This window comes from Bradyrhizobium sp. MV1.5, assembly GCF_055807615.1.
Window position 1 is genome coordinate 1 of record NZ_JBVVPL010000023.1, and the last position, 57,671, is coordinate 57,671.

Below are 57,671 nucleotides of genomic sequence, written 5' to 3' on the forward strand. Positions count from 1 at the left end.
CGGCACCGGAATGAGGGCCGTCGATGTGAGCGGCGCGATCGACCACATGCTCAGTGTCGTCCTGGCGAAAGCCAGGACCCATTGCCCCGGTCGATTGTTGTTGCGATATGCCCTGGCCACAGCATCGCGTAACGACTGCGGCCTGTGGTAATGGATCCTGGCTTTCGCCAGGACGACATTGGGGAGACACTGCGCTTCACTCGTCCCAACGGTGCGCACGACCAACAAAGGAAAACCAACAATGGATCTCGGTCTCAAGGGCAAGAACGCCGTCGTGCTTGGCGGCACGCGCGGCATCGGGCGGGCGATTGCGGCGACGCTGGCCGGCGAAGGCAGCAATGTCGCGGTGTGTGCACGCAACGCCGATCAGGTTGCCGCTACCGTTACGGAGTTGAAGGCCGGCGGGATCCGCGCGACCGGCGGCCCCGTCGATGTCACCGACGGCGCGGCACTGAAATCCTGGATCGAGAGCGCGGCAAAAGAGCTTGGCGGCATCGACATGCTGTTCTCCAACGCGGGCGCGATGGCGCAGGGCCATGATGCCGCATCGTGGGAACAAAATTTTCGGCTCGACCTGCTCGGCGCCGTGCATGCGTTCGACGCCGCGCGGCCGTTCCTCGAGGCCAGCGGCGACAAGGGCGGCGACGCCGCCTTCGTGATCATCTCATCGATCTCCGCGGCGCAAGCGGACACGGCGAGCTCGTACGGCCCGATCAAGGCGGCACTGATCCACATGGCCAAGGGGCTGGCGCGGCAGTACGCGAAGAAGAAGATCCGGGTCAACGTGGTCTCGCCCGGCACCGTCTACTTCAAGGGCGGCGTCTGGAATACGATCGAGCAGAACATGCCCGAGCGCTACAATGATGCGATGAAGCGTAACCCCACCGGCCGCATGGCGACGCCGCAGGAAGTCGCGAGCGCAGCGGTATTTCTGGCAAGCCCGGTGTCGGGGTTCACCACGGGCTCCAATCTCGTCGTGGACGGCGCGATCTCGAACCGGGTGAATTTTTAGGCGGGCATGCGCGTCCCTGCCTTTCCGTCATCCTGAGGTGCGAAGCTTGCGATGCAAAGCATCGCAAGAAGAGCCTCGAAGGATGAATGGCCGAGCTGGCAGCCGGGCCGTCGCCCTTCGAGGGCCGCCGAAGAAGCGGCCACCTCAGGGTGACGGTGCGAGAGCGGCGCGGCCCACACCCTCAATGGAAATCGCGCGACGGCGGCAGGATGCGGACGTTGCGGGGATGGCGGATTTTTTGCGCGGGCGCATCCGTGTGGGCGCGGGGATCGTCGTTAAGCGGTTCGACCACAGTGGCGCCTGCCGGCACCGGATGCTCGCGGCCGAGGGCGTCGTTGGCGAGGCCGACCAGATCGTGCGAGCGGTCGATCATGCGCTGGGCAATGAGGTGCGTCACCTTTTCGGGGCTGCTCTGGATGTAGCCCTCGACCAGGATGAGGCGCGCGCCCATCACCTCCTTCCGGTACTGCTCCATGATCTTCGGCCACACCACGATATTGGCGATGCCGGTTTCGTCCTCCAGTGTCATGAACACGACGCCGCTGGCGCTGCCCGGCCGCTGCCGTACCAGCACGACGCCGGCACAGCGGACGCGGCGCCGCTCGTTCTCATGATTGATGTCCTTGCAGGCGACGATGCGCTCGCGCGTAAACATCTCGCGCAAAAATTCCATCGGATGCCCCTTCAGCGATAACCGAATGGTCTGATAGTCCGCGACCACCTGTTCGGCGCGCGGCATCACCGGCAACGGCCTGGCGTGCTCGTCCGGCTGCTCGCGTGCGGTGGCCACCTCGAACAGCGGCAGCGGAACATCGTCGGGCAGGCGACGCACCTGCCACAGCGCCTCGCGGCGGTCGAGCCCGAGCGAGCGGAACGCGTCGGCATCAGCCAGCAGGATCAGCGCGCGCTTGGGCAGGCCGGTGTCGCGGGCGAAGTCTTCCAACGATGTGAAGGGCCGGCGGTTGCGGGCGGCGACGATGCGGTCGGCCCAGTCTTTCGACTTGTCATTCCGGGACGAGGCATGAGCGTCGAACCCGGAATCCACGCCTCCAGGCGTACGCGGTCCGATGGATTCCGCGCTCGCACCAAGCGGCGCGCCCACATTGCGCAATTGCCCAATGGGGAATGACGATTGGAGACATTTCAATCGCTCCTCATCCTCATCGAGCCAATGAAAACCGTCGATCTGGCGGAAGCCCAGACGCACGGCGCAATATTTGCCACTTCCTTCTTCCAGCGTGTTCTGCGCAAAGCTGTAGGACACATCGATATCGCGCACCTCGACGCCGTTCTTGCGAGCGTCGCTGACGATCTGCGCCGGGGCGTAAAAGCCCATCGGCTGCGAGTTCAGGAGGCCGCAGCAGAATGCATCAGGGTGATAATGCTTCAGCCATGAGGAGATATAGACAAGCTGCGCGAAGCTTGCGGCATGGCTCTCCGGAAAACCGTAGCTGCCAAAACCCTTGATCTGTTCGAAACAGTTTCTGGCAAAATCAGGCGCATAACCGCGCGCGATCATGTTGCCGATCATCTTGTCTTCGAACCTGCCGATGGTGCCGACATTGCGGAACGTTGCCATCGCACGGCGGAGGCCGTTGGCTTCCTCCGGCGTGAACTTCGCGGCCTCGATCGCGATCCGCATCGCCTGCTCCTGGAACAAGGGCACGCCGAGCGTCTTGTGCAGCACTCTGTAAAGCTCGTCCTTGTCGCCATGCTCCGGTGACGGCGATGGATAGTTCACTTTTTCCAAGCCGTTCCGCCGCCGCAAATAGGGATGCACCATGTCGCCCTGGATCGGTCCCGGCCGCACGATCGCGACCTCGATCACGAGATCGTAGAAGGTCCGTGGCTTCAGCCGGGGCAACATGTTCATCTGCGCGCGGCTCTCGACCTGGAACACGCCGAGCGACTCCCCGTCGCACAGCATGTCGTAAACTTTGGAATCATCCTGCGGGACGCTCGCCAGCATCCAGCGTTCACCCTTGTGCTGCTCGATCAGATCAAAGCACTTGCGGATGCAGGTCAGCATGCCCAGCGCGAGCACGTCGACCTTCATCATGCTGAGCGCGTCGACATCGTCCTTGTCCCATTCGATGAAGGTACGATCGTCCATCGCGGCATTGCCGATCGGCACATAGGTGTCGAGCCGGTCTTGCGTGAGCACATAGCCGCCGACATGCTGGGACAGATGACGCGGGAATTCGATCAACTCGGTCGCGAGCTCGACCGCGAGGTTGATCATGGAATTTTGCGGATCGAGGCCGGCCTGCCTGACCTGCATGTCGTTGAGGCCCTTGCCCCAGCTTCCCCACACCGTATCGGCGAGGGCCGCGGTGACGTCCTCGGTCAGGCCCAGCGCCTTGCCGACGTCGCGGATGGCGCTACGCGGGCGATAATGAATGACGGTGGCGATGATCGCGGCGCGATGACGGCCGTAACGCCGATAGACATATTGCATCACCTCCTCGCGCCGCGAATGCTCGAAATCGACGTCGATGTCGGGCGGCTCCAGCCGCTCCTTGGAGATGAAGCGCTCGAACAGCAGATCGACCTTGGTCGGGTCGACCGAGGTGATGCCGAGCACGTAGCAGACCGCCGAATTAGCCGCCGATCCCCGCCCCTGGCACAAAATGTTCTGGCTGCGGGCGTAATGCACGATGTCGTGCACGGTAAGGAAGTAATGCGCGTATTTCAGCTCGGCGATCAGCGCGAGTTCTTTCTTCAGGGTGGCGCGCAGCTTGTCGTCGATCTCGCCATCGAAATATTTGTCGACACCGGCCCAGGTCAGATCCTCCAGATGCCCTTGCGCGGTCTTGCCCCGTGGTACCGGCTCATCCGGATACTGGTATTTGAGCTGGTCGAGCGAGAAGGTGACCTTGTCCGCAAAGCGCATAGTCTCCGCGATCGCCTCAGGGAAATCACGGAACAGGCGCGCCATCTCCCTGGGCGTCTTCAGGAACCGTTCTGCATTGGCTTCCAGCTTCCGGCCGACCGCCTCGATCGTGGTTTTCTCCCGGATGCAGGTCAGCACGTCCTGGAGGGGACGGCGCGCGGGGTGGTGATAGAGCACCTCGTTGGTCGCAAGCAGCGGCACTTTTGCTTTTGCGGCGAGATCATCGAGCTGCGCGAGGCGACGGCGGTCGTCGCCGCGATAGACCAGGCTCGCCGCCAGCCACACGCCCTCGGCACGACTGGTCTTCAGCTTGGCGAGAAGGTCCTGCGCTTGCGCCGCATCGAAGCGATGCGGCAGCGTCAGAATCAGGAGCTGGCCTTCGGAAAACGCAAGGAGATCGGCGAAGGTGAGATGGCATTCGCCCTTCGCGATCCGCGTGATGTCGTCGCCGCGCTTGCCCCTGGTGAGAAGTTGGCACAGCCGGCCATAGGCGGCGCGGTCGCGCGGATAGACCAGGATATCGGGCGTCCCATCGATGAAGACGATGCGCGTGCCGATCAGAAGCTTCGGCTTGTGCAGCACCTCGTCATTGTCGAGCTCCTTGTAGGCACGCACTACACCAGCGAGCGTGTTGTGATCGGCAATGCCGATCACGGGAATGCCGAGGATGCTGGCCTGATGCACATAGTCGCGCGGATCCGAGCCGCCGCGCAGGAAGGAGAAATTCGTGGTGATGCCGATCTCGGCATAAGCGGGCGTGTTCATGCGAAGAGACCGTGCACATACCAACCGGGAGGAGCGGGCTTGCCGTCGCCGTCGAAGCACTCCCCCTCGTAAAGACCATCGCGAAAGATCCAGAAGCGCAGGCCTTCGGCATCCTCGATGCGGAAATAGTCCCGCGTCAGTTGCTTGCCGTCCTGCCGCCACCATTCCATGGCGATGCGCTCGGGGCCTTCCACCCGCACCACCGCATGCTGCGCGCGACGCCAGGTGAATTGATGCGGCGGCCCGTCGGGGACGGTCGCGAACGGCACATTGATCGGCTCAGGCTTGTCGAACAGCCGCAACGGACGCAGCGGCGGCTCACTCTTGGTGCGCGCGGGCCATTCGGCCTGCATCGCCACGGCGAGATGATGCTGGGCAGGCGCCACCAGCACCGCACACTCAGGGATATGGGTATCCTCAGGCAGATGCACGACGATGCGCTTTCCGCCGATGCGCGCGGCGATGCGGTCGATCAGCGCGGCAAGCTCGTCATTGTCGTGGACATGGGCGTCGAGATCGCGCTGCTCCTGTACCACGATCTCGGTGCGGCTTGCCGACAGCCGCACCATGTCGAAGCCGAAGCCGGGATCGAGCGGATCGGCGAGTGCATCGAGACGCTCGCGGAACAGCCGGTCGACGACCGCGCTCCGCGTCACCGACCGCCCGGTTTCGACCATGATCGCGCGCACGGCGCCGTCGGTGCGGAAGAAGGTGGCCTCCAGCCGGCGCGCGCCCTTGCCCTGCTTCTCCATCGACGCGATCAACGTGTCGGCGAGGCGCGACAGCGTCATCGCGATCATGGTGTCGGTCGCGATCGGCTCGGCAAAGCGTTTCTCCACGATGTAATCGGGCAGCGGCTTTCGTGGATTGATCGGCGCATCGCCCTGCCCCAGCGCATGCGCGAGCAACGTGGAGAACCGCGCACCGAACCGCGCCGTGATTTCGCTCGGCGTGCGCGAGGCGACATCGCCGATGGTTTTCAGACCGGCGCGACGCAGGCCGGTGCTGATAGTCTCGCCCGCGCCGAGCGCGGACACCGGAAACCGGCTGATTGCCGCCGCCTCCCCACCATCGGCAACGATGGTCCCTGAAGATTGCCGCGTCAGCGTGCGCGCGCAGACCGAGGTACCGGCGATCGCCGCGCTGACGGCAAAGCCCTGGCGATCGAGGGCACGGACAAGGGTTTGCAACAGCGCGGCCTCGCCGCCAAACAGATGCGCGCAGCCGGTGATGTCGAGAAACAGCCCGTGCGGCGGATCGAGCGCCACCAGCGGCGTGAAGCGGTCGCACCAGTCGGCGATGTCGCCGATCGTCTTCGCATCAGCCACGGCATCGGCGTCGAACACCTTTAGATCCGGACACATCGCCCGGGCATTGGCCAGGGGCTGGCCGATATACAGACCGAGGCGCTCGGCGGCGTCGTCCAGCGCATGGATCACCAACGCGTTGCTGTCCTTGATGACGACGATGCTCGGATCATTGGTTCTACCCAGCCCGACGCCGTCGAAGAACCGCTGGATCCGGTCGATGGGCAGGCGCGGCAGCCACAGGCTGAGGATACGCCGACGATTCAGAGAACTGGCACTCATCACATTTCCATTCCATGATCCACCGGCCGCAGGGGCCATGACGATTGCGCAGGAGCTCGGCATCGAAGCGCGGCGCGCCCCAGGCACTCCACACCGGCCCCGGCGGCGAATGCGCCGCGCGAAGCATCCATCTGGTCTCGGCGGTCGAGGGCAAGGGTTGCGCGGCCATCCGCAGCAGCAAACCGGTGACACCGGAAGATTGCGCAGCCAGCGTCAGCTTGCGGCTCGCTACGAGATCGAACTGCCTGGTCTCACCCCAGAGCTCGAGCACGACCGCGCCCAGCGCGTCGCAGGCGAGCGCATCGGCCGACGTGCGCAGGGCACTCTCCACGTCGGCAGCGCGTACCATCACCATGCGGCGCGGATCGAGACCGATCTCGGCGAGCCCGCTCATCGACAGCGCACCGGTTTCAATGTCTGAAAAATCCTGCCGCACCCACAGCAGTGGCTTGCGCACCGTCACGCGCCCCGCAAGGCCGGTGACAAAGCCGGTCGCGGCTGCGCCCTGGCGTCCTTCGCAAAATACCTCGTGGATTGCCGCGCGCGCGAGCCCGCCCTTCAGCGCGCTGTCGGCCTCGCTATGGCCGAGCGCGACACGGTCACGATGATGCACGACCTCCGCCGTCTCGATGCGCTCGATCTGGCCGCGCAAGGCTGCAAGCGCGCTTGTTCGTGCGCCGCTCATATACGCCGCTCCTCAAGGGTGATTGCCGATGGCTCTCAAAAAGAGAACCAGCGGCTAGCTCATTTGTTCATGATATGTTCTAATATAAAGCTAACGACGCCCCGGGAGTCAATCGAATTGGCGGGCCTTGGGATTCATGAGCTGAATCAAAGGGATTACAACTATGGACGTGCAACGCAAGCTGGAAATCCTGGCGGACGCCGCCAAGTACGACGCGTCCTGCGCCTCCAGCGGCACCGAGAGGCGGGATTCCAGCGACGGCAAGGGCATGGGCTCGACCGCGCCCGGCATGGGCATCTGCCATTCCTACGCGCCGGACGGCCGCTGCATCTCGCTGCTCAAAGTGCTGCTGACCAACGCCTGCAATTACGATTGCCTCTATTGCGTCAACCGCGCCTCCTCCAATGTGCCGCGTGCCCGCTTCACCATCGACGAAGTGGTCAAGCTGACGCTCGACTTCTACCGGCGCAATTACATCGAGGGGCTGTTTCTCTCCTCCGGCATCATCCGCAACCCCAACTACACCATGGAGCAAGTGGTGAGCGTCGCGCGCAAACTGCGCGAGGAGCATCACTTCCGCGGCTACATCCATCTCAAGACTATCCCCGAGGCCGACGATGCATTGATCTCCGAGGCCGGCAAATATGCCGACCGTCTCTCCATCAACATCGAGATGCCGCAGGAGACGAGCCTGCAGCAATTCGCGCCCGAGAAAGACGTGCGCGCGATCCGCCGCACCATGGGCCGGCTGCGGCTGAAGCTGGACGAGGCCGAGGAAAACCGCAGCGCGAAGACGAAAGCCAAGCCGCAGCGCTTCGCGCCGGCCGGCCAGAGCACGCAGATGATCGTCGGCGCCGACGCGGCCTCCGACCACACCATCCTCCACACCAGCGCCAATCTCTACGGTTCATACCGGCTGAGGCGCGTCTATTATTCCGCGTTCAGCCCGATCCCCGATGCCAGCCGCGCGCTGCCTCTGCGCGCGCCGCCCTTGCTGCGCGAGCACCGACTCTATCAGGCCGATTGGCTGATGCGGTTCTACGGCTTCGACGTCGGCGAGATCGTCGACGACAGCGCGATGCTGCCGCTCGACATCGATCCAAAACTCGCCTGGGCGCTGCGCCACCGCGACCGCTTCCCGCTCGACGTCAACCGCGCCAGCCGCGAGGAATTGTTGCGCGTGCCGGGCTTCGGCACCAAGACGGTCGAGCGCATCATCGCGGCGCGCCGCACGACCACGATCCGTGTCGCCGATCTCGCGCGGCTGCATGTGCCCCGGAATAAAGCGCTGCCGTTCATCGTCCTCAGCGATCACCGGCCTACGCCGCATCGCCTCGACGAGGCACGGCTGATCGAACGGTTCAAGCCGAAGGCAACGCAACTGGGATTTGGCTTCTGATGCAGTACATCACCCTCGAGAGCGAAACCGATTTCGACGGCTGGCGCAAAGCCGCGCGTAACCTCGTGCTTCATCAGGTGAAACCGGCCGATGTCACCTGGGCCGTGCAGGGCGGCGAAGCGGAGCTGTTCGCGACGCCCTCGCCGTCTCCGCTGCCGGCGGCTGGCGACGGCACCTTCAACGTGCCTGCAAAATTCGTCGAGCTCGCCAAGGCCGCGATCCTGCATCGCGATCCCGAGCGTTTCGCGATCCTCTATCGCCTGCTGTTTCGGCTGAAGGACAATCACGATCTCATCGAGGTCGCGACCGATCCCGATGTCGCGCAAGTCATGGCCATGGCAAAGGCGGTCTACCGCGACGAGCACAAGATGCATGCCTTCGTGCGCTTCCGCGAGATCGGCAGGGAACGTGAAGCACACTACGTTGCGTGGTTCGAGCCGGAGCATCACATCGTCGAACTCGCCGCGCCGTTCTTCGCCAAGCGCTTTGCCGACATGCCATGGTCGATCCTGACGCCCGATTTGTGCGCGCATTGGGATGGCCATGCGCTCTCGTTCACATCAGGCGTCAGCAAGAGCGAGGCGCCGAGCGAAGACCGGCTGGAGGACACCTGGCGGCGCTACTACGCCAGCATCTTCAATCCCGCCCGCCTGAAGGTGAAGGCGATGCAAACGGAAATGCCGAAGAAATATTGGAGGAACCTGCCCGAGGCTTCGATCATTAAGCCTCTGATCGAGGATGCCGAGCGCATGACCGGCGCCATGATCGCCAATGCCGCAACCGATCCGCACAAGCCTCAAAAGCGGCCGGAGGCTCCGATGAAACGCAAGACCGCTATCGACGATCTCGAAGCGCTCCGCGAGGAGGCCGCCCACTGCCGCGCCTGCCATCTCTACAAGGACGCCACCCAGACCGTGTTCGGCGAGGGTCCGAAGTCCGCCAATATCATGCTGGTCGGCGAGCAGCCCGGCGACAAGGAAGACCTCGCGGGCCATCCCTTCGTCGGTCCGGCCGGCCAGATGCTCGACAAGGCACTGCAGGAGGCCGGCGTCGACCGCAAGAAGGTCTATGTCACCAACGCGGTGAAACACTTCAAATTCGTGCCGCGCGGCAAAATCCGCCTGCATCAGAAGCCGAACACGCCGGAGATAAAGGCCTGCCGGCAGTGGTACGAGCGGGAAGTCTCCGTCATCCAGCCCGATCTCATCGTCGCGATGGGCGCGACCGCCGCGCAGAGCGTGTTCGGCAAGATCACCCCGATCGGAAAGAACCGTGGCCGGCTCATAGACCTGCCCGACGGTCACAAGGCGCTGGTGACGGTGCACCCGTCCTATCTGCTGCGGCTGCCCGATCCGGAAGCCAAGGCGCTGGAATATCAGCGCTTTGTCGAAGACCTGAAGATCGTCGCCGGTTTGCAGAAGAAAGCCGCGCGCGCCGCCTGAATACGAGCGGGAAAACGGCTTTCAAGCCTCGGTTGTCATCCAGCCTTCAAATCCATCGAGGACAATAGCCCTTACAGAAAGTTAAGGGGCGTTCAGACATGACCGATGTTGCATTCGACCGCGCGGTAGCCGATCCCGCGCCGATCCAGCCGGCCTCGCGGCCAAATCTCGACAAGGGCTTCAATCCGCTGACGATGATCCTGTTCTTCGGCATCCTTGCCGCGGGCCTGCTCTATGTGGCCTACAGCATCTATGCCGACGTCGATGCGACCGGCACCAGGGTCACGAGCTACCTGCCCTTCATCCTCCTGTTCGTCGCGCTCTTGATCGCGCTCGGCTTCGAGTTCGTCAACGGCTTCCACGACACCGCCAACGCGGTCGCGACCGTGATCTACACCCACTCGCTGCCGGCCGAAGTTGCGGTGATGTGGTCGGGCTTCTTCAACTTCCTCGGCGTGTTGCTCTCGTCCGGCGCGGTCGCCTTCGGCATCGTCTCGCTGCTGCCGGTCGAGCTGATCCTGCAAGTCGGCTCCAGCGCCGGTTTCGCGATGGTGTTCGCGCTGCTGATCGCCGCGATCCTTTGGAACCTCGGCACCTGGTACTTCGGCCTGCCGGCCTCCTCCTCGCACACGCTGATCGGCTCGATCATCGGCGTCGGCGTCGCCAACGCGCTGATGCGCGGCCGCGACGGCACCTCGGGCGTGGACTGGGGCAAGGCCACCGAGATCGGCTATGCGCTTCTGCTGTCGCCGCTGGTCGGCTTCGTCTGCGCCGCCGGCCTGCTGCTGCTGCTCAAGCTGATCATCAAGAACCCAGCGCTCTATGCCGCCCCCGAGGGTAACAAAGCCCCGCCGATCTGGATTCGCGGCCTGCTGATCCTGACCTGCACCGGCGTCAGCTTCGCCCACGGTTCGAACGACGGCCAGAAGGGCATGGGCCTGATCATGCTGATCCTGATCGGCACCGTGCCCACGGCCTATGCGCTCAACCGCGCCTTGCCGGAGTCGCAGGTCGCCCAGTTCGCGAAGGTCTCGGAAGCCGCCTCCAAGGTGGTTGCGGCCAAGGGCGCCGGTCACGCGATCATCGGCGATCCCCGTCCCGTGGTGACGCAGTACATCACCTCGCACCACATCAGCGAAGGCACCTATCCCTCGCTGTCGGTGCTGGTGAAGGATGTCGGCGAGCAGGTCGCGAAATACGGTTCGCTGAACAAGGTGCCGGCGGAAGTCGTCGGCAACACCCGCAACGACATGTACCTGACCTCGGAAGCGATCCGCTTCCTGATGAAGGACAAGGAAAACGACCTCAGCAAGGAAGAGGTCGCGACCTTGAACGCCTACAAGGGCGGGCTCGACAGCGCGACCAAGTTCATCCCGACCTGGGTGAAGGTCGCGGTCGCCATCGCGCTCGGCCTCGGCACCATGATCGGCTGGAAGCGCATCGTCGTCACCGTCGGTGAGAAGATCGGGAAGACCCATCTCACCTACGCGCAGGGTGCCTCCGCCGAGCTCGTCGCCGCCGCCACGATCGGCGCCGCCGACGTGTTCGGCCTGCCGGTCTCGACCACCCACGTGCTGTCGTCCGGCGTCGCCGGCACCATGGCCGCGAACGGTTCAGGTCTCCAGGTCGCCACCATCAGGAACATGGTGATGGCCTGGGTGCTGACCTTGCCGGTCGCGATCCTGTTGTCAGGCACGCTGTACGTGATCTTCTCGCGGATCTTCTGAGCTCTTTCCCTCTCCCCGTTCTTACGGGGAGAGGGTCAGGGTGAGGGGCTGCTTCCGCGATCGCGGTGAGAGACGGACTCGCGGAGAGTCCCCCTCACCCGAAATTCAAGCTGCGCTCGAATTTCGACCTCTCCCCGCAAGCGGGGCGAGGTGAAGTAAGAGCCTTACGATGCCGCGAGCGACTCCTCGACCAGCTTGACCCAGTACGACGTGCCGTAAACGATCGCCTCGTCATCGAAATTGTAGGCGGGGTGATGCAGGCCGGCGCTATCGCCGTTGCCGCAGAAGATGAAGGCGCCGGGGCGCGCTTCCAGCATATAGGCGAAATCCTCGCCGCCCATCAGCGGCGACATCTCGAGCACATTGGCCTCGCCCGCGACTTGCCCCGCGATGCGACGCGCAATCTCGGTCTCCGCGGCGTGATTGTTCACCACGGGATAATTCCGCTTGTAGTGCAGGTCGATCTTGGCGCCGGTGATCTGCGCCACGCCCGCCACGACCTCGTGCACGCGCTTCTCCACCAGCTTGCGCACCTCGAGCGACAGCGTGCGGATGGTGCCCCTCAGTGTCGCGGTTTGTGGAATCACGTTGCGGGCATTGCCCGCGTGGAACTCGCAGATCGAGATCACGGCCGATTCCAACGGATCGACGCTGCGCGCGACGATCGACTGCAGCGCCGTGATCACCTGTGCGCCGACCAGAACGGAATCGACACATTTGTGCGGCCGCGCGGCATGGCCGCCGAGACCCTCGATCATGATATCGACCTCGTCGGTCGCCGCCATGATCGGACCCGGCCGGATCGCGAACGAGCCCACCGGGATGCCCGGACCGTTGTGCATGCCGTAGACCTGCTCGATGCCGAAGCGCTCCATCATTCCGTCCTTGACCATGGCCAAGCCGCCGGCGCCCCCCTCCTCGGCCGGCTGGAAGATCACCACCGCATCGCCGGCGAAGTTGCGGGTCTCGGCGAGATAACGCGCAGCACCGAGCAGCATCGCGGTGTGGCCGTCATGACCGCAGGCGTGCATCTTGCCCGGGGTCTTCGAAGCGTAAGGCAGGTTGGTCTGTTCCTCGACCGGTAGCGCATCCATGTCGGCACGCAGGCCGATGGCCTTGAGGCCCTCGCCGGCCGGCTTGCTGCCCTTGATCACGCCGACCACGCCGGTCTGGCCGATGCCCGTCACGACCTCATCGCAGCCGAATTCGCGCAGGCGGTCCGCGACGAATGCTGCGGTGCGGTGGACGTCGTAGAGCAGCTCCGGATACTGGTGGATGTCCCGGCGCCAGGCCTGAATATCGGGTTGAAGGTCGGCGACGCGGTTCACGATGGGCATGGAGGGGTCTCGGGGTTTATTGAAAATGCAGGCCTGTCTACCATGCAAGCACCAGTCCACCCAACTGGCGGAGGGTCTGGGGTAGCTCTGTCCTCTCGTCATGGCCGGGCTTGTCCCGGCCATCCACGTCTGACTATTAGAACGGAAAGCGCGTGGATGCCCGGGACAATCCCGCGCATGACGCCTGTCGGGTGGAAGCAGAATGCCAAGGCGGCTCGAAGGTGAGTTTGACTACATTGTCGTTGGGGCCGGCACGGCGGGCTGCATCGTCGCCAACCGGCTGTCGGCCAATTCCAGCAATCGCGTCCTCATCCTCGAAGCCGGCGGCGACGACAACTGGATCTGGTTCCACATTCCCGTCGGATATCTCTTCGCCATCGGCAATCCGCGCTCGGACTGGATGTTCAGGACCGAGGCCGAGCCCGGCCTGAACGGCCGGTCGCTCGCCTATCCCCGTGGCAAGGTGATCGGCGGCTCTTCGGCGATCAACGCCATGATTTCGATGCGCGGACAGGCCGCCGACTACGATCACTGGCGCCAGCTCGGCATGACCGGCTGGGGTTATGACGATTTGCTGCCGCTGTTCAAGCGGCTCGAGGATCACTTCCTCGGCGCGAGCGAGCATCACGGCGCCGGGGGCGGCTGGCGCATCGAGGCGCCGCGACTGTCCTGGGACGTCTTGGATGCGGTGGGCGATGCGGCCGAGGAGATGGGCATCAAGCGCATCCCGGATTTCAATACCGGCGACAACGAAGGCACCAGCTATTTCCACGTCAATCAGAAGCGCGGCCGACGCTGGTCGTCGGCGCGCGGCTTCCTCAAGCCGGTATTGAACCGCCCGAACCTGCGGCTCGAAAAGCATGTGCTGGTCGATCGTCTGATCATCGAACAGGGCCGCGCCATCGGCGTGCGCTTCATCCAGAATGGCGAGATCTTCGAGACGCGTGCCAAACGCGAGGTGATCCTCTCGGCAGGCGCGATCGGCTCAGTGCAGGTGCTGCATCGCTCCGGCATTGGGCCCGCCGACTGGCTGTCGCCGCTCGGCATCGACATCGTGATGGACAAGCCCGGCATCGGCCGCAATCTGCAGGATCATCTGCAGCAGCGCGCGATCTACAAGGTCGAGGGCGTGCGCACACTGAACGAGACCTATTACAACCTGGTTCGACGCGGCCTGATGGGCCTCGACTACGCCTTCCGCCGCCGCGGGCCGTTGACCATGGCGCCGTCGCAGCTCGGCATCTTCACCCGCTCCGATGCGACGCGCGCACGCGCCAACATCCAGTTCCACGTGCAACCGCTGTCGCTCGACAAGTTCGGCGATCCCCTGCACCGCTTCCCCGCGATCACGGTGAGCGCCTGCAATCTCCAGCCGACATCGCGCGGTACCGTACGTCTGCGTTCGGCAGCGCCGGACGAAAAGCCAATCATCGCGCCGAATTATCTTTCAACGGATGACGACCGTCAGGTCGGCGCCGATGCCATCCGCACCACCCGCCGCCTGATGCAGCAGAAGGCGCTGGCAAAATATCGCCCGAGCGAATATCTGCCCGGCCCCGCCGTCGGCGACGACGATGCCTCGCTCGCCAAGGCCGCCGGCGACATCGGCACCACCATCTTCCATCCCGTCGGCACCGCGAAGATGGGTGCGGTGAGCGATCCGATGGCGGTGGTCGACGAACGCCTGCGCTTCTACGGCCTCGGCGGCCTTCGCATTGTCGATGCCTCGATCATGCCGACCATCACGTCGGGCAATACCAACACGCCGACTGCGATGATCGCCGAGAAAGGCGCGACGATGATTTTGGAAGATGCGAAGTGAATGCGTAGCCTGATGGGACGAGGCGAAATCCGCGAGAGGACGCTCGATTGGTCCCGTATTCCGCTACGCTCCATACGGGCTACGCGTCCAACCACCTCACGAAAACGTCATCGCGTCCGGGAATAAGTCCCCTCCTCCCGCAATCACCTCCCCGAAGCCCAATTCCGGGCGAAGTGGAGCTGCGCGATGAGCGGACATGATCACGGCGAGGACGGCTTGAGCCGCCGCAAGGTGTTGGAATGCATGACCTGGGCCGGCACCGGGGTGCTCTGGACCATCACCGGTGGCGTGCCGCGCTCGCTCGGCATCATCGATTCCGCGCAAGCTGCGACCGCGGCCGCGCCCGGAATGACCTTCCTCCAGATCAGCGACAGCCATGTCGGCTTCGACAAGCCGGCCAATCCCAACGCGCTCGGCACGCTGGAGGAAGCCATCAACAAGATCAACGCGATGCCGGTCAAGCCGTCGTTCATGATCCACACTGGCGACATCACGCATCTCTCCAAGGCCGCCGAGTTCGACAATGCCGATCGCATCATCTCGCAGAGCAAGCTCGACGTGCATTACGTGCCCGGCGAGCATGACTTCCTCGACGAGGACGTGAAGTTCTATCGCGAGCGCTACGGCCGCGGCACCAAGGGCGCGGGCTGGTATTCGTTCGACGCCGGCGGCGTGCACTTCATCGGCCTCGTCAATGTCGTCGACCTCAAGGCCGGAGGCCTCGGCAATCTCGGCGCCGAGCAGCTCGCCTGGCTCGAGGACGATCTGCGCGGCAAGTCGAAATCGACACCGATCGTGCTGTTCGCCCACATCCCGCTCTGGACCGTCTACCCCGAATGGGGCTGGGGCACTGAGGACGGCGCCCGCGCGCTGGAACAGGTGAAGGGCTTTGGTTCGGTCACCGTGCTGAACGGCCACATTCACCAGGTGATGCAGAAGGTCGAAGGCAACGTCACGTTCCATACCGCCCGCTCGACCGCCTTCCCGCAGCCGGCGCCGGGATCTGCCCCCTCGCCCGGACCGATGAAGGTCGAGGACGCAAAGCTCCGCGCGATGCTCGGCGTTGCCAGCATCAACTTCAAGCAGAACGAGCAGCGGCTCGCGATCATCGACACGCCGCTCCAGGGTTGATGCAGGGCCAACGGAAGCTGACAATGAAGACACTCAATCGCCGCGACCTCGGTGTCGCCTTCGGTCTCGCTTTGGCCGCGGCCATGCTGCTACCCGCCACCATCGCCCATGCCGACGACATAGAGGTGCATATCGACAATTTCGTCTTCCAGCCGGCCGAGCTCAGGATCAAGGTCGGCACCACCGTGACATGGACCAACCGGGACGACATCCCCCACACCGTGATGTCGGCCGGGAAGTTCAGGTCCAAGACCCTGGATACTGACGACAAGTTCTCGTTCACCTTCACTAATGCGGGCGACTACAAATATTTTTGTTCTCTGCACCCGCACATGACGGGGATGATCAAGGTTGAGTAACATCTCGAACCAAGGCATCAACGTCTTGCCCGGCCGATTGTCCCACGCCGGCCGGGCTCGTGTGCCTTCGGTCACACACAGAGAAAACACGAACAGGGACGAGACGAACAGCGACGAAACGAAGCAACGAGCAGAACAAGAGGCAAAGCGAGGAGCTATGCCCGCCAACGACGATTTGCAGAAGGCGCAACGCTTCCGCGAGGCGGCGCTGCCCTATCTCGACGACGTCTACACGCTCGCGCGCTATCTGTTGCGTGACGCCTCCGATGCCGAGGACGCGGTGCAGGAGTGCTATCTGCGCGCGCTGAAGCATTTCGACAGCTATCGCGGGCCGGCGATGAAGCCCTGGCTGTTCGCGATCCTGCGTAACGTCTGCAATGCCGAATATGCACGGCGCGCGCACAGGCACAGCGCAATCGACGATACGCCCGGCGCTGCCGAGCAGACGCCGATCTGGCAAGAGACCGAGGCAAGTCCGGAAACCGAAGTGCTGCGCAGCCGCGATGCGGGCGCGATCCGCAAGCTGATCGACGCGCTCGCCGAACCGTTCAAGGAAACATTCGTGCTGCGGGAGATCAACAGCCTGTCCTATCGTGAAATCGCCGAGGCCGTCGGTGCACCCGTCGGCACTGTGATGTCCCGCCTCGCCCGCGCCCGCGCCATGCTGCGCGCGGCCTGGACGGCGGATGAGGAGCAAGCAAGATGACCTGCGACGAAGCAAGGATCCTGCTTCACGCGCTGCTCGACAACGAGCTCGATGCCGGCCACGCGCGCGAGGTCGAAGCCCATATCGCCAGCTGCCCGGCCTGCGCTGCGGAGTTTTCGGCCCAACGCGACATGCAACGCGTACTCGCGAACGCCGATTTGCGCTACACCGCACCGGCGAGCCTGCGTGCGCGTATCGAGGCCTCGCTGCCGCAGCCGCAGCGTCAACAGCCGAGCCGCCGCTCCGTGCTGCGCGGCTTTGCGATGGGCTCGGCAGTCTCCGCGCTGGCCGCCTCCGGCGTCGTCGCATTGGTGCTGCGCCAGGACGACCAGCAGCGCATCCTGTCGGAGGTCGTCTCCGCGCATCTGCGCTCGCTCCAGGCCGGCCACCTCATCGACGTGGTCTCGACCGACCAGCACACGGTGAAGCCGTGGTTCAACGGCAAGCTCGACGTCGCCCCACCCGTGATCGACCTCACCGCACAAGGCTTTACGCTGGTGGGAGGCAGGCTCGATTATATCGACGCCCGCGCCATCGGCGCGGTCGTCTACAAGCGCCGGCAGCATGTGGTCAATCTGTTCGTGTCGCAGACGTCGAACGCGGAATACCGGGCGCCCAAGACTGAGACCATGCAGGGCTTCAACTGCCGCCGCTGGGGCAATCGCGGCCTGAACTTCTGGGCCGTGAGCGATCTCGGCGCAGACGAGCTCGCCGAGTTCGTCGACAAGTTCGAGGCGGCGATGAAGGCGAATGTGGAGGGGTAGCGGCGCAACATCGCACCACGATGTTGATAGACCGAAGTGCCTCCACTTGGTCGTCCTGGCGAAAGACCCATTGCCACAGGGCAAAGTTATGCACGTGGTACTGGCCCCGAGGTCTATTGATAAATCACGCGGTATGGGTCCTGGCTTTCGCCAGGACGACATCGGGGGCTTGGAAGCATTGGAGCGACACGCCGGTCTCGCGCGACGGACCGCGCATTCGGCCTCAGGTTACGCCGACCGCCTCACCGCGTTGTCCACCAGCGTCTTGCCGAGCGACCAGATCGCGCCGGGGACCTTGTGGCTGCCGGCGATGACGTCGTCGAAGGCGCGCTCGATCCATCCGCAATCTTCCTCGGTGATGGTGAGCGGCGGCAGAAGCTTGATGGTGTGGCTGCCATGGCCCGCGACTTGCGTGAGGATCTTGTGGTCCTTGAACAGCGGCACGGTGATGAGCTGGCAGAACAGGCCCTTGTTGGCCGCCTCCAGCACGTTCCAGGACGCCCGCAGCCGCAACGATTTCGGCGGGCCGAACTCGACGCCGATCATCAGGCCCTTGCCGCGGACTTCCTTCAATAGCTCATAGCCGGGCACCATGCGCGTGAGCGCGAGGCGCAGCTCGGCACCGCGTTTGGCGGCGGACTCGATCAGCTTCTCGGACTCCATGACGTCGAGCGTGGCGATGCCCGCGGCCATCGCCAGGTCGTTCTTGGAGAAAGTGGAGCCGTGCACGACTGCACGGTCCATCTGGTTGAAGATCTTGTCGAAGATGCTCTTGCGCGTCAGCACCGCGCCGACCGGCACGTGGCCGCCGGACAGCGACTTCGACAGCAGCACCATGTCGGGCTCGACGTTCCAGTGCTCGACCGCGAGGAAGCGGCCGGTGCGGCCCATGCCGGTCTGGATCTCGTCGGCGACGAACAGCGTGCCGTATTTCTTGCAGAGCGCAGCCGCACCCGGCAGGAACTCGTCGGTGGGCATGTTGACGCCCTTGCCCTGGATCGGCTCGACGACGAAGGCCGCCACCTCGCGCGAGGCCAGCGCCTTTTCGAGCGCGGCGAGATCGTTGAACGGGATCGAGGTGCAGCCCGGCAGCAGCGGCTCGAAGCCGGTGCGGAAGTTCGAATCACCGGTGAGCGACAGCGCGCCATAGGTCAGGCCGTGATAGCCGTGGGCACAATAGACGATCCCCGGACGGCCGGTGGCGCCACGGGCGAACTTGATCGCGGCTTCGACGCATTCGGCGCCCGAATTGGCGAAGAACGCCTTGTCGAGATAAGGGACGTATTTCAGGAGCCGCTCGGCGAGCACGCCGGCAAGCACCGAGACGTCGAACTGGACGAGGTTGGGCAGATCGGCATCGAGCACGCTCTTGAGCGCCTCGCGCATGACAGGATGATTGCGCCCGATCGCAAACACGCCAAAACCGGACAAGAGGTCAAGATAGCGCGCCCCGTCACGATCGTAGAGGTACTGTCCCTGCCCCTTCTGGAAGCCGACATCGTAGCCGATGGTCTTCAGAACCCGAACGAACTGCTCGTTCAGATGCCGATTATGCAGGGCGCTGCGCTGGGCCTGGCGGTCCGCGAACAGCTGAGACATGTCTGGATTTGGGCTGTGCATCCGCTACATACTTCGGTTGAGGGCCGTCTCGTCAACTGAAAACGGACCGTTGCCAAAAACGGTCTGTGCGGCCTTTTGCCCTTTTTCGGACCATCTTCGCAAGCAGAGCTTTAGACCATGTTGCACTGCCAAGGAACTATCATGCGTTTAGCCCTTTACACCGGACTAATACTGGCTGGCGGTTACACCTGCCTGACCCCGGCGCTCGCCGCCGATCCGACCGGCGACTGGCGGGTTGCCGACGGCGTCGCCAACATTCGTGTCGCCCAATGCAATGGCAGCATGTGGGGCGCGGTTTCCTGGGAAAAACAGCCCGGCGGCCGCGACGAGAACAATCCGGACGCGTCGAAAAAGACCCGGCCCACGCTGGGCATGGCGACCCTGATCGACATGAAGAAGAAGCCCGGCGCCGATCAGTGGGAAGGTCAGGTCTACAACGCCAAGGACGGCCAGCTCTACAGCGCGACCATCACGCCGGTTGGCACCGACCAGCTCGAGATCAAGGGCTGCGTGATGGGCTTCCTGTGCGGTGGCGAGACCTGGACACGGGTCAGCCCCCCGATTCCCTTGAGCTCCGCCAACGCCATGGCCAAGGGCGCGCCAAAGCCCACCGGCGCGGCGCCGAAAGCCCTGGGAACGACGGGCGCTATGGCGGCGCAGCCTGCGCCCGCAGCCCCGAAGGCCGCCGGCACCGCCAAACCCGGTCAGAAGGGCGCCGCCGACCAGGTCGGCGACATCTGCCTACTCCCTGAGATTGCGGGGTTTGCCCATTAGGGCGGGCTGAAACAGCAGCACGGCGGCGAGCGTCGTCACCAGCGACAGCGCGAGCAGCTTGCCCATGCTGGACGTGCCGGGATGGCTCGACAACCAAAGGCTGCCGAACGCGGTCGCCGTCGTCAGCGCGCTGAAAAAGATCGCGCGCGTCAGGCTGGTCTGGAGCAGGTTTGTCCTGCCCGAGCGCCAGGCCACGACATAGTAGATCTTGAAGGCCACGCCGACGCCGAGCAGCAGCGGGAACGCGACAATGTTGGCAAAGTTCAGCGGCAAGCCGATCAGCACGCAGATCTCGAGCGTCACCGCGCCGGCCACCAGCAGCGGCACCAACGTCATCAGCACGTCGACGAACCGGCGCAGCGTGATCCACAGCAACAGGCCGATCACCAGCAGCGCGTAGATTCCCGCATGGATGAACGCCTTCACCACGGTGTCGCCCGACTTCAGGATCGAGACCGGACCGCCGATCGCGGTCGGCTCGGCAACGAGTACCGCCGCCGCAAATTTGCGCAGCGTGTCGTTGTCGTTGGGATCGCCCTTCGGCAGCGCCTCGACACGGATGATGCCGTCCTTGCTCTTCCAGGCGCTGACGAGATCTGCCGGCAATGACTTCAGGGTGACCGGCTCGGCCTGCATCGCGTTCCGGAGCTGGTCGAACACGATCTTCATCGGCGCGACGAACACGTCCTGCGCCTTGTTCCGCGTAGCTTCATCGCCATTGGCGAGCTTTTCCAGTGCGTCCGCGAGCCGACGCGAGGCGACCGCACCCGGGCCCTTCGCGTCGCCTGCGGTCCGGCGCAGATTGTCGACCGAGGATTTCAGCGCATCGACGTTTTCCTTGTCCGTCGGTGCGGCGTCGATCTGGTCGGGATTGAGCGCGGGGTTCAGCACCTTGGCGCCCTGCGCGAGCAGCTTCAGCTTCGGCGGCTGGTCTTCAGGAACGAAGCTGTTGAGCGACATCACGCGCAACACCTCCGGTACCTTCTCCAGCTTTGCCTCCACCTGCCTTGCCTGCTCTTCCGACGTGGTCATCACGTTGATGGCATTGGCGCCCGTGTTGGGATCCTTGCGCAAATCGAGGAAGGTCGCGATCGACTCCGCCTTCGGGTTGCGCAGGTTCATCGGGTTGAAGTCGAACTTCATGTAGTAGAGCAGCGGCAGGCCGGCGACCGCCAGAAACATCGTGCCACCGACGACCAGCACGCGGTGCTTCTCCAGGAAGTGATCGAGCGGCGCCAGGAAGGCATAGCCGACCGGCTCCTTCTCGCCGGGCGGGTTCAACAGCTTCAGCATCGCCGGGAGTACCGTGATGCTGGTGACGAACGCGACCAGCATGCCGACGCCGGCGATCTGGCCGAGTTCGGCGATACCTTTGTAGTCGGTGGGGATGAAGCAGAGGAAGCCGGCCGCGGTCGCCATTGCCGCCAGCGACAACGGAATTGCCGACCGCTTGGCGGCCAGGATCAGCGCGCCCGAAAGGTCGTTATGCTTGTAGCGTTCGGAGCGATAGCGGACGCTGTACTGGATGCCGAAATCGACGCCGAGACCGACGAACAGCACGGCGAATGCGATCGACAGCAAATTGAGCGAGCCCACCATCATCAGGCCGGCGGCGGTGGTCAGCGCAAGACCGACGAAGAGATTGACGAACACCGCGAAGATGATCTTCGCCGAATGCAGCGCCAGCCACAGGATGAGCAGCACGACGAGGACCGTGCCGATGCCGTTGACGACGGCGCCTTCCTGGACGGTTGCATATTCCTCGTTGGCGATCGGGACCGGTCCGGTCAGCCGGACTCGCGCCTGATATTTGGTGGCAAAATCCAGATCGGCTGCGGCCTTGCGGATCGCATCGGTGGCGCCCTTGCCGGGCTCGAGCGCGTTGTAGTCGAGGATCGGCTTGAACTCGATGAAGGCGCGCTTGTCCGAATCCGTCAGCGGCTGGTCACTGACGAGCTCGCGCCAGGAGAAGGTCGCGTTGCCCTTATTGAGCACGGTCTCGACCGTTTGCGCGATCTGGTTGAAGGGCCGCTCGGTGTTGTCGAGCTTGACCTGCCCGCGTTTCACGCCGGCAAGTCCCGTCTCGAGCGCGCCGGTCAGGCCGCGGATCGAGGGATCGCCCGCCATGATCTCGATCAGGGGCGCGGCGGATTCGAACTGGCCGGTGACCTTGGCGACTTCTTCTGTCGGCAGGAACAACAGGCCATTCTTCTCGAAGAACTCGCCGGTGCCGAGCTGCTGCATCGACTGGAACTCGGTCTTGTTGTCCCTCAGCTTGGCGTAGAGGGCGTCCGACGCCGCGGTCGCCATCTCCGGCGTCTTGGCTTCGACCACCGCCGTAATCGTCGCATCGCGGTCGAAGGCGCGATCGAACTGCTGGTCACGTTGGCGCCAGTCCAGATTTTGGGCAATCAGCGAATTGATGTCGGTGTTGATGGCGAAGTGCCGGGACGTGTAATAGCCCGCCCCCACCGCCAGCAGGAGCCCGAGAACGACGACGAGGGAGGCAAACCGGGTGCAGGCCCTGACGATGGCAACGACGACGCTTTGCAGCACTACTTTTCTTTCTGCGGTTAACAGCTTGCCGGAAACGCCCGCTGTTTAACGGAGTTCCCGGCCGAAACCTATTGCTGTTTTGAGTGGTTGTCGCCGTCAGAAGGTTCGAGGTAAACGGCGGAAGACCATGGCAAAATCATGCGGGGGCCGTCGGTATAGCCGGGGAGTTGAGGCGGGAAAGTGACGAAGCGTGCGCACAAATGTCGTCACATTTGCTGCCACGGACGACATCTACTATAATACCGCAAAACTGTTCCCGCAGGGAACCAAAGTTCATTCCGCCTTTCCTTGCTGCCGATTTTTTGACACAAAGTGCTGCGCCTCCATGCATCGGGCCCCGAAAGGGGTGGGCGGCTACCGCGTGCGCGAAACCGATGGTGCGGATATTGCAACTCATTGGTTCGTATCGGGGTGTCCCCTGAACTTGAGAGCGGATTGGTGCAACTTGCGTGATGGCCGTCCAATGGAAGTTTATCTGGCGCAACCGCGCGGCTTTTGCGCGGGCGTGGTGCGTGCGATCGAGATCGTGGAACGGGCGCTGGAGAAGTACGGCCCGCCCGTCTACGTGCGCCATGAGATCGTACACAACAAGTACGTCGTCGAGAGCCTGAAGAACAAGGGCGCGATCTTCGTCGAGGAACTGTCGGAGGTACCGCCGAAGGCCGTGACCGTCTTCAGCGCTCATGGTGTCGCCCGCAGCGTCGAGGAAGAAGCGGCCGCACGCGACCTTCCGGTGCTCAACGCCACCTGCCCCCTGGTCACGAAAGTTCACAATCAGGGGAAGCGTTACATCGCCAGGGGCCGCACCCTGATCCTGATCGGCCATGCCGGCCACCCCGAGGTCGAGGGTACGATGGGCCAGGTTCCCGCCCCCGTATTGCTGGTCCAAAGCGTTGAAGAGGTTAAGGCCCTCGAGCTGCCGGCGGATACGCCAGTGGCCTATATCACCCAGACCACCCTGTCGGTGGATGACACAAAGGATATCATTTCGGCCCTCCAGGCCCGCTTTACAGATATTCAAGGCCCGGATATCCGGGATATCTGCTATGCGACACAGAACCGCCAATCTGCGGTAAGGGACTTGAGCAAGCTGGTCGACGTGATCTTGGTGGTGGGCGCTGCCAATAGCTCGAATTCGAACCGGCTCCGCGAAATCGGCACTGAGGCCGGTGTCGCGAGTTATCTGATTGCCGACGGCAGCGCGCTCAATCCCGAGTGGTTGAAAGATGCCAGAACCGTCGGTGTCACGGCCGGCGCTTCGGCGCCCGAGGTACTCGTGGATGACGTGATCGAAGCGATGCGGCGGATCGGACCGGTCAAGGTCTCGGTGCTCCCCGGCCGCGAGGAAAACATCGAATTCCGGCTTCCGGCCCAACTGGCTGCGAGCTGACCCACCCGAATTTCAAGCCCAGAAAGAAACTTGTAATGGCTATCCCCTTCTTCAAGGAAATGCGTATCGGCGGCTATTTGATCAAGCAGAAGCTGCTTGGCCGCAAGCGCTATCCGCTCGTGCTGATGCTGGAGCCGCTGTTCCGCTGCAACCTCGCCTGCGTCGGCTGCGGCAAGATCGATTATCCGGATGCGATCCTCAACCGCCGCATGACCGCGCAAGAGTGCTGGGACGCGGCCGACGAGTGCGGCGCGCCGATGGTCGCGATTCCCGGCGGCGAGCCGCTGATCCACAAGGAGATCGGCGAGATCGTGCGCGGCCTCGTGGCGCGCAAGAAGTTCGTCTCGCTCTGCACAAATGCGCTGCTGCTCGAGAAGAAGCTCGATCTGTTCGAGCCCTCGCCCTATCTGTTCTTCTCCGTGCATCTCGACGGCCTGAAGGAGCATCACGACAAGGCCGTGTCGCAGAAGGGCGTGTTCGACCGTGCCGTCTCCGCGATCAAGGCGGCCAAGGCCCGCGGCTTCACCGTCAACGTCAACGCCACCATCTTCGACGGCCACCCGGCCGAGGAGATCGCCAAGTTCTTGGACCTCACCGTCGAACTCGGTGTCGGCGTCTCGATGTCGCCCGGCTATGCCTATGAGCGCGCGCCGGACCAGGAGCACTTCCTCAACCGCACCAAGACCAAGAAGCTGTTCCGCGACGTTTTTGCGATGGGCAAGGGCAAGAAGTGGAATTTCATGCATTCCGGCCTGTTCCTCGACTTCCTCGCCGGCAACCAGGAATACGAGTGCACGCCCTGGGGCATGCCCGCGCGCAACATCTTCGGCTGGCAGAAGCCCTGCTATCTGCTCGGTGAAGGCTACGCAAAAACCTTCAAGGAGCTGATGGACACCACCGACTGGGAGACCTACGGCACCGGCAAGTACGAGAAGTGCGCGGACTGCATGGCCCATTGCGGCTACGAGCCGACGGCGGCGACCGCAGCCATCAACAACCCGCTGAAGGCGATGTGGGTGTCGCTGCGCGGCATCAGGACCACGGGTCCGATGGCCCCGGAGATCGACATGAGCAAGCAGCGCCCTGCGCAGTACATCTTCTCGGCGGAAGTGCAGAAGCGCCTGTCGGAGATCCGCAAGGACGAGGCCGAGGCTGCGCAGGAGAAGGCGGCGCGGAAGGCTTCGACCGCCGCGTAAGCGCGATGACCTGTAGCCTGGATGGAGCGCAAGCGAAATCCGGGACGGTCCCTCCGCGTTGAATGTCCCGGATTGCGCCCCGCTCCACTCAGGTTAGGCAGACATCAAACAAAAAGCGCCCGATCGCCAATGGCGACCGGGCCTTTTGTTTTTTTGCTCAGGCGCATTGGGGAAGAGCAAATGTGCAGGCAGTGCTCCCCTCCCTCCGCTGTGGGGTCAGTTAGCTCTCCCGCAAAAAAGTGAAAAACAACCCCATGCACAGTAGAAACGCGACTGCTGAACGGCTCAGTGTGCATTCGGCAAGTCATTGCGGCGTCGAACAAATCAGCGGCAACCGGGCAATGGCTGGGATTCTGCAGATTTGCACCGCATTCGAGCCGCGCCGTCATTTTGAGCGCAATCGAAGGCCAGCACTAGCTTCGTATTTTACGAATTTAATTTGACGCGTCGGGCAAAACAGTGGCACTATGCCATCATGGCCCATTCGAAAGCGGCGCCAGCCAGTCGGCGGCGCGCGGAAGCACTACTTTCCCGAAATCCAACCTCCGCGCAAACCGTACGATAGACGAGCGCTTGTCACAGGAATTACCTGTGTCTCACTTAGGGGTGCATTCCAAGGGTGCCCCGCGAGGGCCACTTAATTGGGGCTCATAAGGCTAAACTGTAACCGAACGCCCGCGCTTTCTATGGCGGCTCGCGCCTTCCCGTAGAAGAAGTCGGCCTTATGGCTCAGCGGGAACTTCCCGACCAGGTTGATTACAATACCGCGCCCCTTGGCATCGGGCACCTTTTTGAATATCTCGCCACTTTCGATAAAGCGAAGATACGCGTTGAGCTTGTTCTGAAGAAGGACGAGATGGTCGCCTTCGTTGTCATCCCACGGCAGATGATCGCTGATCGTGAGCCATAGCTCACCGGAAGCCTTGTCGATGGTCGCGACGTCAATTGTATCGGCCTGATCTACTGACATATTCAGCCCGTAGGATGGGTTGAGCCCTTGCGAAACCCGTCTCACTTGTTTGGTGATAACGTTGCGCCATGACCGCGTACCGTCGCAACTTCGTTCCGGGTGGGTGCTTCTTCTTTACCGTCAATCTGGCGGAACGGAAGCTATCGTTGCTCACGGATCATGTCGAGCTATTGCGCGCGGCGTTTCGTGAGACGCACCAGCGCCATCCGTTCACGATCGATGCCATCGTGGTGTTGCCTGATTATCTTCACACCGTATGGACGTTGCCTGAAGCTGACGCCGATTTTGCAATGCGCTGGCAATTGATCAAGTCCACGTTTTCGCGCGGTCTGGCGCGAAACGAAAGGATCTCCCGAAGCCGTTCGGCCAAAGGTGAGCGGGGCATCTGGCAACGCAGATATTGGGAGCACACCATTCGCGACGAAATCGATTTCGCCCGGCATATCGACTATGTTCATATCAATCCGGTCAAGCACAGGCTCGTCGACCGGGTACGCGACTGGGCGCCGTCCTCGTTTCATCGTCACGAGGAGCTTGGCAACTATCCAGTCGATTGGGCGGGCGATCAGTCGGATGATGGCCGCGATTATGGAGAGCGCTGATCGGGAAGAGATGGGTTTCGCAAGGGCTCAACCCATCCTACGGAGTGACGCTTTGCGAGGCCCGGCCGCTGATGGCGACCAGGCCACGATCAAAAAAAGGCCCGGCACCAATGGCGACCGGACCTTTTGTTTTTAGTGATCGCAGAACCCGGCTCAGGCCGCCTCGGAGACCAGCGCTTCGCTCTCCACAAGCTCGGTGCCGATTAAATAGTCGCGGCAGCCGCGCAGGCTGCGCAGCGCGCGGTTGAAGTCGAGGCCGGTCGAGACCAGTCCATGCAGCGCGGTCGGATTGCGCGCGATGCCGCGCAGCACGGCCAGCACGTCGATCTGACCGTTCGGCTTGATGGCGGCGCGGGCGAGCGCCGGCAGCGCGCGATGGGCGGGATCGCTGATGACGCGGACCGCGGCGAACGGCAAGCCGGCCTCGGCGGCGTAGGCGGCCGCGATGTGGCTTTCCATGTCGACGGCGGCCGCTCCGGTCTCGGAATGCAGCGCCGCCTTGCAGGAGCGCCCGGTGACCACTTCCTCGGCACCGGCGAGGCTGCCGCGCACCACGCGGCGGCGCCCCGACGTCAGGCGGTCGATCAGGTCGTCGCCGAGCGACAGGCCGGCAGCCCAGCGGGTGTCGCCCGCGAGCACCTCGGTCGCCAGCACGACGTCGCCGGAGCGCAGCGTCGGGTCAAGCCCGCCGGCCACGCCGAACGAGATCACACCGCGAATCGTCTCGGGATCCAGCACCGTCAACAGCGCCCGCAACTGGGTCGGGCTGCTCGACGAGCAAATAACCGCCATTCCGGGCCCGGCCGCGATGCGGGCCTCCTGAACCAGTCCAGTCACGATCAATATCGGCCGCGGATCAACGGTTTGACCCGCGGTAACATAGTCCCCCGTCCCCAAAGTCACATTCCGACCCCTACCACCCTGCTGTTGGTGTTCCGCAAGTTCCGATACCGCGCCAACGCCCACAGCGGGAAGAACTTCGGATAACCATGGTACCGTAGATAGAATACACGGGGAAAGCCTGTGGCGGTGTACCGCTGTTCGTCCCACAGTCCTTTTTCGTTCTGTGTTGCAATCAGGTACTCCACCCCGCGGGCGACGGCCGGGTGATCAACCTCGCCTGCCGCCATCAGGGCAAGCAAGGCCCATGCCGTTTGCGAGGCGGTCGAGGGGGCAGCCTCCCAGCCGCGATAGTCCAGCCGGTAGCTGACGGCATCCTCGCCCCAGCCGCCGTCCTTGTTCTGGATCGAGGCCAGCCAGCCGGCGGCTTTCCGGATCATGGGGTCGTCATGGCGGACGCCGGCCATGTTGAGGGCGCACAGCACCGACCAGGTTCCATAGATGAAGTTCATGCCCCAGCGGCCGTACCAGGAGCCTTCGGGATGCTGGGTCTTCCGCAGGTAGGCGATGCCATCGGCGACATGCTTGCTGGTCTTCGCGGTCTCGCCGAGCTGGGACAGCATCGAGATGCAGCGCGCGGTGACGTCCTCGGTCGGCGGGTCGAGCAGCGCGCCATGGTCCGAGAACGGGATGTTGTTCAGATAATATTCGAGGTTGTTGACGTCGAAGGCAGCCCAGCCGCCGTCGTCGCTCTGCATGCCCTCGATCCACTCCCGGGCGCGGTCGATCGCGGCGTCATAGCCGGTCGCGCCGTGCTCCCGGCGCATGCGGTCCATCGACATCACGACCACCGCAGTGTCGTCGAGATCGGGATAATGGGCATTGTTGTACTGGAAGGCCCAGCCGCCCGGGCGCACGTCGGGCCGCTTCACCGCCCAGTCGCCCTTCACCTCGAGCTCCTGCTTCGGGATCAGCCAGTCGAGACCCTGCTTGGCCGCAGGCACCGCCCTGTCACCGCCGGCTTCGAGCAGCGCGTGGGCGGTCAGAGTCGTGTCCCACACCGGCGAGACGCAGGGCTGGCAATAGGCTTCGTCGTCCTTGATCACGAGCAGCTTGTCGATACCCCGGCGCGTGATCGCGCGCGGCGGATAACTCTCATCCTTGCCGAGCGCCTCGTACATCATGACGATGTTGGCCATCGGCGGATAGATCGCCCCCATGCCGTCCTCGCCGTTCAACCGCTCCTCGGTGAAGGCGAGCGCGGCATCGATGGCGCGCTTGCGCAGGCTCTTGGGAAACATCGGCTCGATCACGCGCAAAATGCCATCAAGCGCACGGAACAGCACGAACCAGGCCATGCTCTGGTGCGGCGCCTTGGCGGTCATGCCGATCGAGCGCGGGTCCTGCAGGAACAGCTCGTCGATGCCGACGCCTTTCGGATTTTTCGCCCGTGGCTTCAGCGCGGCGATGACCATCAGCGGCACCATGGTGGTGCGCGCCCAGTAGGAGATCTTGTTGATGTGGAACGGCGACCAGAACGGCAGCAGCACGATCTCGATCGGCAGCACCGGTACCGCGCGCCAGGTCACGACGCCAAACATCGCAAGCATGAAGCGCGTGAAGACATTGCTGTGAACGGCGCCTCCGCGGGAATGGATCGCCTCGCGCGCACGCACCATGTGCGGCGCGTCGATGGGATCCCCGATCATCTTCAGCGCGAAATATGCCTTCACGCTGGCGCTCATGTCGAACTCGCCGTCGTGCACCAGCGGCCAGCCGCCATGGGCGCCCTGAACGCGGCGAAGATAATTGGCGATCTTGGCTTCGAGCACGGCATCGACCGGCTCGGCGAGATAATGGCGCAGCAGCACGTATTCGGCCGGAATCGTGCAATCGGCCTCGAGCTCGAACACCCAATGGCCGTCGGATTGCTGAAAGCCGAGGACGCCTTCGGTGGCCGACGCAATGCTCGATTCCAAGTTCCCCAATTCTTGGGCTTCGCGGCTGGTCGCGTTCACGGAATCCATCTCGCTCGATTGCTCCGATAGTCGATTGAATTGGCCGAAATTGACCGGGACAAATGCCCGTCAGGGCCGCCTGTCAGTATCCCTTGGCGGCCAGAACCAGATCGGCGGCGCGATCACCGGATCGGACCGATCCCTCGATGGTTGCAGGCAATCCCGTAGCAGTCCAATCGCCTGCAAGAAACAGGTTTTTCAGCGCAGTGACCGGCCCTGGACGCAGGGCATTCTGCGCCGGCGTCGCCGCAAATGTGGCACGGCGCTCGCGCACGATCTGCCAGGGCGGCAGCTCGCCGGAAACACCGCCCGCCTTGCAGACGTCTTTCCAGATCGCCTGCGCGAGTTCCTCGCGCGGCATGTCGACCAGACGGTCGCCGTTGCTGATGGTGACGGACAGCCGGTTCGGGAACGCAAACAGCCATTCCACGACGCCGCCGATCACGCCGAGGATCGGAGCCGATCCCGCTGGCGGCTCGACGCGGAAATGCGCATTCACGATGGCGCGGAATTCGGTCGGCGTCTTCAGGCCCGGCAGCAGGTTGGAGGCAGCGCGCGGCGGCACCGCCATCACGACGACGTCGCCCGCACCGATCTGGATCACATCCTCGCCGCCGAAATTCAGCGCGCCGACCTTACCGTCATGGGTTGCAAACGAGCGCAGCTCATGGCCGAGCTGAACGCTGTGCCCGCGCTCCTGCAGGAACGTCACGGCAGGCTCGATCAGCACCGCGCTGAGCCCGTCGCGCGCGATCAGGGGGCGGCAGGCCTGCCCGCCGGCGAGCAGCGTCTCGCGCACGATCGCGCCGGCAAGCCCCGCCGAGCCTTCGGGGGGATCGACGTTGAGCGCCGCGAGCAGCAGCGGCTGCACCAGGCGCTGATAGAGGACGCCCTCGCAGGGAATGGACTTGCCGACCAGCGTCTCTTCCGACGCCCAGATCAGCGGCGCCAGCTTCAGATAATCGGTCAACCCGGTGTCGGGGACACGGCGGCTCTCGTCGAGCACCCACGTCGGCAGCCGGCCATCGCCGAGATCGATCTGCCAGCGCTGCCCGGTCGTGATATCGACGAAGGGAAACTGCGCGCGCTCCGGACCGACGAGGCCCGCTTCGGTGCCGATCGAGCGCGCATAGGCGCGCGCATGGCTGTTGCCGGACAGCAGCAAATGGTTGCCATTGTCGATGGTGAGGTTGGTGGCGCCGTCGAAATAGGAACGGCAGCGGCCGCCGGCCTGCTGCGTCGCCTCATGCACGGCGACCTTGAAGCCGGCATTGGCGAGCCGCACGGCGGCGGAGAGGCCGGAGATTCCAGCACCGATGATGTGAGCTGTTTTTTGCATCAGATGAGAGCGTATCGGAGCAGGATGGCGATGCGTGTGACCTTCGACACACGCACCGGCTCACGCGGCGCGTTGAACCCGCGCGCGATCAGGAGATCCAGAATGGCATGATAGTATTTCGACATCATCCGCGGCGCGCGCACCGCGCGGCGCCGGTTGCGGTTCATGATCTCGTCCGACTTCTCGAAATACACCTTTGCGCGCTGCGCCAGCGGCAGGCAGACCTTCGGCAGCGCGCGCTCGACGATCACGCGGTCCGGATCGTTGGAGGTGATGCCGGCATGCAGCAGCGCTTCGCGCGGCAGATAGAGCCGGCCGAGGCCCGCGTCCTCGTCGATGTCGCGCAGGATGTTGGTGAGCTGGAGCGCGCGGCCGAGATGATGAGCAAGCTCGATGCCGTCTTCTTCCGGCAGGCCGAAGACCCGGACCGACAGCCGCCCCACGGCACTCGCGACGCGATCGCAATAGAGATCCAGCGTCGCCATGTCGGGCGCGCGGATGTCCTGCGGCACGTCCATCTCCATGCCGTCGACGATCGCGAGGAAATCCTCGCGCTTGAGGCCGAAGGTCTTCACCGAGGCGACGTAGTCCTTCAGCCGCGGTGGCGGATTGCCCTGGTAGAGCGCATCGATGTCGTTGCGCCACGCCTGAAGGGCGGCGAGCCGCTCGTCGCGCGGACCGTCGGAATCAGCAATGTCGTCGACCTGGCGGCAGAAACTATAGATCTGGAACATCGCTTCGCGCTGGTCGTGCGGCAGGATGCGCATCGCGGCGTAGAACGAACTGCCGGATGCGGTCGAGCCATAATTGGCGCCGGGCGAGCTCGCCTCAAGCGTCATGTGCAGTCCCCGGTCTGGAAATGGCCTTGCGTCCGACCGCGCGGCGGCCGACTTCGCCAATCATGCCGGCGAGGCTGAAGGTGAGAAGCTCGAACTTGTTCAGGTGCACGCGCTCGCGCAGGGGATCGCGCACCTTCAACAGGCGCACGATGCGATCTGCATAGGCCTGGATCACCGAGACCTCGACGCCGAGGCGGAAATCCCGGATCTCCGCAGCTAGCGACCTGCCCTCGTCGAGCAGAGCTTCGTTGCGCACGGCGAGAGCCTGAAGGCAGGCCAGCATCGCCGACGGCGACTGCGCCAGTCCGAGTTGCTCGACCGAGGCGCCGCTCGCGGCCAGCGCATCGCGCGGCAGGTAGACGCGGTTGAGCTCGCGGAAATCCTTGCCGCAATCCTGAAGGTGGTTGTTGATCTGCAGCGCTGCACAAAGCGCATCCGACGCGGCCCAGGTCGAGGTGCTCTCACCATGGACGTCGAGCATGAAGCGGCCGACCGGCATCGCCGAATAGCGGCAATAATGGATGACCTCGTCCCAATTCTCGTAGCGCAACTTGGTCACGTCCATCCGGAACGCGATGAGCACGTCGAGCGCGTGGCGCGGCGCCATGCCGCGTTCGGCCAGTGCGTGCCGCAAGCTGACGGCCTCGGCCTGGGTGTCGCCCTTGCCGAGCAATTCCGCCTCGAGCAGGTCGAGATAAGCGAGCTTCTCGTCCGGCGGCAGCGTGGCGTGGTCGGCGATGTCGTCGGCGGTGCGGACGAAATTGTAATACGCCAGGATCAGCGCGCGATGACGCGGATGAATGATCCAGGACGCGACGGGAAAATTCTCGTCGCGCTCACCCTTTCCGGATCGCAATTCGCTCGCAGAGGTCATCGAGGGCTGGTCTACAATCGTTTGGAACAGGAAGGGCTTTTTCGCTCGCGCTAGCCCGTGCCGGCGATGCCGCCGCGGCCCCCATATAGGGGAATACGGCCGCAAAACCAATCCTGTCTCTCGATGGCTGCCCTTTGCGGATCAGGTCCGAAAAGGCGGCCCCGGGGGCCGCCTTTTGTGGGCCAGTGGCCGAGCTTACTGGTTGTGGTTCTTCAAGACCTGGTCACAGGCCTGCGAAATCTTCGCCCGGTTTTCCTTGAGGCAGGCCAGGATGGTGAAATCGCCCTGATCGATGACCGGACGGCAGAGCTTCTGCACATCGCGCGAGCAGGCCTTCTGCTCGGCGTCCGTGCCGCGCCCTTGCTGGGCGAACGCTGCGGTCGAGAGGGAGGCCGACAGCAAGGTGAGAGCGACGAGAAGCTTACGCATTGTATTCCTTCATTCTGACGGCAGAATCGCACCAATCCCGGACAGCACAGGGCGACGACCGGAGCGGATTGTTCTGATGGGCAAGTCGCCGCGGGAGTAGCGGCCTCGGAGAAGGCACAAGCACTGGCAAATGCGGCCAAATTGGCGCCACGTCCACCAAATCAGGGCTTCCCTGCGCCTTCTCTGGCAAATGTAAGAGATTGATACTACGTCATAATTCAGGCACGCCGCGTTTTGCTGCGCACCTGTTGCAGAGCTGCATCTCTCCGTCCCACCTCGGGCGTCAGAAACATGCCGAAACGCAGAGAATCCGGAGACCAACCATGGCAAGCGCGCTTCGCGATGCCGACGTGTGGGCGGCCGGCCATTGAACCTGACACAGGCTCGGAACACTAAACCTTCGATGTGGCGAGACGTCCTTGGTGACAAGCGGACGTCGTTCCAAAACGGGATATTTTGAAGATGAAATTCTTTGGGCGATCTGAACTGGCAATCAAGGCAGCCGGCATCGGCGCTGTGCTGCTCTTCTCGGTGTCGACAAGTCAGGCTCAGGCGTCCGGACCGTTTGCAGGTTTCGAGGGCGCGTGGACCGGGACGGGTACGGTGTCGCTGTCCGACGGCTCCACCGAGCGCATCCGCTGCAAGGCCGACTACAAGGTTGCCGGCACCGGTCTCAGCCTCAAGCAGGCGTTGCACTGCGCGTCCGACAGCTACAAGTTCGACCTCACCAGCGACGTGACCAGCCAGGGCGAGCGCATCTCCGGCAATTGGAGCGAGACCAACCGCAACATCTTCGGCAATTTGCAAGGCACCGCCGGTGGCGGCCAGATCGAGGTGTTCGTCGAGGCCAACGGCTTTGCCGCCAATTTGTCGCTGCGCACCAACGGCACCAAGCAGACGGTGCAGATCTCATCGAAGGGCGAGATTCGCGGCGTCAACATCACGATGACGAAGGGCTGACAGCTCTTACCGCTTCGAAAGCAGCAAGCCCCGGTTCTCGCGAACCGGGGCTTTGTTGTTTTTCGGAGACGCGGCGCAGTCGCCCGGACCGCGCCGATTCGAGTGTCCGATGAATGAAGCCGCTCAGATCGCCGGCTTGTCGGTGCCCTGAAGCTTGCCGTGCAGATTGATCAGCCACATCGCCGTCGGCCGCAGGATGAAGAGATCGGCGACGAGCGCCATCACCATCGAGAAGGCGCTGAGCCAGCCGAACAGCCGTAGCGACGGCAGGTCGGAGAACACCGTGACGACGAGACCGCAGGCCAGCACCAGCGTGGTCAGGATCAATGCCGGGCCGACCAGCACGGTCGCGCGCTCCACCGCGAGCGCCGAGCCGACGCCCGGCTTGCTCTCGAGCCTGAGGCGGTTGAGGAAGTGGATGGTGGCGCTTAAGCCGAGACCAAACGAAACGGTCAGAGCCACGACACTGGCGAATTGCAGTCCCTCACCCATCGCCCACAGCACCGTTCCCGACATCACGACGGGGAAGATGCCCGGCAGGATGCAGGCGAACATCACGACCCAGGAACGGAAGGCCAGGCCGATGAAGATCGCGACCAGCGCGAATTCGACGGTAAGCCCGCGGTTGAGCTTCTCGATCATGCCGGCCGAGTTGCGCGCGGCAATCGCGGCAAGTCCCGTGACCGCCACTTCATAGCCGGGATGCTTCTTGCGGACGGCGTCGAGCTCGGTATCGAGCTTGTCGACGATCGGCAGGAGCTGGCTGGAATCCTTGTCCGGCACGCGACCTGCGACCACGACGGCGTCCTGCTCGGCATCGATGAACCGGCGCACCAGATGCTCCGGAATGACGCTGACATATTCCTTCAGGGTCGCGACGTCGGCGCTGCCGGCCTTGTCCGCGAGCCAGCGGCGCAGGGTCTCGACCGACCAGACGTTGCCGACACCGGCTGCCTTCTCCACCGTCGCGTGCACGTCGGCGATGGTCTGCAGCGTCTCCGGCGAATAGAGCGATTCGCCCTTGGGGAACTGGATCAGAACGTTGACCGGATTGGCGCCGGTGAGCTTGGCGTCGAGCCGGTCGCTGGCGGCGACCGCCTGGCGCTTGTCCGGCACCTGGTCGGCGAGCCGGTAGCGCGGCTCCAGATTGGCGTAGATGACACCGAGGCCTGCCACGAACACCACGGCGATCAGGCTGAACAGGCCGGGGCGGCCCACCATGCGCACCGCGATCCAGTAGCAGAAATTACGCAGCGCCTGCACGCCGGCGTCCGCGCTCTGGAACTTGGTCGCAAAGACCTTCTCGTTGCGCACGAGCAGCACGCCGAACACCGGCACCAGCGACAACACCGCGACCAGCGCGATGATGGTGGCGGCGAGACCCGCCTCGCCGAACTTGCGGATCAGATCGGAGTCGGAGAACTGGAGCGCGATGAAGGAAATACCGGCGGTGCCGTGCGTCAGCACGCAGGCCGGTCCCACCACCAGCACCGCGTTCTTGAATGCGGTGAACTTGTCCTGGCCCGCGATCAGCCGGTCGCGCGCGGCGAAGGTGAGCTGCATCGAGTCCGAGAAACTGATCACCATGATGAGCGGCGTCATCACGTTCAGGAACATGTTGAGATTGAAATTGGCCCAGCCGAGCGCGCCGAGCGCCAGCAGGATCGCGATCATCGGCGGGAACGCCGCCGCCACCATGAACGAGATCTTGCGGAAGAAGATGATGGCGATGACACAGCCGGCGAGAATGCCGAGGATGTTGTAGGTGAGCCCGTCGCGCTCGACCGCGTTGCGGATTTCGAGCTGCATCACCGGCACGCCGGAAAGCTGCACGTTGAGGCCGGTGTCGCCGAGGTCTTCCTTCATCAGCGCGCGGATGTCGGCGACGGTCTTGGTCAGCTTGTTGGAGGCGACCACCTCCGGATCGAGCGACAGCACGATCAGCGCCAGCGTGCCGTCCTCGGACAACAGCTTGCCGCGGATGATCTCGTTGGTTTTGACACCCTCGATGAACTTGTCATAAGCCGCGCCCTCGGGCAGCTCGGGCGGGAACAGCGCGGCGGGAAGCTTGCCCGGCGCCGGCGCCTGACGCGCGGAGAACAGCGAGACCAGTCCGCGCGTGCCGTCGATCAGCTGCATGTCGGTGACGAAGTCGCGCAGCTTCTCGAGGTTGTTCCGCGCCAGTAGGGTCTTGCCCTCGACCACGACGAGGACGTCGAATTCCTCGGCCGGGAACTTCTTGGTCACCGCTTCGTACTGGCGGAATTCGGGCGTGTTGGACCGGAACAGCTGCGACAGCGAATCGTCGATCTTGATCCGGTGGATGCCGAACACGGCGCCGACGATCAGCACGAGCAGGACGATGCAGGAGACGATGGGCGCCCGGACTGCGATCAGCCCGATGCGCTCCAGCCCGAAGGCGATCGAGGACGCAGGCCCCTGCTCGACCTTGTCGACATGAACCTCACTCTCGCTGTGCTTTTCGAGCATGCCTTGTCCAGTTCCTAAATCGGCTCGGGTCTGTGAGCTTGTCGCGCCCCGCGAACGGCTTGAAAATGCCATACCAATGGGAGGCTTGCCCTTTGAAAATGCGCAGAAAATCGCCGCGAGGGGTTTAGCAGGTCAATCACCCTTCTCGCAAGCAGGCGGAGTGTGGCCGAATCGATCAAGATGTGGCGATTTTGCCTCAATGCCCTTCATTCGGGCAAAGCCGTGCCAATTCGACGCGGCGCGCGGTCCGCGCTCTCGTCCTTCAGCGCCACACCGGTCACTTCCCGCGCGAGCCCCTCGCGGACCAGCCAGGCGATCTTGAAGGCAGCCTCGTCATAGCTCAACCCGGCCTTGTGGATGTTCGACACGCAATTGCGCTCGGCATCGGTGCGATCAGGCTTCGGGGCGAAAGTCAGATAGGCGCCGAGACTGTCGGGCGCCGACAGGCCCGGCCGCTCGCCGATCAGCATCACGACCATGCGCGCGCCGAGAATGGCGCCGATCTCGTCGCCGAGCGCAACGCGCGCGCCTGAGGCGACGACGACATGGCCGATCGCGACACCATCGTCGGCTGCAAGCAACGGCAGCAGGCGCATCACCAGCGCGGCCGCATGGGCGTGGACCGCCGCCGCCGACAGCCCATCGCCAATCACGACCGCGAGTTGGCACGGCTCCGAGGCGCACCGCGTCAGGGCCTCGGCTGATCCGGCATCGAGCCGTCTGCCCAGATCGGGCCGCCGCAGATAGTCCCCGCGGTCGACCGCCCGGCTGTTCGCCTCGGTGACGACGAGGCCAAGCGCGCGGAGATCTGCAACCAGCCGCGGCGCATCGAAGACGGCATGCACGGCATCGCGGGCGCGGGCATGGTCCAGCGTGAAATCGAGCAGTGCCCGCGTCGGCAGGCTCGCGCCGCTGCGCCCGAGCGCGACGCGCGCGGGCGTAAGCGACCGCAGATCGAGGGTCGGACGACGCGGGATGGCCGGATCAGACATGTTGTGTCATTCGGCGGGGACGGAGGCCTCGCGTAGCCGGATCGAATAGTTCGAGGCGTTCTGCTGGCCGGTCGAGGCCGCCCGCGCAAAGGTGATGAGATGGTGCGCGATCAGGGTGCAGCCGATCAGGCCTTCGAGATCGCCGCGCTTGATGCGGCCCAGCGCGAATTTCCAGAACACGCGCTTGTAGTCGCCGAGCACGCCGACCTTCCAGAAGATGTTTCGCAGCATGACGAGGCCGCGCCTGATGTTGGGCCAGGTCTTCATCTCGTCCGGCGTCGGCATCTTCAGCCGGTGCACGTAAACGTGGTCGCATTGATACTGGAAGCGCGCGTAGACCTTCTCGGGCTCGTAGGCGACGGCCATGGCGTGCTTCCAGGACGCGACGACGTCGTCGTAGGGCAGCAGGAAGTCGACATTGGAATCGCGGCCGTCGTCCTCGACCAGGCGCCCCTCGCGCTCCAGACGGTCCCACAGCGGCGTCTTCGGCAGCGCCTGAAGCAGGTTGATCGTGAGCAGCGGAATCCGGGAGTCCTCGACGAAGGCGAGCAACGCCTCCGAAGTGTTCGGCTTGTCGGTGTCGAGCCCCATGATGATGCCGGACACGACCTCCATGCCGTAGGAGTTGATGGTTTGCACGCCCTCGAGGATCGGGACCATCATGTTATGGTCCTTGTGCATCGCCTTCAGCGCATCAGGGTCGGGCGTCTCGATGCCGCAGAAGATCGTGATGAAATAGGCCTCGCGCATCTTCTCGAGGATTTCCGGCCGCTTGGCGATGTTGAGCGTCGCCTCGCAGGCGAGCCGCACCACGTAACCGGTCCTCTTCTGCCATTCGATCAGATGCGGCAGGAGGTCCAGCGCCGCCTTGCGGTTGCCGATGAAATTGTCGTCGACGAAATAGACCGTGTCGGTCATGCCGCATTCGCGCAGACGGTCGAGTTCGGCGATGATCTGCTCCGGCGACTTGATGCGCGGATTGCGGCCGTAGAGGCCGGGGATGTCGCAGAACTCGCACTGATACGGACAGCCGCTGGAATACTGGATGCTGCCGAGGAAGTACTTCTTGACGTCGGCGAGCTCATATGCCGGGATCGGAAACTCCGTCATCGGCACGCGATCCTTGGTGGTCAGAACCACCTGGGTCTCGGGACGCGAGATGTCGCGCGACAGTATTTCGAGCAGCTGATTGGTCGCGTCGCCGAGCTCGCCGACATGGAGATAGTCGAAGGACGGATAGTAGTCCGGGCAGGCGCTGACGGAGGGACCCCCGAGCGCGACCGGCAGGTCGAACTCGTGGGCGCGGCGGCAGATGTCGTTCATCTGCTGTCGCTGGATGTGCATGCCGCTGACGAAGACCGCCTCCGCCCATTCGAACTCCTCCTTCGTCGTGCGGCGAAGGTTCTCGTCGACGAATTTGACCTGCCACTCCTCGGGCAGATAGGCCGCGAGCAGCAAGAGTCCCTGCGGCGGCATGAAGGCGCGGACGCCATCGGTCAGGGGGTAGGAATGCTCGAACGTCCCGAACGACGATGTGTATCGCGGAAACACGCAGAGAATCCGCCGGGACGTCCCGTTACTTTCAGCTCGCATCGAAGCTCCCCCGCCACGCTCGACTTAGCCGCGGAAATTGCCAGACAGACACATAGCGTAATGCTGCCGCCGGAATTTCTCAATATTGTGGCATGAGCCTAATTCCCGGAGGGACCAATGGTTTCCTCGGGCCACCGGGTGCTTCCGCCGCGTCACGCGATCAGCCGTGACGCAAAATCGGGCAGCTGGCCTGCATCGCCGGCAAGCCGGAAATCGGCGCCCGCAATGCCGGACCGCACCAGCCAGTCGTCGAACTCCGGCGCACGACGCAGTCCGAAGACGTCGCGGACATAGAGTGCGTCGTGAAAAGACGTGGACTGATAGTTCAGCATGACGTCATCGGCGCCGGGGACACCCATGATGAAGGTGACGCCGGCGGCAGCGAGCAGCGTCAGCAGATTGTCCATGTCGTCCTGGTCCGCCTCGGCGTGGTTGGTGTAGCAGATGTCGATCCCGAGCGGCAGGCCGAGCAGCTTGCCGCAAAAGTGATCCTCCAGCCCGGCCCGGATGATTTCCTTGCCGTCGTAGAGATATTCCGGGCCGATGAAGCCGACCACGCTGTTGACCAGGAGGGGCGCAAAGGCGCGGGCCACGGCGTAGGCGCGGGCCTCGCAGGTCTGCTGGTCGACGCCGTGATGGGCATTGGCCGATAGCGCCGAGCCCTGCCCGGTCTCGAAATACATCACGTTCTGCCCAATCGTACCGCGCCTCTGCGACAACCCGGCCTCGTGCGCCTCCTTGAGAAGCGCGAGGTCGACGCCAAAACCGCGGTTGGCAGCCTCAGTGCCGGCGACCGACTGGAAGACGAGGTCGACCGGCACGCCCTGCCCGATCAGCGACAGCGTCGTGGTGACATGGGTCAGCACGCAGGCCTGGGTCGGGATCTTCAGCCGCGCGATGACCTCGTCGAGCAGCCGCAGCAATTGGCCGATCACGGCCGGGTCGTCGCTCGCCGGGTTGATTCCGATGCAGGCATCGCCGGCGCCGAGCAGGATGCCGTCGAGGATGGAGGCGGTGATGCCCCTGGCGTCGTCGAAGGGATGGTTGGGCTGGAGCCGGGTGCTCATCCGGCCCTTCAGGCCGATGGTGTTGCGGAAAGCGGTGGTGACCTCGCATTTCCGCGCCGCCAGGATCAGATCCTGGTTGCGCATCAGCTTCGAGACCGCGGCGGCCATCTCCGGGGTGATGCCGCGGGCCAGCTTGCGCAAGATTTCGGGCGTCGCGGCATCCGACAGCAGCCAGTCGCGAAATGCACCGACCGTCAGCGAAGCCACCGGCGCGAAGACCTTGGCGTCGTGGCTGTCGATGACGAGGCGGGTGACCTCGTCGGTCTCATAGGGAATGACGGCTTCCTGCAAGAACTGCCCGAGCGGGACGTCGGCCAGCGCCATCCGCGCCGCGATCATCTGTTCGGCACTGGCGGCGGCGATCCCGGCCAGCCGGTCGCCGGAGCGCGGCGGCGTCGCCTTGGCGAGCAGGTCGCGCAGATCCGGAAATGCGTAGGTCGTGGCGTCGATGGTGTGGCGGTAGACCAAGGGTTTCTCCGGGGTTCGTCGGCCAGAGGCCGACTCCAGCGCGATCCCAAGACTATACCTTCAGATCAAGACGCTGAAATATCTCCCTTTCTTTCGACCGCTGCCGAGTGGGGCCAAACCCGGCGTTAACGCCGCGTCCATCTTCATTCTGCATAGTTTTGCATTAATTTGTACGACCGCGCTCTCCGGCCGCTCCCGGCCATTCGGGCCCCTGAAAACCATGACAACCGACCAATCTGGGAATGCCACCGGCCTCGCCGGCCGCTTCACGCTTGCCAACAAGCTCTACGCGATCTTTGCGCTGTTTGCGCTGCTCACGGCGGCGATCGCGATGCTGTCCGACTACAACAGCCGCCGCGGTGCCGAGCTGACCACCGCGATCGAGACCGCGAACGCCGCCGCGCTGAACGTCGAGCGGGTCAATTCGCTGGTCTATGCGGTCGTGATGGAATCGCGCGGCGTCTACATGTCGACTGAACCGGCCGTGGTGAAGAAATACGGCGAGGGCCTGCTCAAGTTCAACGCCCAGATCCTCGGCGTCGTGAAGCGCTGGGAGACCATCGTCAAGGCTGACGATGCCGAGCAGTTCGCCACCTTCAAGAAGCGCATCGAGCAGTTCGTCGAGTTTCGCAAGGAGCTGGTGCGACGCGGCGTCGAGATCAATGCGGCCGCGGGCCGCGAATGGGGCGACAACGACGCCAACCGCGCCGTGCGCTCGGCGCTGAACAAGGATCTCGAGGCGCTGTCCAAGGTCTATGCCGGGCGCGCGGGGCAAATCGCGCACGAGACCGAGACCAATCGCACCCTGTCCTTCGTCCTGACCTGCCTCGCCGGTGTGGCGCTCGCGCTCGTCGTGATCGGCGTCGTCATCATCGCCCGCTCGATCGCACGCCCCCTCTCCGCCATCACCGCGACCATCAAGCAGGTCGCTGACGGCGCCGAGAACGTCGTGGTGCCGCACTCTGACCGCGCCGACGAGATCGGCGCACTGGCACGCGCGATCCAGATCTTCCAGGACGCGATGGGGCGCAACCGCAACCTCGCCTCGCAGGTCTCGCAGGACTCCGCAGCGCGCGAGGAGCGCGCCCGCCACATCGAGCAATCCGTCGACGCGTTTCGCGGGGCGATCGGCGCGATCATGCGCGGCCTCAGCGACAACGCCTCCGTCATGCGCGAGACGGCGCAGACCATCACCCGCGTCACCGCGGACGCGAGCAGCCGCGCCGGCACGGCGGCGAACGCCACCGAGCAGGCCTCGCACAACGTCACGGCGGTGGCAGGTGCGGCCGAGGAGCTGTCTGCGTCGGTGGTGGAGATCGGCCGGCAGGTGCGGCAATCCGCCAGCGCGGTCGAGCAGACCGGCCAGCGCACCGAGAAATCGATCGCCGAGATCGAGAGCCTGGCGGCCGCCACGCAGCGCATCGACGGCGTGCTTAGCCTGATCCAGGCCATCGCCGAGCAGACCAATCTGCTCGCGCTCAATGCCACCATCGAGGCCGCGCGCGCGGGCGATGCCGGCCGCGGCTTTGCCGTCGTCGCACACGAAGTCAAGGCACTCGCGGGGCAGACCGCGAAGGCGACGGCCGACATCAGCGAAAACGTCTCGATGATCCAGTCCTCCACCCGCAACGCGGTCGACGCCGTCCGCGAGATCGGCGGCGCGGTGCGCGAGATCAACGATGTCACCTCGGCGATCGCCGGCGCCATCGGCCAGCAGGACGCCGCCACGCGCGAGATCTCGTCCAACGCGCAATCGGCTGCCCAAGGCAACGAGACCCTCGTCGCCAACATCAGCTCGCTCCGCGACGCCATCGGCGAGACCGACACTGCGGCCTCCTCGGTGCTGACGGCTGCGAGCAGCGTGACCGAGACGGCGGAGACGCTGTCGCGCGAGGTGGAGAAGTTCTTCCAGAACCTGCGCTCAGGCGCGGCGGACGGCCCCGTCGCCAAGGTGGGGTAGCAGCACGTTCATCGGCAGCAGAGCCGGCGGTGGGGTCGCTCCATCAAAAAGCGCGCAAACAACCCCATGCACAGTAGCCGGGGACAGCGATATCAATGACTTGGCTCTAGTCCAAAACTATTCGTATTTTGCGAAATGATATTTGACTCGTCGGGCAAAACAGGGGCATGATGTCAATGTTGGAGCTTTCCGCGCTGGGCCGGTAGATCGTGAGAAGCCGATGGCTGGCTGAGGCCGCCTCTCATCGCTTACCGTTGATGAACCATAGACACTGATCCAACAATTTTAGCGAAACTATACAGCCGCCTCTGCGTCGTTAGCCGGAGGGATTACAGCATGTCGACAGAGGGCCAATTCGACGACCAGGAGGTCAGGATCTGGCGCTACAGGGCGTTGGAGCGAGAGGTGACTGATCCGCTTGCCGCCGTGCTGCTCCACGACATCGTCCAGGATCTCGAAGCCGATCTTCACAGAGACCGCGCGATGACTCTCTCCGCAATCCCATCTTCCAAGTCATAATCGCCAATCATGGCGAGTTGACCTGTTTTTCGGGCACGGCGATGTCTGCGAACAGAGTGGTGGCAGCTGACGATATCTGTTCAGCCATGGAACCATTGGGTTCCCAGTCTATTGCCTCACTGACACATCACATTTTGGAGAAACACCATGAAATTTTTAACAGCCGCACTGACGGCCGCAGCAACTACCCTTCTCGTGACCGCTGCTTCCGCAGCCCCGCTGTCCCCCAACCTTTCCGCCGCACCGGACAGCAACGTTCAAAACGTGCGCATGGTCTGCAATGAAGACGGTCGTTGCTGGCGCGAGCGCAGCGAGCGCCGTGTTATCATCCGCGATGGGCGCGATTCCTACGGATATGCACCTCGCGAGCGCTACATCGAGCGGCGCGGCTATGAAGAGCGCAGCGGCATCGGCTTCCGCGCTCCCGGCGTGAGCGTCGGGATCGGCACTTACTGAGATACGAATCCTGTGAATGCAAAAGCCGCGGAGCAATCCGCGGCTTTTTTCAACTACAAACTCGCCGTCTTTCCCGGCCTAGCGAGGAGCTGTGATCAGGCAGCCATTCAAAGCACGAACTCCGGAAGAACTGATTTCGCTACTGAGCGCCGTGGCGATGGCTATTCTCGCCGCGATCATTGTCATGGTGCTGTATTATGGTCGCGAGATCATCATTCCGATAGCGCTGGCCGTCTTGCTCAGCTTCGTGCTGGCGCCCCTGGTTCGACTGGTTCAGCGTCTGCGCATTCCACGCAGTTTAGCTGTGGTGAGCGTGGTCGTGATCGCCTTCGCGTTCATATTTGCGATGGGCAGTCTGCTCGCTACCCAACTCGCGCAGCTGGCCGGCGATTTGCCGCGATATCAGTCCACAATCAGCGAGAAGATCCAATCCTTCCGTGAGACCACCGCCGGTCGAGGCACGCTCGAGCGGGCTTCGAGCATGTTGAAGGACCTCAGCAAAGAGCTCGACAAGCCCAAGGACGCCGCGAATTCGTTGGGGACCATAGCAGCTCCGAAAGCGGCCTCGCCGAAGCCCGTTCCTGTGGAAGTGCTTCAGCCCGATCCCGGCGCGCTGGAGAGCTTGCAAACGCTGATTTCACCGTTGCTTCATCCGCTCGCAACGACCGGGATCATCGTCATATTCGTGATCTTCATTTTGCTTCAGCGCGAGGATCTTCGTAATCGTCTGATCAGGCTGGCCGGTTCGGACGACCTGCAGCGCACCACGGCTGCCCTTGATGACGCGGCGAGCCGCCTCAGCCGGCTTTTCCTGATCCAGCTTCTGCTGAACGGGAGCTTCGGCATCATCATCGGAATGGGTCTCTGGCTGATCGGCGTTCCAAGCGCGATCCTGTGGGGCATTCTGGCAGCAGTGCTGCGCTTCGTGCCATACATTGGGGCGGTCATCGCCGCCGCCTTTCCTCTCGCTCTCGCGGTCGCCGTCGATCCAACCTGGACGATGCTGCTGTGGACGATCGCGCTGTTCGTGGTGGTGGAGCCGGTCGTCGGCCATGTGCTGGAGCCGATGGTCTATGGACACAGCACGGGACTCTCGCCGGTGGCCGTTGTGGCTTCCGCGACGTTCTGGACGGCGCTCTGGGGTCCAATCGGCCTCGTTCTGGCGACCCCCCTTACCGTGTGTCTGGTCGTACTGGGCCGCCATGTCGAGCGCCTGGAGTTCCTGGACGTCATGTTTGGAGACCGACCAGCCCTCTCTCCGCCTGAGATATTCTATCAGCGGATGCTCGCCGGCGATCCGACAGAAGCATCGGCAAAAGCCGAGGAGTTCTTGAAGGAGCGATCTCTTGGCTCCTATTACGACGAAGTCGCCCTGCGAGGACTGCAACTGGCTCAAGCGGATGCCGAGCGCGGCGCTCTGGCTCCCGACCGGCTGACCAAAATCAGGGATGCGGTCCAGGAATTTGCCAATAACATTTCGGAGCAGGATGAGCGTCCGTCGCCGAAGGTCAACCCGACCACTGATGTCGAAGCTACATCTGCCATAGAGGGCGTGGCTGAGGACGCGCCTTATGAGAGCCTGCGGGTGCTGCGCAAGGAGGACTTGCCTTCTGAATGGCAAGGCGATCATCCCGTGCTCTGCTTGGCTGGACGAAATCCGATCGACGAAGCCGCTGCGATCATGCTGGCTCAACTGACGGATGCGCATGGTTTGTCGTCCCGAGTTGAAGCAGCGGGAGCGTTATCGACGGCGAATATCTTCCGGCTGGAGACCGCCGGGGTCGCCATTGCCTGTCTTGTCTATATGGACGCAAGTAGTCCTGCCCATATGCGCTACTCGGTGCGACGGCTTCGCCGTAAATTGCCGAAGGCTACAATCATTCTGGGTTGCTGGATGAAGGACATCGACCCAGCGGCGCTGGAAAGCCTGCGGGAAGGTGCCAAGGCGGATCTGGCTGCTGCAACTCTGGGCGGAGCGCTCAAACTCTGCATAGAGGCGACAGGTGTGGACTCCCTTGGCACAGGAGCCGAAGGCCAGATTTCGAAGATCACGGCCGCTTCGTAGTTTGGACGCGTGGACATGGCTGCTACGGGCGCGCAGCAAACCATGATGTCATCGCGGCGATGGCGCGGCGCCCGGGATCTTCGGCCGTGCTGCGCGACCTTCTGGTGCGCGATTCAACCAACCGGTCCGGGTGTCCAATCGCCGCCGGCAAGCGGCCGGACTTTTACGTCAGGAATGACCCCACGCTCCAGGCTCGGATCGAAATGGCGCATGGTCCGCTCATTGAAGTCGATGATGCGGCCAGGCCTTAGTGGTCCCACGTCATTTATCCTGACGATGACTTTCTTGCCGACGGCCTCGACGAGGGCGTATTTCGGCTTCGCGCCAAATCGGACCCCACCGAATTTCTTACGCAAGCTCGTCTTGATGGCAGCCGACCATACCGAGGGATCATAGCGCTCGCCGGAAGCCGTCTTCGGGCCGCCCTCCTCTTTGCCCGGCTTGAACGGATTGTACATGGATGCCGCGCCAACGATCGCTTCCCCGGAAGCGGCATTGTCGGCAGTGCTTGAGTGAACCCCACCAGCTTCGCATCGCGCAATAGAAACGGAAACGGCAAGCGCAATTACGGCGCCGCAAATTGCGGCGCTCGATCGGAACACCATTATATCTCCTGTGATTTTCGATTGTTCGGTTCCGATGCCGCAAATCGTTTTGCGGGTCGAGCCACCCCTGGCTCCGGAACAGTCTGCAGGAACCGCAATAGTTCCAGCACGGTGTCTTAGTTGTCGCCGTCTAAGACAGACATTGCGTCAACAGCATGACGACGAGAGCGACAGTGAAATAGCGCGACGACATGAGTCTCGCGGCGTTACAAATCAGGCTAATCGATGCGCCCGCCTGCCTGACCGTGTTCATTCTTATTGACGTTGTTTTTCCCAGGAGCGCGATCATCGCCGCGACGCGCTGGGGCGGAGGCAGGCACCTTCTTCTACAAAGAAGGAGAGATCGTCCCTAAGCCATCACCCCGCCTCGCTTGATCAGCTCCTTCCCCACCGCTGCCAGATGCACCTGATCCGGTCCGTCGCCGATGCGGATGAAGCGGGCGTAAACGTAAGCACGCGCCAGGAATGTGTCCTGCGAGACGCCGGCGGCGCCGTGGATCTGGATGGCGCGGTCGATGACGCGGGCGGCCATGCTGGGCACCACGATCTTGGCGGCGGCAATCAGGTCGCGCGCCATCTTGTTGCCCTCGCGGTCCATCCTGTCGGCGGCCTGCAGCGTCAGCAAGCGCGCCTGCGCGATCTCGCAGAATGAGTGCGCGATGTCCTCGCGCACCGAGCCCTGCTCTGCGAGCGGCTTGCCGAACGCTGTGCGGGAGACCGCGCGCTGGCACATCAATTCCAGCGCACGCTGCGCGCAGCCGATCAGCCGCATGCAATGATGGATACGGCCGGGGCCGAGCCTGCCTTGCGCGATCTCGAAGCCGCGGCCCTCGCCGAGCAGGATGTTCTCCGCGGGCACGCGAACGTTCTCGTAGACGATCTCGGGATGGCCGACCGGCGCGTCATCATAGCCGTAGGTCAGCATGTCGCGGACGATGCGCACGCCGGGCGTCGCTCTCGGCACCAGGATCATGGATTGCTGGCGGTGGCGATCGGGATCGTCGGGCGCGGTCTTGCCCATCACGATCAGGATTTCGCAATCCTCGTTCATCGCGCCGGAGGTGAACCATTTGCGGCCGTTGATGACGTAGTCGCCGCCGTCGCGCTTGATCTCGCACTGGATGTTGGTGGCATCGCTGGAGGCGACCTGCGGCTCCGTCATCGAGAAGCCGGAGCGGATGCGTCCTTCCAGAAGCGGCTTCAGCCAGCGCTCCTGCTGTGCCGGCGTGCCGTAATTTGCCAACACCTCCATGTTGCCGACGTCCGGCGCCGAGCAATTGAACACCTCCGGCGCCCAGAGGATGCGGCCCATGATCTCCTTCACCGGCGCGTATTCGAGATTGCTGAGGCCAGTGTTGTTAAGGTCTTGACCGTGCTCGCCGGAGAGGAACAGGTTCCAAAGCCCCTGCTCGCGCGCCAGCCGCTTCAAGTCCTGAAGGACCTGTGGCGTCTTGTAGCGTGTCACTTCCGGCTTCACCTGCTCGTAATAGAGCTCCTCGACCGGCTCGACATGCGTGCGCATGAACCGGCGGACGCGCTCCTGCAACTCGAGCGAACGTTCGGAGTGGTGAAAGTCCATTGTGTTCTCCTGTTCGCAACATCTGAGGTCGTCATGCCCGGGCTTGTCCCGGGCATCCACGTCCTTTCGTGCCAGGGGCAAGACGTGGATGGCCGGGACAAGCCCGGCCATGACGATGTGGAAACATCGGTGCCTCCAAAGCGGGCGCTCGCTTGCCCTCACGTCCCGCGCAACAGCTCGCTTGCCACGATCCAGTCGGTGCCGTTGAACTCGAGCATATAGCCGTCCTTTATCGGGCGGAAATCCTGCGGCGTGGTGTTGAGCGTGATGCCGGGCATCAGCAGCGACAGCGGCACGTTCTTCAAATTGGCCGCCTGCGCCATGATGTTCTCGCGCGTCAGATTGTCCTTGCACTGCTTCAGCAAGACCACCAATGCCTCGGCGACGGTGTAGCCGTAGAGACCTGCGACGTTGTTGACGTCGGCATTGGGCAGGCGCTTCTTCATGAAATCGATATAGGCCGTCATCGCCGGATCATCCTTCGGCACCTCGACGAACGGCTTGAGCGAGCCGAGCGAGAGCACGCCCTTGCCGGCATCGAGGCCGGCCGGGACCATCACGGTGGCCTTGTTGGCACAGCCCGAGGCGAGGAAGCGCGTCGCCTGCCAGCCGACCTCATGTGCTTTCCGGATCGCCTGGGCGCAGGCACGCGGCGTCACCGAATAGATCATGAACACGTCGGCCTTAGTGTTGGCGAGCGTCAGCACCTGGGAATCGACGGTGGGGTCGGCGACCTCGAAGCTCGACGCCATCGCAATCACCTTGTCGGCGTCGGCACCAAGCGCTTCCTTGACGCCGCGCAGATATTCCTTGCCGGCGTCGTCGTTCTGATAGAGCACCGCGAAGCGCGCGTTCGGGTTCTTGGCACGGGCATAGGCGACGTCGATGGCGGCCTCGCTGGTGTAGTTCGGTGCCCATGGCAGCGCCATCGACCAGGGCATGTTGGCGGGATCGTTCCACTTCGAGGCCGAGCTGATCAGAAACAGCTGCGGCACCTTGTTGCTGTTGAGATATTTCGCGATCGCCGAGCTCGGCGCGGTGCCCATGGTCGCGAAGATGAAGGCGACGCCGTCACCCTCGACCAGCCGCCGCGCCGCTTCCATGGTCTTCGGCGGCGAGAAGGCGTCGTCGAGCGACAGCAGATTGAGCTTGCGGCCGTTGATCCCGCCCTTCTCGTTCACCTCGTCGAAATAGGCCGAGATCACCCTGCCGGTGATGCCGAGCGGCGATGCGGGACCGCTATAGGGCATGGTGTTGCCGATCTTGATCTCGGTGTCGCTGATGCCGGGACCGTAGGATTTTTGCGCGGAGACAGGCGTGGACAGGCAGGCAGCCAAGGCTGCAGCCAGGACCAAAGCGGCTTTCATGGTTTCTCCCCGATGATGATCGCCGCGCGAGTCGGAAGGCGCAGCGTGCTGCTTTTTGCCAGCACGCCAGATCAGCGGAGTTCCGTGAGAGGGTCTTGCGTCGAGTTGCTGATCAGTGGCGCCGCTTCAGGCTGAAGCCCAGGCTCACCCACCCCGCGCCCGCCATGATCAGGTCGATGCCGAGAAACAGGCCGAGGATGTAGACGCTGTTCACCGGCCAACGTGCCAGGATCAACAGCCCCAGCAGCAGCGTGATGGCGCCCGAGAGCGCCACCCAGACCCACGGACTTTCACGCTTCATGCTGAAAGCGAGAAACAGCCGGACGGCGCCGGAGGCAAGCAGCGAGGCACCCAGGAACAGGGTCAGCAACACTGCAGCAAACAGCGGGTTCTCGAAGGTGAGAAAGCCCGCGATAACATAGAGTACGCCGAGCAAGGCCCAGATTACGAACTTGCCCCAGCTTTTCATCTGGAACGCGCCGATGATTTCGGCCGCGCCTGCGACGATCATCATGGCACCAACCACGATCACGCTCGCCACCGTCGCCATGACCACGCTGCCAAGTGCGACGAAGCCGGCGACGAGGTAGACGACTCCCAAGGCTACGATCCAGCCCCATTTGGCATGCAGGGCCGCGATCCCGGAGCCCAGGCCGGAAGGATGGGAGATATCCGAGGCACTTGTCATGACGGCCACTCCTGCATGGAAGCCCGCGAGCACAGGCCAGTATAGCGCGCGCCGCACCGGGACGACAGCCAGCACAGCAGCCCTCGCGGTCAGCAACCTTGACGCAAATCAAGACCGGATGCGCGCCTCAGCCGCGCGTCCGCTCCATCTCCAGCTCGGCCTTGAGATTGTCGAGATCGCGATAAATTGAAGCAATCGCAAGGACGCGGCCACCCTTGCGATACTTCAGCAGGCAGTCCTTGCCGGAAATGCTGCCGTCGATCGCGATGTCGTCAAAACTCTCGGCGTGGCCGACATAGTTGATCGGCACGTCATAGTGCTGCGACCAGAAGAACGGCACGGCCTCGAAGCGCTCGCGCTTGCCGAGCATGTTGCGTGCCGCGGTCTGGCCCTGCCGCTCCGCCACGACCCAGTGCTCGACGCGGATGGTTTGCCGCGAATGCGGATCGGGCCAGCGCGCGATGTCGCCGGCCGCGAAGATGCCGGCTATGCTGGTCTCAAGATATTCGCTGACGCTGACGCCCCGGTCGGCCGCAAGCCCCGCCTGCTCGGCGAGCGCGAGGCGCGGCTTGACGCCGATGCCGACCACGACCAGTTCGGCCTCGATCACGCCGCCGCTCTTCAACGTGGCGCGCGTGCCGTCCAGCTTTTCCACGGTGTCCTCGAGATGGAAGTTAACACCATTCTCCTCATGCAGCGCGCGCACGAAATCGCCCATCTCGGGACCGAGCACCTTCTGCATCGGCCGTTCGTCCGGCGCGACCACGTGCACCTCGATCTTGCGTGCCCGCAAGGAGGCCGCAACTTCGAGGCCGATGAAGCTGGCACCGATCACCAGCGCACGCTTGGCGCTGCCGGCCGCCTTGATGATGGCGCGGCTGTCGGCGACCGAGCGCAGGGTGTAGACATGAGGCTGGTCCGCACCCGGAATCTGCAATCTGACCGGCTCGGCGCCGGTCGCGAGCAGCAGCCGGTCGAACGGCAGCTTGTCGCCGTTGCCCAGCGTCACGCTGCGCGTCTTCGCCTCGATCGCGGCGACATTCGTGTTGAGCCTGAGATCGATCCCGGCGTCCCGATAGTCCTCCTCGCCCCGCAGCGGCAGCCAATCCTCCGGCGCGTTGCCCGCGAGGTAATCCTTGGAGAGATTGGGCCGGTCCACCGGCATCGCGCTGTCATTGCTGAGCATGGTGATGGCGCCGGCAAAGCCCTCGCGACGGAGCGTCTGCGCCGCCGCGAAACCCGCCGCGCCGCCGCCGATGATGACGAATTTTTCCGGCGTTGGCGCTGTACGGTGAGGCACCGGAGGCTTCGGTATCTCGCGCTTGCGCTGAACGACGATCTTGTCCTGATCGCGCGAGACCTCCCACACCGCCAGCGCATTCAGCGCCGGCGGACGGGTCGCCTCGCCTGACCGCAAGGAGAAACAGGCGTGATGCCAGGGGCAGCGGATGGTGTCGCCAACCACCAGCCCTTCGGCGAGCGGTCCGTGATAATGGCTGCAGGCCGGCTCGATCGCGAAGATCTCGCTGCCGGCCTGCACCAGCAGGACGTCTTCCTCGCCGACATGGCCGAGCAATTTGCCGTCCTTGAACGCGGCGAGCATGACGCCCCGGCTCAGGTCGGGCCCGCTTGGCTTCTTGTCCTCGGTCATGGCATTGCCTCCTTTAGCCGTCGCGGATCAATCGTCCGAATTGGCCAGCCCCAACAGCTCCTGGCGCGTCAGCGCATTGTCGCGGAACACACCGAGCATGCGGCTGGTGACGAGATCGGTCCCGGGCTTGTGCGCGCCGCGCGTGGTCATGCAGTGATGCGTCGCCTTGATGATGACCCCGACACCTTCAGGCCGCAGCACATCGTTGATCGTGTTGGCGATCTGCGCGGTCATCTTCTCCTGGATCTGAAGCCGCTTGGCGTAGATGTCGACGAGACGCGCGAGCTTGGAGATGCCGACGACGCGCCCTTGCGGGATATAAGCGACCCAGGCACGGCCGACGATCGGTGCCATGTGGTGCTCGCAATGGCTTTCGAAGCGAACGCCGCGCAGGACGATCATCTCGTCATAGCCTTCGATCTCCTCAAAGGTCTTTTGCAGGATTTCAGTCGGATCCTGCGCATAGCCGGAGAAATACTCCTCGAAGGCGCGCGCGACCCGGTCCGGCGTATCGCGCAGACCGTCGCGCGCGGGATCGTCGCCGGCCCAGCGGATCATGGTCCGGATCGCCTGCTCGACCTCCGCCCTCTCGGGCCGCTCGGTCGGCGCCTGCGCGACCGCGACACGTTCCAGCCTGCGCGTTTGCGTCTTCATCGAAAACCTCCCCTGCAACGAACCGCATACAGAATGCGGCCCACAGCTTGGACGGCTGCGATTGGAAAAGGTTCCCGAGATCAGGAAAAATTGGAAGCTGCGAGAGCGGCAAGACAGTGGGACGAGAAACCCGGCTCTACGAGGCCGCTTTCCGCACATCGAGCACGGCCTGCGCCCATTCGGCCGGCCGCTCCTGCGGCAAATTGTGGCCGGCCCTAGCGAACACACGTGCCTCGAAGAAGCCCTCGAACTTGTGCGCGTGATGCGCGGTGCCGAAATTGACGCCGTCGCTGTCGCCGTCGATCGCGATGGTCGGCACCCGGATCGGCGGCTGGGCGGCGAGCTTCGCCTCGATCGCGGCATAGGCGGGATCGCCCGCGACCAGGGCATAACGATGACGGTAGGAGTGGATCACGACATCGACGAAATCAGGATTGTCGAACGAGATTGCGCTGGTCTCGAACGTCGCGTCGTCGAAGGCCCATGTCGGCGACCACATCAACCAGAGCTGGCGCGCAAAACCGCGCCGGTTGCGCTCCAGCGCGCGGCGGCCGCGCTCGTTGTGGAAGAGATATTGATACCAGAGCGCCGCCTCCTCCGGTGGCGAAGCCGGCTCCATCGAACGCGCGATGTTCTGGATGTTGTAGGAATTGCCCGAGACCAGCGCGATCACGCGCTCCGGGTGCAGCACCGAGACCACGCAGGCTGCGCGCCCGCCCCAGTCGTAACCGCCGACCACCGCGCGCGAGATTCCAAGCGCATCCATGAAGGCCAGGAGATCGGCGCCAAGCGCCGCCTGCTCGCCGGAGCGCAATGTCGCAACGGAGCGGAACCGCGTCGGCCCGTAGCCGCGCAGCCAGGGCACCAGCACCCGCGCGCCCGCTTGCGCCATGATCGGCGCGGTCTCGGCATAGGCGTTCACGTCGTAGGGAAAGCCGTGACCCATGATGCAGGGCCAGCCGTCCGGCGCGCCGTATTCGCGATAGGCAATGTCGAGGATGTCGGTGGTGACTGATTTTTCTTGCATGCCGCGCACTCAATTGAGCGCGGCAGCATAAAGGCAACGACGGCTGTGATCCATCCCCTCGCGATTTTCGTTTCGCCTGCAATCGAATGAACCGCGAGAATCGAGATGGTCTATGTCTCAATGACCGGCTTTCGCCCGAAAGGCGTCATGCAGCTGCCTATGTTCTGGTGGCGAACGAGGTCGTCCTTCGTGCAGGCTCGGCGCGCGCCCGGCAATCTGCTCACCGCTGTCAGAGTGATCGGAGGTGTCTATTGCACTCTGACGGCATGGGCGGATCCGGCAAGCATGCGCCGCTTTGTGTTGGCCGGCGCGCATCTCCAGGCCACGAAGAGCTCCAGCAAACTCGGTACCGGGTGGGTTTTCGGCTATGCCTGCGACGAGATCCCCGACTGGGACAGTGTTTACGAACTCTGGAAATTGCACCGCCGAGAGGTGTGACGGGCCGTTCGTTTGCCAGTGATCCGGGAGCGCGCCTGCAATGCGCCGCGATCCGGCATGGCGCAGCGAAATCCAGGCGATACATCCGCCTTATTTCTGCGGCCCCGACAGCGAGATGTCGCGCTCGGCGCGGAAGACGTTGCTGTAGAGGTTGGCGATCCACTGGCGGCCAATCTCGGTCTTGTTGAGATAACCAATCTCGGTCTGAATGTGCGGCGCGACGCTGTTCCAATAGAACTGCGGATAACGGTTCACGATGTCGGCCGGCGAATCGTAGCCGAGCTGGCGGTTCATGCCGACCTCCTCGAACTCGTAGTAGAGCGCGTTGGCCTTGCGCAGATAGTTGGGATCTCCGAGCTGGCCGATGAAGTCGGCGGCGCGCAGGATCGAGGCGTCGTCGTCATAATCCTGGCCTTCCCGGGCCGGAAACCGCGTGCCCTCGATGGCGCGGGCGATGCGTTCCGGATCGAGCCCTGGAATATGCTGCAGCCGGCGCATGACGTACAGCTTGGACCGGTCGACATGATACATCATCAGGCTGGCATCTGATGAGCCGCGGGGCAGCGAGACCTTGGTGCCTGCCGCATCGACCACAAAACCGTCCTCGTCATCTTCCTCGAACAAGCCGCGGACATAACCGATGTCATGGGCAAGACACGCGATCAGGACGTGGACGTAATCCTCGGCCGAGAGATGAATATGAAGATACCGGCCGCTCAGGATGGAATGGCCCGCGAGCGTGACCAGCATCGTATGCTCGACATTGTGATAAAGCGCATCGCTGTTGCCGATGCATTCCATTGCAGTGCGGGTTGCGCTCTCGACGATGTTTGCCGGAGCATCGCCGTATCTGCGGCGCATGAACGAACCCAGCGTCTTCTCCAGGGATTCAGCCGCCAGTCTCGGTAACGTCATCATGGATGCAGCCCCGTCTGTCGGTGGTGTCCCATGCCAACTCCCGACGTCTCATTGTTGTCCTCGACGCAGGCATCAGCATAACCCATCTTGGGCCGACTGGCCAAACCCCGGAGTGAAAACACGGAAATATGTTGCCGTTGTGCTGCGCGATATCGCGGTTGCGGTGCCGGTTCGATACACCCGGGCTCGGACGTCGCCGGCACGGCAGGATACGCAATCATTCCACCAGCAGCACGTCGACGGCGACGTCGAGCTTCTGCTTCGGCGAGCCGACGATGATGCCGTCGACCGGCGAAACGTCGGAAAAGTCGCGACCGACCGCGAGCACGATATGGTCGCCAGCAACCATAAGATCGTTGGTCGGATCGAAATCGACCCAGCCAAGCTCCTCCCCGCACCACAGCGACACCCAGGCATGGGTGGCATCGGCGCCCTGCAGGCGCGGCTGGCCCGCCGGCGGAATGGTGCGGAGGTATCCGCTGACATAGGCCGCGGGCAGGCCCAGCCCGCGCAAGCCCGCGATCATGATATGGGCAAAATCCTGACAGACGCCATGGCGCTTGACGAAGACCTCGTTGAGCGGCGTCGAGATTACCGTCGCCTTCGGGTCGTAGCGAAATTCGGCGCGGATGCGATGCATCAGATCGACCGCCCCGGCGAGGATACCCACACTTGGCGCGAAGCTTTGCGCCGCATAGGCGCTGACCGGTCCCAGCACCGGCACCAGCGGGCTCGCAAAGACATAGCCGACCGGCGAGGACGGCCCGAGGCTCGTCGCCTCGAAGGCGATGTCGCGAATGCTCTCCCAGCCCGGGCTGTCAGCGTCACGCGCCCGGGGCTGGCGCGACACCTTCACGCGAGAGCGGGAATCGATGCGCAGAGTGCGATGCGCGGCCTCGATCACCACACTCTCGGTCAGCGTGCCGAAGAAATCGCGGCGGACGCTACGCTCCGCGGGGCGCGGACGGATCTCGACCTTGTGCGAGATCAGCTCCTGGCCATGGCCGCTCCTCGGCTCCAGCCGCAGCGTACAGCGGGCGAAGCTGACCGGACTCTCGTATTCGTAAGTTGTGACGTGACGGATGTCGTAGATCACGCCAGCCCCGTCAGTTTTTCCGGCCGGCTGGCATTGGGGCCGTGCGGGAAGTAGTGCTGCCCGACTGCCTCGGCGAGGCTGAGCAGATCCTGCTCGAGCGCGAACAGCGTCTTGACCTCGAGCTTCTCGGCCTCCGCGGTCGCGAGCATCGCCTGCATCGCGACCGCGAGCCGCTGCGGCTTCTCGATCAGGCCGTGCTCCTTCAGGCTCGGAAGTGCGGCGATGTGCTCGTTCAGCGCCGTCACCTGGAACGCCACCGAACGCGGATTGTAGCTGTCGAGCACGGCGAGGTCGCGCACCGGCGCCAGGATCGGCGCCAGCAGATAACGCGAGCGGTAGGTGATCTGGCAATCCACCAGCGTCAGCAGGATATCGAGATCCTCATCGCCGGCTTCGTCATAGGCAAACTGCCGGGCAAAACGCGTGGTGTTGATGGCGCGCTCGGTGCGGCGGCCGATATCGAGGAAGCGCCAGCCGGCGGCGCGGTTCATGTTCTCATGCGCAAGGCCGGCAAAGCTCGCGAGCTCCTGCAAGGTCAGCTCGGCCGCGCTCAGCACGCTGTCGTCGTCCTCGACCTCGACGGCCAGCCGCTCGGCCATCTCGGTGATGACTTGCCAGGCATCGGGCGACAGCCGCTCGCGCAAGGAGGTCGCGGTGCGCTGGGCCGCGCGGACCAGCGACAGTGCCGAGCCGAAACGCTCCGGGCTCTGCAGCGCTTCGGCGACGATGCGGCCGGGCGCCGCGCGCGAGGTCTGCGAGATCGCGCCCCAGGTCACCAGCAGGCGCTGGATACGCTCGGCCGATTGCAGCGAGGCCGCGGTGCCCTTGTTGGGCCCGCTCGGCGAGCCCAGCGCCCGCACCAGCCGCAGCGTCGCCTCGGCGCGTTCGAGATAGCGGCCGAGCCAGAACAGATTGTCGGCGGCGCGGCTCGGCAGCACGCCGGCGATACGGCGGATGCGCACCTTGTCGACTGCAGGCAGCAGCGTCGCGGTCGAGACCTGCTTGTCCGAGACCACCCAGACATCGGCGGAGCGCGCGCCGTCGCCCATCGACACCGCGCGCGCATCCGGCTGCTCGGCGATCCGGCAGAAGCCGCCGGGCATGATGGCCCAGCCGTCGGGCGTCGCGGCTGCGAACACGCGCAGCACGAAAGGACGGGGCGTGATCTGCCCCTGCTCCCACACCGGCATGGTCGAGAGCCGCACCACCTCCTGGCCGACATAGTCCATGCCACGCGCGGCGATGGCGTCGCTCAGGCGCCGGCGGCCGGCGGCGTCGAGCTCACTCGCGAGCACCGGGCCGTTGCTGTCGAGACCGGGAACGCCGCGCTGATAGGCGCCCTCGATCGCGACCTCGTCGAGCCGCGACAACACCTCGTCGCGCGCCGAGCGCTGGCCGCACCACCAGGTCGCGATGTGCGGCATCTTCAGCTCTTCCCCGAGCAGGCGGCGGCTCAGCGCCGGCAGGAAGCCGAGCATCGCGCGCGCCTCCAGAACGCCCGAACCGGGCATGTTGGCGACCACGACGCCGTCCTTGCGCAACACGTCGATCAGGCCGGGGACACCGAGCCGCGAGGAGGCATCGAGCTCGAGCGGGTCGAGCGAATTGGAATCGACACGGCGCAGCAGCACGTCGAGCCGCTTGAGGCCCGCAACCGTGCGGATGTGGATATGGTTGTCGCTGACGGCGAGATCGTCGCCCTCGACCAGCAGGAAGCCGAGATAGCGCGCCAGCGTCGCGTGTTCGAAATAGGTCTCGCTGAAGCTGCCCGGCGTGAGCACGCCAATGCGCGGCTCGTCGCGGTCGGCGCGCGCACGCAGACTGTCGCGAAACGCTTCGAAGAACGGCGCAACGCGCGGCACGTTCATCGACTTGTAGAGATCGGAGAAGGCGCGCGAGAGCACCAGGCGGTTCTCCAGCGCATAGCCCGCGCCCGACGGCGCCTGCGTGCGGTCTCCGAGCACCCACCAGCGGCCGTCGGGCCCGCGGCCGACATCCGC

The 57,671-nt window shown here is 63.9% G+C and carries 46 protein-coding genes (1 of these 46 running past the window's edge); 19 read left to right on the forward strand and 27 right to left on the reverse strand.

All coding sequences use genetic code 11. The annotated features are described in order from the left end of the window. The first annotated feature begins 241 nt into the window (after positions 1-241). Entirely contained in the window at positions 242-1,012 is a 771-nt protein-coding gene (locus tag AC0L2J_RS21265; RefSeq protein ID WP_473393896.1) for an SDR family NAD(P)-dependent oxidoreductase, read from the forward strand. A gap of 181 nt (positions 1,013-1,193) precedes the next feature. Here the strand turns inward: AC0L2J_RS21265 and AC0L2J_RS21270 are convergent, their stop codons facing one another. The 3 genes from AC0L2J_RS21270 to AC0L2J_RS21280 are packed head-to-tail and all read right to left on the reverse strand — an operon-like array spanning position 1,194 to position 6,944. After that, positions 1,194-4,670, reverse strand: a complete 3,477-nt coding sequence (locus AC0L2J_RS21270) for an error-prone DNA polymerase (RefSeq protein ID WP_473393900.1) — start codon at positions 4,668-4,670, stop codon at positions 1,194-1,196. Beyond that, positions 4,667-6,259 carry a Y-family DNA polymerase gene (locus AC0L2J_RS21275; RefSeq protein WP_473393903.1) on the reverse strand — a complete coding sequence of 531 codons (1,593 nt, stop codon included), beginning with the start codon at positions 6,257-6,259 and terminating at the stop codon, positions 4,667-4,669. Before AC0L2J_RS21275 ends, AC0L2J_RS21270 begins: the two co-directional genes overlap by 4 nt. After that, entirely contained in the window at positions 6,156-6,944 is a 789-nt protein-coding gene (locus AC0L2J_RS21280) for an ImuA family protein (RefSeq protein ID WP_473247492.1), read from the reverse strand. The genes AC0L2J_RS21275 and AC0L2J_RS21280 overlap by 104 nt, the downstream gene beginning before the upstream one ends. A gap of 163 nt (positions 6,945-7,107) precedes the next feature. Here AC0L2J_RS21280 and AC0L2J_RS21285 point away from each other — a divergent pair, with 163 nt between their 5' ends. From AC0L2J_RS21285 to AC0L2J_RS21295, 3 genes are all read left to right on the forward strand, one after another. Continuing rightward, entirely contained in the window at positions 7,108-8,343 is a 1,236-nt protein-coding gene (locus AC0L2J_RS21285; protein WP_473393906.1) for a putative DNA modification/repair radical SAM protein, read from the forward strand. Next, positions 8,343-9,785: a UdgX family uracil-DNA binding protein gene (locus tag AC0L2J_RS21290; protein WP_473393908.1), complete on the forward strand. Its 1,443-nt coding sequence runs from the start codon at positions 8,343-8,345 to the stop codon at positions 9,783-9,785. Before AC0L2J_RS21285 ends, AC0L2J_RS21290 begins: the two co-directional genes overlap by 1 nt. 98 nt (positions 9,786-9,883) lie before the next feature. Next, positions 9,884-11,512, forward strand: a complete 1,629-nt coding sequence (locus AC0L2J_RS21295) for an inorganic phosphate transporter (RefSeq protein WP_473247495.1) — start codon at positions 9,884-9,886, stop codon at positions 11,510-11,512. Positions 11,513-11,676: 164 nt separating this feature from the next. Here AC0L2J_RS21295 and AC0L2J_RS21300 read toward each other — a convergent pair whose 3' ends face one another. Further along, positions 11,677-12,849, reverse strand: coding sequence for a M20 aminoacylase family protein (locus AC0L2J_RS21300; protein WP_473393910.1), 1,173 nt, complete (start codon positions 12,847-12,849; stop codon positions 11,677-11,679). Between the two features lie 202 nt (positions 12,850-13,051). Here AC0L2J_RS21300 and AC0L2J_RS21305 point away from each other — a divergent pair, with 202 nt between their 5' ends. From AC0L2J_RS21305 to AC0L2J_RS21325, 5 genes are all read left to right on the forward strand, one after another. After that, on the forward strand, positions 13,052-14,671 hold the full coding sequence (locus AC0L2J_RS21305) for a GMC family oxidoreductase (protein ID WP_473393913.1): 1,620 nt from the start codon (positions 13,052-13,054) through the stop codon (positions 14,669-14,671). 186 nt (positions 14,672-14,857) lie between these two features. After that, positions 14,858-15,802: a metallophosphoesterase family protein gene (locus tag AC0L2J_RS21310; RefSeq protein WP_007608106.1), complete on the forward strand. Its 945-nt coding sequence runs from the start codon at positions 14,858-14,860 to the stop codon at positions 15,800-15,802. Between the two features lie 23 nt (positions 15,803-15,825). Then, a complete protein-coding gene (locus AC0L2J_RS21315) occupies positions 15,826-16,161 on the forward strand; it encodes a cupredoxin domain-containing protein (protein ID WP_035974926.1) in 336 nt (111 codons plus the stop codon). Between the two features lie 157 nt (positions 16,162-16,318). Beyond that, entirely contained in the window at positions 16,319-16,867 is a 549-nt protein-coding gene (locus AC0L2J_RS21320) for a sigma-70 family RNA polymerase sigma factor (RefSeq protein WP_473393916.1), read from the forward strand. Next, the gene (locus AC0L2J_RS21325; RefSeq protein ID WP_007608101.1) at positions 16,864-17,631 is read left to right on the forward strand and encodes an anti-sigma factor family protein; all 768 of its coding nucleotides are present in this window, start codon (positions 16,864-16,866) and stop codon (positions 17,629-17,631) included. Before AC0L2J_RS21320 ends, AC0L2J_RS21325 begins: the two co-directional genes overlap by 4 nt. A 228-nt stretch (positions 17,632-17,859) precedes the next feature. Here AC0L2J_RS21325 and hpnO read toward each other — a convergent pair whose 3' ends face one another. Further along, positions 17,860-19,251 (reverse strand): aminobacteriohopanetriol synthase HpnO, encoded by a 1,392-nt coding sequence (gene hpnO / locus AC0L2J_RS21330; protein ID WP_007608097.1) that lies wholly within the window; start codon positions 19,249-19,251, stop codon positions 17,860-17,862. A 141-nt stretch (positions 19,252-19,392) separates the two neighbouring features. On the opposite strand from hpnO, the gene AC0L2J_RS21335 reads away from it, so the two are divergent. Continuing rightward, positions 19,393-20,025: a DUF2147 domain-containing protein gene (locus AC0L2J_RS21335; protein WP_063993111.1), complete on the forward strand. Its 633-nt coding sequence runs from the start codon at positions 19,393-19,395 to the stop codon at positions 20,023-20,025. Here AC0L2J_RS21335 and hpnN read toward each other — a convergent pair. Continuing rightward, positions 19,993-22,581, reverse strand: a complete 2,589-nt coding sequence (gene hpnN, locus AC0L2J_RS21340) for a hopanoid transporter HpnN (protein WP_007608093.1) — start codon at positions 22,579-22,581, stop codon at positions 19,993-19,995. The two genes, AC0L2J_RS21335 and hpnN, sit on opposite strands and share 33 nt — an antisense overlap. A gap of 463 nt (positions 22,582-23,044) precedes the next feature. On the opposite strand from hpnN, the gene ispH reads away from it, so the two are divergent. After that, complete coding sequence (ispH, locus tag AC0L2J_RS21345) at positions 23,045-23,971, forward strand: 4-hydroxy-3-methylbut-2-enyl diphosphate reductase (protein WP_219684809.1); 927 nt, start codon at positions 23,045-23,047, stop codon at positions 23,969-23,971. A 35-nt stretch (positions 23,972-24,006) separates the two neighbouring features. Beyond that, the gene (gene hpnH, locus AC0L2J_RS21350; protein WP_007608088.1) at positions 24,007-25,167 is read left to right on the forward strand and encodes an adenosyl-hopene transferase HpnH; all 1,161 of its coding nucleotides are present in this window, start codon (positions 24,007-24,009) and stop codon (positions 25,165-25,167) included. A gap of 637 nt (positions 25,168-25,804) precedes the next feature. Here the strand turns inward: hpnH and AC0L2J_RS21355 are convergent. Continuing rightward, positions 25,805-26,137 carry a DUF6572 domain-containing protein gene (locus AC0L2J_RS21355; RefSeq protein ID WP_473393927.1) on the reverse strand — a complete coding sequence of 111 codons (333 nt, stop codon included), beginning with the start codon at positions 26,135-26,137 and terminating at the stop codon, positions 25,805-25,807. A gap of 68 nt (positions 26,138-26,205) precedes the next feature. On the opposite strand from AC0L2J_RS21355, the gene AC0L2J_RS21360 reads away from it, so the two are divergent. Further along, positions 26,206-26,739, forward strand: coding sequence for an REP-associated tyrosine transposase (locus AC0L2J_RS21360; protein WP_473393930.1), 534 nt, complete (start codon positions 26,206-26,208; stop codon positions 26,737-26,739). Positions 26,740-26,892: 153 nt separating this feature from the next. On the opposite strand, the gene AC0L2J_RS21365 is transcribed toward AC0L2J_RS21360, so the two are convergent. From AC0L2J_RS21365 to AC0L2J_RS21390, 6 genes are all read right to left on the reverse strand, one after another. Continuing rightward, on the reverse strand, positions 26,893-27,642 hold the full coding sequence (locus AC0L2J_RS21365) for a phosphorylase (RefSeq protein ID WP_007608085.1): 750 nt from the start codon (positions 27,640-27,642) through the stop codon (positions 26,893-26,895). Beyond that, positions 27,639-29,606, reverse strand: coding sequence for a squalene--hopene cyclase (gene shc, locus AC0L2J_RS21370; protein WP_007608083.1), 1,968 nt, complete (start codon positions 29,604-29,606; stop codon positions 27,639-27,641). The genes AC0L2J_RS21365 and shc overlap by 4 nt, the downstream gene beginning before the upstream one ends. Before the next feature lie 73 nt (positions 29,607-29,679). After that, positions 29,680-30,936, reverse strand: coding sequence for a hydroxysqualene dehydroxylase HpnE (gene hpnE / locus AC0L2J_RS21375; protein WP_007608081.1), 1,257 nt, complete (start codon positions 30,934-30,936; stop codon positions 29,680-29,682). Then, positions 30,936-31,775 carry a presqualene diphosphate synthase HpnD gene (gene hpnD, locus AC0L2J_RS21380; RefSeq protein WP_007608079.1) on the reverse strand — a complete coding sequence of 280 codons (840 nt, stop codon included), beginning with the start codon at positions 31,773-31,775 and terminating at the stop codon, positions 30,936-30,938. Before hpnD ends, hpnE begins: the two co-directional genes overlap by 1 nt. Continuing rightward, on the reverse strand, positions 31,765-32,649 hold the full coding sequence (gene hpnC, locus AC0L2J_RS21385) for a squalene synthase HpnC (protein WP_007608077.1): 885 nt from the start codon (positions 32,647-32,649) through the stop codon (positions 31,765-31,767). Before hpnC ends, hpnD begins: the two co-directional genes overlap by 11 nt. A gap of 195 nt (positions 32,650-32,844) precedes the next feature. Continuing rightward, a complete protein-coding gene (locus tag AC0L2J_RS21390) occupies positions 32,845-33,078 on the reverse strand; it encodes a hypothetical protein (protein WP_007593627.1) in 234 nt (77 codons plus the stop codon). A 462-nt stretch (positions 33,079-33,540) separates the two neighbouring features. Between AC0L2J_RS21390 and AC0L2J_RS21395 the strand changes: the two genes are divergently transcribed. Continuing rightward, positions 33,541-34,038, forward strand: a complete 498-nt coding sequence (locus AC0L2J_RS21395; protein WP_007608075.1) for a hypothetical protein — start codon at positions 33,541-33,543, stop codon at positions 34,036-34,038. Positions 34,039-34,161: 123 nt separating this feature from the next. On the opposite strand, the gene AC0L2J_RS21400 is transcribed toward AC0L2J_RS21395, so the two are convergent. The 4 genes from AC0L2J_RS21400 to AC0L2J_RS21415 form a co-directional block, all read right to left on the reverse strand. Then, on the reverse strand, positions 34,162-36,528 hold the full coding sequence (locus AC0L2J_RS21400) for an efflux RND transporter permease subunit (protein WP_063993118.1): 2,367 nt from the start codon (positions 36,526-36,528) through the stop codon (positions 34,162-34,164). A gap of 206 nt (positions 36,529-36,734) precedes the next feature. Continuing rightward, positions 36,735-37,520 carry an ethanolamine ammonia-lyase subunit EutC gene (gene eutC, locus AC0L2J_RS21405; protein ID WP_473393944.1) on the reverse strand — a complete coding sequence of 262 codons (786 nt, stop codon included), beginning with the start codon at positions 37,518-37,520 and terminating at the stop codon, positions 36,735-36,737. A gap of 6 nt (positions 37,521-37,526) precedes the next feature. Further along, the gene (locus tag AC0L2J_RS21410; RefSeq protein ID WP_473393946.1) at positions 37,527-39,113 is read right to left on the reverse strand and encodes a B12-binding domain-containing radical SAM protein; all 1,587 of its coding nucleotides are present in this window, start codon (positions 39,111-39,113) and stop codon (positions 37,527-37,529) included. Between the two features lie 152 nt (positions 39,114-39,265). Continuing rightward, positions 39,266-40,648: an ethanolamine ammonia-lyase subunit EutB gene (locus AC0L2J_RS21415; RefSeq protein ID WP_473393950.1), complete on the reverse strand. Its 1,383-nt coding sequence runs from the start codon at positions 40,646-40,648 to the stop codon at positions 39,266-39,268. 220 nt (positions 40,649-40,868) lie between these two features. On the opposite strand from AC0L2J_RS21415, the gene AC0L2J_RS21420 reads away from it, so the two are divergent. The 4 genes from AC0L2J_RS21420 to AC0L2J_RS21435 all read left to right on the forward strand — a co-directional run bounded on the left by AC0L2J_RS21420 (position 40,869) and on the right by AC0L2J_RS21435 (position 45,648). Next, positions 40,869-42,608, forward strand: a complete 1,740-nt coding sequence (locus tag AC0L2J_RS21420) for a methyl-accepting chemotaxis protein (RefSeq protein ID WP_473393954.1) — start codon at positions 40,869-40,871, stop codon at positions 42,606-42,608. 336 nt (positions 42,609-42,944) lie between these two features. Further along, positions 42,945-43,127 carry a hypothetical protein gene (locus AC0L2J_RS21425; protein ID WP_007608069.1) on the forward strand — a complete coding sequence of 61 codons (183 nt, stop codon included), beginning with the start codon at positions 42,945-42,947 and terminating at the stop codon, positions 43,125-43,127. 147 nt (positions 43,128-43,274) lie between these two features. Continuing rightward, complete coding sequence (locus AC0L2J_RS21430; RefSeq protein WP_007608068.1) at positions 43,275-43,583, forward strand: hypothetical protein; 309 nt, start codon at positions 43,275-43,277, stop codon at positions 43,581-43,583. Between the two features lie 91 nt (positions 43,584-43,674). After that, entirely contained in the window at positions 43,675-45,648 is a 1,974-nt protein-coding gene (locus AC0L2J_RS21435) for an AI-2E family transporter (protein ID WP_473247513.1), read from the forward strand. A 113-nt stretch (positions 45,649-45,761) separates the two neighbouring features. Here AC0L2J_RS21435 and AC0L2J_RS21440 read toward each other — a convergent pair whose 3' ends face one another. The 7 genes from AC0L2J_RS21440 to AC0L2J_RS21470 all read right to left on the reverse strand — a co-directional run bounded on the left by AC0L2J_RS21440 (position 45,762) and on the right by AC0L2J_RS21470 (position 53,219). Continuing rightward, entirely contained in the window at positions 45,762-46,253 is a 492-nt protein-coding gene (locus tag AC0L2J_RS21440) for a septal ring lytic transglycosylase RlpA family protein (RefSeq protein ID WP_063993120.1), read from the reverse strand. Between the two features lie 349 nt (positions 46,254-46,602). After that, entirely contained in the window at positions 46,603-47,832 is a 1,230-nt protein-coding gene (locus AC0L2J_RS21445) for an acyl-CoA dehydrogenase family protein (protein WP_473393962.1), read from the reverse strand. Positions 47,833-47,990: 158 nt separating this feature from the next. Beyond that, on the reverse strand, positions 47,991-49,199 hold the full coding sequence (locus AC0L2J_RS21450) for an ABC transporter substrate-binding protein (RefSeq protein WP_007608060.1): 1,209 nt from the start codon (positions 49,197-49,199) through the stop codon (positions 47,991-47,993). A gap of 112 nt (positions 49,200-49,311) precedes the next feature. Further along, positions 49,312-49,887, reverse strand: coding sequence for an HdeD family acid-resistance protein (locus AC0L2J_RS21455; RefSeq protein ID WP_007608059.1), 576 nt, complete (start codon positions 49,885-49,887; stop codon positions 49,312-49,314). A gap of 127 nt (positions 49,888-50,014) precedes the next feature. After that, complete coding sequence (locus AC0L2J_RS21460) at positions 50,015-51,538, reverse strand: FAD-dependent oxidoreductase (protein ID WP_473393968.1); 1,524 nt, start codon at positions 51,536-51,538, stop codon at positions 50,015-50,017. 27 nt (positions 51,539-51,565) lie between these two features. Further along, positions 51,566-52,192, reverse strand: a complete 627-nt coding sequence (gene folE / locus AC0L2J_RS21465) for a GTP cyclohydrolase I FolE (RefSeq protein WP_007608055.1) — start codon at positions 52,190-52,192, stop codon at positions 51,566-51,568. A 136-nt stretch (positions 52,193-52,328) separates the two neighbouring features. Then, positions 52,329-53,219: an alpha/beta fold hydrolase gene (locus AC0L2J_RS21470; RefSeq protein ID WP_473393972.1), complete on the reverse strand. Its 891-nt coding sequence runs from the start codon at positions 53,217-53,219 to the stop codon at positions 52,329-52,331. A 105-nt stretch (positions 53,220-53,324) separates the two neighbouring features. Here AC0L2J_RS21470 and AC0L2J_RS21475 point away from each other — a divergent pair, with 105 nt between their 5' ends. After that, on the forward strand, positions 53,325-53,657 hold the full coding sequence (locus tag AC0L2J_RS21475; RefSeq protein WP_473393975.1) for a hypothetical protein: 333 nt from the start codon (positions 53,325-53,327) through the stop codon (positions 53,655-53,657). A 90-nt stretch (positions 53,658-53,747) separates the two neighbouring features. On the opposite strand, the gene AC0L2J_RS21480 is transcribed toward AC0L2J_RS21475, so the two are convergent. The 3 genes from AC0L2J_RS21480 to AC0L2J_RS21490 all read right to left on the reverse strand — a co-directional run. Further along, entirely contained in the window at positions 53,748-54,575 is an 828-nt protein-coding gene (locus tag AC0L2J_RS21480) for a metal-dependent phosphohydrolase (RefSeq protein WP_473393979.1), read from the reverse strand. Between the two features lie 217 nt (positions 54,576-54,792). Further along, positions 54,793-55,671, reverse strand: coding sequence for a transglutaminase family protein (locus AC0L2J_RS21485; RefSeq protein ID WP_473393983.1), 879 nt, complete (start codon positions 55,669-55,671; stop codon positions 54,793-54,795). Next, positions 55,668-57,671, reverse strand: the 3' portion of a protein-coding gene (locus tag AC0L2J_RS21490; protein ID WP_473393986.1) for a circularly permuted type 2 ATP-grasp protein. It continues 522 nt past the right edge of the window; the window shows 2,004 of its 2,526 coding nt (coding positions 523-2,526); its start codon lies off the right edge, out of view — the gene reads right to left on this strand; the stop codon is at positions 55,668-55,670. Before AC0L2J_RS21490 ends, AC0L2J_RS21485 begins: the two co-directional genes overlap by 4 nt.

Bases quoted from the DNA above. Each gene is read 5' to 3' on its own strand.
- AC0L2J_RS21305 (WP_473393913.1), top strand. From the start codon at position 13,052: ATGCCAAGGCGGCTCGAAGGTGAGTTTGACTACATTGTCGTTGGGGCC.
- AC0L2J_RS21420 (WP_473393954.1), top strand. From the start codon at position 40,869: ATGACAACCGACCAATCTGGGAATGCCACCGGCCTCGCCGGCCGCTTC.
- AC0L2J_RS21335 (WP_063993111.1), top strand. From the start codon at position 19,393: ATGCGTTTAGCCCTTTACACCGGACTAATACTGGCTGGCGGTTACACC.
- AC0L2J_RS21390 (WP_007593627.1), bottom strand. From the start codon at position 33,078: ATGCGTAAGCTTCTCGTCGCTCTCACCTTGCTGTCGGCCTCCCTCTCG.
- hpnE (WP_007608081.1), bottom strand. From the start codon at position 30,936: ATGCAAAAAACAGCTCACATCATCGGTGCTGGAATCTCCGGCCTCTCC.
- AC0L2J_RS21425 (WP_007608069.1), top strand. From the start codon at position 42,945: ATGTCGACAGAGGGCCAATTCGACGACCAGGAGGTCAGGATCTGGCGC.
- AC0L2J_RS21410 (WP_473393946.1), bottom strand. From the start codon at position 39,113: ATGCGAGCTGAAAGTAACGGGACGTCCCGGCGGATTCTCTGCGTGTTT.
- AC0L2J_RS21320 (WP_473393916.1), top strand. From the start codon at position 16,319: ATGCCCGCCAACGACGATTTGCAGAAGGCGCAACGCTTCCGCGAGGCG.
- AC0L2J_RS21275 (WP_473393903.1), bottom strand. From the start codon at position 6,259: ATGAGTGCCAGTTCTCTGAATCGTCGGCGTATCCTCAGCCTGTGGCTG.
- AC0L2J_RS21290 (WP_473393908.1), top strand. From the start codon at position 8,343: ATGCAGTACATCACCCTCGAGAGCGAAACCGATTTCGACGGCTGGCGC.
- AC0L2J_RS21310 (WP_007608106.1), top strand. From the start codon at position 14,858: ATGAGCGGACATGATCACGGCGAGGACGGCTTGAGCCGCCGCAAGGTG.
- hpnH (WP_007608088.1), top strand. From the start codon at position 24,007: ATGGCTATCCCCTTCTTCAAGGAAATGCGTATCGGCGGCTATTTGATC.
- AC0L2J_RS21455 (WP_007608059.1), bottom strand. From the start codon at position 49,887: ATGACAAGTGCCTCGGATATCTCCCATCCTTCCGGCCTGGGCTCCGGG.
- AC0L2J_RS21285 (WP_473393906.1), top strand. From the start codon at position 7,108: ATGGACGTGCAACGCAAGCTGGAAATCCTGGCGGACGCCGCCAAGTAC.
- AC0L2J_RS21430 (WP_007608068.1), top strand. From the start codon at position 43,275: ATGAAATTTTTAACAGCCGCACTGACGGCCGCAGCAACTACCCTTCTC.
- AC0L2J_RS21265 (WP_473393896.1), top strand. From the start codon at position 242: ATGGATCTCGGTCTCAAGGGCAAGAACGCCGTCGTGCTTGGCGGCACG.
- shc (WP_007608083.1), bottom strand. From the start codon at position 29,606: ATGGATTCCGTGAACGCGACCAGCCGCGAAGCCCAAGAATTGGGGAAC.
- AC0L2J_RS21295 (WP_473247495.1), top strand. From the start codon at position 9,884: ATGACCGATGTTGCATTCGACCGCGCGGTAGCCGATCCCGCGCCGATC.
- AC0L2J_RS21315 (WP_035974926.1), top strand. From the start codon at position 15,826: ATGAAGACACTCAATCGCCGCGACCTCGGTGTCGCCTTCGGTCTCGCT.
- AC0L2J_RS21300 (WP_473393910.1), bottom strand. From the start codon at position 12,849: ATGCCCATCGTGAACCGCGTCGCCGACCTTCAACCCGATATTCAGGCC.
- AC0L2J_RS21460 (WP_473393968.1), bottom strand. From the start codon at position 51,538: ATGACCGAGGACAAGAAGCCAAGCGGGCCCGACCTGAGCCGGGGCGTC.
- AC0L2J_RS21470 (WP_473393972.1), bottom strand. From the start codon at position 53,219: ATGCAAGAAAAATCAGTCACCACCGACATCCTCGACATTGCCTATCGC.
- AC0L2J_RS21445 (WP_473393962.1), bottom strand. From the start codon at position 47,832: ATGGACTTTCACCACTCCGAACGTTCGCTCGAGTTGCAGGAGCGCGTC.
- AC0L2J_RS21325 (WP_007608101.1), top strand. From the start codon at position 16,864: ATGACCTGCGACGAAGCAAGGATCCTGCTTCACGCGCTGCTCGACAAC.
- ispH (WP_219684809.1), top strand. From the start codon at position 23,045: ATGGAAGTTTATCTGGCGCAACCGCGCGGCTTTTGCGCGGGCGTGGTG.
- AC0L2J_RS21480 (WP_473393979.1), bottom strand. From the start codon at position 54,575: ATGATGACGTTACCGAGACTGGCGGCTGAATCCCTGGAGAAGACGCTG.
- hpnD (WP_007608079.1), bottom strand. From the start codon at position 31,775: ATGACGCTTGAGGCGAGCTCGCCCGGCGCCAATTATGGCTCGACCGCA.
- AC0L2J_RS21270 (WP_473393900.1), bottom strand. From the start codon at position 4,670: ATGAACACGCCCGCTTATGCCGAGATCGGCATCACCACGAATTTCTCC.
- AC0L2J_RS21475 (WP_473393975.1), top strand. From the start codon at position 53,325: ATGGTCTATGTCTCAATGACCGGCTTTCGCCCGAAAGGCGTCATGCAG.
- hpnO (WP_007608097.1), bottom strand. From the start codon at position 19,251: ATGCACAGCCCAAATCCAGACATGTCTCAGCTGTTCGCGGACCGCCAG.
- AC0L2J_RS21280 (WP_473247492.1), bottom strand. From the start codon at position 6,944: ATGAGCGGCGCACGAACAAGCGCGCTTGCAGCCTTGCGCGGCCAGATC.
- hpnC (WP_007608077.1), bottom strand. From the start codon at position 32,649: ATGACCTCTGCGAGCGAATTGCGATCCGGAAAGGGTGAGCGCGACGAG.
- AC0L2J_RS21450 (WP_007608060.1), bottom strand. From the start codon at position 49,199: ATGAAAGCCGCTTTGGTCCTGGCTGCAGCCTTGGCTGCCTGCCTGTCC.
- AC0L2J_RS21400 (WP_063993118.1), bottom strand. From the start codon at position 36,528: ATGCTCGAAAAGCACAGCGAGAGTGAGGTTCATGTCGACAAGGTCGAG.
- folE (WP_007608055.1), bottom strand. From the start codon at position 52,192: ATGAAGACGCAAACGCGCAGGCTGGAACGTGTCGCGGTCGCGCAGGCG.
- AC0L2J_RS21395 (WP_007608075.1), top strand. From the start codon at position 33,541: ATGAAATTCTTTGGGCGATCTGAACTGGCAATCAAGGCAGCCGGCATC.
- AC0L2J_RS21360 (WP_473393930.1), top strand. From the start codon at position 26,206: ATGACCGCGTACCGTCGCAACTTCGTTCCGGGTGGGTGCTTCTTCTTT.
- AC0L2J_RS21355 (WP_473393927.1), bottom strand. From the start codon at position 26,137: ATGTCAGTAGATCAGGCCGATACAATTGACGTCGCGACCATCGACAAG.
- AC0L2J_RS21440 (WP_063993120.1), bottom strand. From the start codon at position 46,253: ATGGTGTTCCGATCGAGCGCCGCAATTTGCGGCGCCGTAATTGCGCTT.
- eutC (WP_473393944.1), bottom strand. From the start codon at position 37,520: ATGTCTGATCCGGCCATCCCGCGTCGTCCGACCCTCGATCTGCGGTCG.